General features: G+C 29.6%; 30 protein-coding genes, 1 tRNA gene and 1 pseudogene. 20 read left to right on the forward strand and 12 right to left on the reverse strand.

What is annotated here, in order from left to right; translation table 11 throughout:
- Positions 1–132: 132 nt before the first annotated feature.
- Positions 133–633: a hypothetical protein gene (locus ACSHW5_RS13725; RefSeq protein ID WP_435676715.1), complete on the reverse strand. Its 501-nt coding sequence runs from the start codon at positions 631–633 to the stop codon at positions 133–135.
- A gap of 54 nt (positions 634–687) precedes the next feature.
- Here ACSHW5_RS13725 and ACSHW5_RS13730 point away from each other — a divergent pair, with 54 nt between their 5' ends.
- The 3 genes from ACSHW5_RS13730 to ACSHW5_RS13740 are packed head-to-tail and all read left to right on the forward strand — an operon-like array spanning position 688 to position 6,592.
- On the forward strand, positions 688–1,809 hold the full coding sequence (locus ACSHW5_RS13730; RefSeq protein ID WP_435676716.1) for a CHASE2 domain-containing protein: 1,122 nt from the start codon (positions 688–690) through the stop codon (positions 1,807–1,809).
- Positions 1,782–2,537: a hypothetical protein gene (locus ACSHW5_RS13735; RefSeq protein WP_435676717.1), complete on the forward strand. Its 756-nt coding sequence runs from the start codon at positions 1,782–1,784 to the stop codon at positions 2,535–2,537. Before ACSHW5_RS13730 ends, ACSHW5_RS13735 begins: the two co-directional genes overlap by 28 nt.
- Complete coding sequence (locus ACSHW5_RS13740; RefSeq protein ID WP_435676718.1) at positions 2,534–6,592, forward strand: caspase family protein; 4,059 nt, start codon at positions 2,534–2,536, stop codon at positions 6,590–6,592. The genes ACSHW5_RS13735 and ACSHW5_RS13740 overlap by 4 nt, the downstream gene beginning before the upstream one ends.
- 15 nt (positions 6,593–6,607) lie before the next feature.
- Here the strand turns inward: ACSHW5_RS13740 and ACSHW5_RS13745 are convergent, their stop codons facing one another.
- From ACSHW5_RS13745 to ACSHW5_RS13775, 7 genes are all read right to left on the reverse strand, one after another.
- Entirely contained in the window at positions 6,608–9,844 is a 3,237-nt protein-coding gene (locus ACSHW5_RS13745) for a CHAT domain-containing protein (protein ID WP_435676719.1), read from the reverse strand.
- An 11-nt stretch (positions 9,845–9,855) separates the two neighbouring features.
- Positions 9,856–11,541, reverse strand: coding sequence for a DUF6531 domain-containing protein (locus tag ACSHW5_RS13750; RefSeq protein ID WP_435676720.1), 1,686 nt, complete (start codon positions 11,539–11,541; stop codon positions 9,856–9,858).
- On the reverse strand, positions 11,538–14,564 hold the full coding sequence (locus tag ACSHW5_RS13755; RefSeq protein ID WP_435676721.1) for a tetratricopeptide repeat protein: 3,027 nt from the start codon (positions 14,562–14,564) through the stop codon (positions 11,538–11,540). Before ACSHW5_RS13755 ends, ACSHW5_RS13750 begins: the two co-directional genes overlap by 4 nt.
- A gap of 10 nt (positions 14,565–14,574) precedes the next feature.
- On the reverse strand, positions 14,575–16,452 hold the full coding sequence (locus tag ACSHW5_RS13760) for a caspase family protein (RefSeq protein WP_435676722.1): 1,878 nt from the start codon (positions 16,450–16,452) through the stop codon (positions 14,575–14,577).
- 145 nt (positions 16,453–16,597) lie between these two features.
- A complete protein-coding gene (locus tag ACSHW5_RS13765) occupies positions 16,598–17,008 on the reverse strand; it encodes a heavy-metal-associated domain-containing protein (RefSeq protein ID WP_435676723.1) in 411 nt (136 codons plus the stop codon).
- Between the two features lie 159 nt (positions 17,009–17,167).
- On the reverse strand, positions 17,168–19,411 hold the full coding sequence (locus ACSHW5_RS13770; RefSeq protein WP_435676724.1) for a TonB-dependent receptor: 2,244 nt from the start codon (positions 19,409–19,411) through the stop codon (positions 17,168–17,170).
- 75 nt (positions 19,412–19,486) lie between these two features.
- Positions 19,487–19,885: an HYC_CC_PP family protein gene (locus tag ACSHW5_RS13775; protein ID WP_435676725.1), complete on the reverse strand. Its 399-nt coding sequence runs from the start codon at positions 19,883–19,885 to the stop codon at positions 19,487–19,489.
- A 203-nt stretch (positions 19,886–20,088) separates the two neighbouring features.
- Here ACSHW5_RS13775 and ACSHW5_RS13780 point away from each other — a divergent pair, with 203 nt between their 5' ends.
- The 7 genes from ACSHW5_RS13780 to rodA all read left to right on the forward strand — a co-directional run bounded on the left by ACSHW5_RS13780 (position 20,089) and on the right by rodA (position 27,869).
- Positions 20,089–20,541 (forward strand): GAF domain-containing protein, encoded by a 453-nt coding sequence (locus tag ACSHW5_RS13780; RefSeq protein WP_435676726.1) that lies wholly within the window; start codon positions 20,089–20,091, stop codon positions 20,539–20,541.
- 191 nt (positions 20,542–20,732) lie between these two features.
- Positions 20,733–22,259: a bifunctional phosphoribosylaminoimidazolecarboxamide formyltransferase/IMP cyclohydrolase gene (purH, locus tag ACSHW5_RS13785; RefSeq protein WP_435676727.1), complete on the forward strand. Its 1,527-nt coding sequence runs from the start codon at positions 20,733–20,735 to the stop codon at positions 22,257–22,259.
- Between the two features lie 78 nt (positions 22,260–22,337).
- A complete protein-coding gene (locus ACSHW5_RS13790; RefSeq protein WP_435676728.1) occupies positions 22,338–23,366 on the forward strand; it encodes a rod shape-determining protein in 1,029 nt (342 codons plus the stop codon).
- 29 nt (positions 23,367–23,395) lie between these two features.
- Positions 23,396–24,226 carry a rod shape-determining protein MreC gene (mreC, locus tag ACSHW5_RS13795; protein WP_435676729.1) on the forward strand — a complete coding sequence of 277 codons (831 nt, stop codon included), beginning with the start codon at positions 23,396–23,398 and terminating at the stop codon, positions 24,224–24,226.
- A complete protein-coding gene (gene mreD / locus ACSHW5_RS13800; protein ID WP_435676730.1) occupies positions 24,219–24,722 on the forward strand; it encodes a rod shape-determining protein MreD in 504 nt (167 codons plus the stop codon). The genes mreC and mreD overlap by 8 nt, the downstream gene beginning before the upstream one ends.
- On the forward strand, positions 24,722–26,608 hold the full coding sequence (gene mrdA / locus ACSHW5_RS13805; protein WP_435676731.1) for a penicillin-binding protein 2: 1,887 nt from the start codon (positions 24,722–24,724) through the stop codon (positions 26,606–26,608). The genes mreD and mrdA overlap by 1 nt, the downstream gene beginning before the upstream one ends.
- Positions 26,589–27,869 (forward strand): rod shape-determining protein RodA, encoded by a 1,281-nt coding sequence (gene rodA, locus ACSHW5_RS13810; RefSeq protein WP_435676732.1) that lies wholly within the window; start codon positions 26,589–26,591, stop codon positions 27,867–27,869. Before mrdA ends, rodA begins: the two co-directional genes overlap by 20 nt.
- Positions 27,870–27,988: 119 nt before the next feature.
- Here rodA and rpsT read toward each other — a convergent pair whose 3' ends face one another.
- The 3 genes from rpsT to proS all read right to left on the reverse strand — a co-directional run bounded on the left by rpsT (position 27,989) and on the right by proS (position 29,932).
- Complete coding sequence (rpsT, locus tag ACSHW5_RS13815; RefSeq protein WP_435676733.1) at positions 27,989–28,240, reverse strand: 30S ribosomal protein S20; 252 nt, start codon at positions 28,238–28,240, stop codon at positions 27,989–27,991.
- A gap of 35 nt (positions 28,241–28,275) precedes the next feature.
- Positions 28,276–28,347 (reverse strand) — tRNA-Glu (locus tag ACSHW5_RS13820).
- A gap of 106 nt (positions 28,348–28,453) precedes the next feature.
- Positions 28,454–29,932: a proline--tRNA ligase gene (proS, locus tag ACSHW5_RS13825; RefSeq protein ID WP_435676734.1), complete on the reverse strand. Its 1,479-nt coding sequence runs from the start codon at positions 29,930–29,932 to the stop codon at positions 28,454–28,456.
- Positions 29,933–30,089: 157 nt separating this feature from the next.
- On the opposite strand from proS, the gene ACSHW5_RS13830 reads away from it, so the two are divergent.
- From ACSHW5_RS13830 to ACSHW5_RS13850, 5 genes are all read left to right on the forward strand, one after another.
- On the forward strand, positions 30,090–31,232 hold the full coding sequence (locus tag ACSHW5_RS13830; protein WP_435676735.1) for a hypothetical protein: 1,143 nt from the start codon (positions 30,090–30,092) through the stop codon (positions 31,230–31,232).
- 23 nt (positions 31,233–31,255) lie between these two features.
- Complete coding sequence (locus ACSHW5_RS13835; RefSeq protein ID WP_435676736.1) at positions 31,256–32,644, forward strand: OmpP1/FadL family transporter; 1,389 nt, start codon at positions 31,256–31,258, stop codon at positions 32,642–32,644.
- A gap of 137 nt (positions 32,645–32,781) precedes the next feature.
- Positions 32,782–33,687 carry a NifU family protein gene (locus ACSHW5_RS13840; protein ID WP_435676737.1) on the forward strand — a complete coding sequence of 302 codons (906 nt, stop codon included), beginning with the start codon at positions 32,782–32,784 and terminating at the stop codon, positions 33,685–33,687.
- Between the two features lie 71 nt (positions 33,688–33,758).
- Positions 33,759–34,478 (forward strand): bifunctional demethylmenaquinone methyltransferase/2-methoxy-6-polyprenyl-1,4-benzoquinol methylase UbiE, encoded by a 720-nt coding sequence (gene ubiE / locus ACSHW5_RS13845; protein WP_435676738.1) that lies wholly within the window; start codon positions 33,759–33,761, stop codon positions 34,476–34,478.
- Positions 34,478–35,188 carry a porin family protein gene (locus ACSHW5_RS13850; protein ID WP_435676739.1) on the forward strand — a complete coding sequence of 237 codons (711 nt, stop codon included), beginning with the start codon at positions 34,478–34,480 and terminating at the stop codon, positions 35,186–35,188. Before ubiE ends, ACSHW5_RS13850 begins: the two co-directional genes overlap by 1 nt.
- 112 nt (positions 35,189–35,300) lie before the next feature.
- Here the strand turns inward: ACSHW5_RS13850 and ACSHW5_RS13855 are convergent, their stop codons facing one another.
- Positions 35,301–36,035 carry a TrmH family RNA methyltransferase gene (locus ACSHW5_RS13855; RefSeq protein ID WP_435676740.1) on the reverse strand — a complete coding sequence of 245 codons (735 nt, stop codon included), beginning with the start codon at positions 36,033–36,035 and terminating at the stop codon, positions 35,301–35,303.
- Between the two features lie 68 nt (positions 36,036–36,103).
- Here ACSHW5_RS13855 and ACSHW5_RS13860 point away from each other — a divergent pair, with 68 nt between their 5' ends.
- The 5 genes and pseudogenes from ACSHW5_RS13860 to ACSHW5_RS13880 all read left to right on the forward strand — a co-directional run.
- Positions 36,104–38,614, forward strand: coding sequence for a BamA/TamA family outer membrane protein (locus tag ACSHW5_RS13860; protein WP_435676741.1), 2,511 nt, complete (start codon positions 36,104–36,106; stop codon positions 38,612–38,614).
- Positions 38,615–38,715: 101 nt separating this feature from the next.
- Positions 38,716–39,783, forward strand: a complete 1,068-nt coding sequence (fbaA, locus tag ACSHW5_RS13865) for a class II fructose-bisphosphate aldolase (RefSeq protein ID WP_435676742.1) — start codon at positions 38,716–38,718, stop codon at positions 39,781–39,783.
- Between the two features lie 206 nt (positions 39,784–39,989).
- Positions 39,990–40,847 carry an acetyl-CoA carboxylase, carboxyltransferase subunit beta gene (gene accD / locus ACSHW5_RS13870; RefSeq protein WP_435676743.1) on the forward strand — a complete coding sequence of 286 codons (858 nt, stop codon included), beginning with the start codon at positions 39,990–39,992 and terminating at the stop codon, positions 40,845–40,847.
- A gap of 206 nt (positions 40,848–41,053) precedes the next feature.
- The gene (rpsO, locus tag ACSHW5_RS13875; RefSeq protein ID WP_435676744.1) at positions 41,054–41,323 is read left to right on the forward strand and encodes a 30S ribosomal protein S15; all 270 of its coding nucleotides are present in this window, start codon (positions 41,054–41,056) and stop codon (positions 41,321–41,323) included.
- A gap of 312 nt (positions 41,324–41,635) precedes the next feature.
- Positions 41,636–41,937 (forward strand): annotated as a pseudogene (locus ACSHW5_RS13880) (polyribonucleotide nucleotidyltransferase); the annotation flags it as partial.

The following is a 41,937-nucleotide window of genomic DNA, read 5'->3' on the forward strand; positions in this document are numbered from 1 at the left end:
TTTTCGGGGTTTGATTTTATCTAAAATACAACTTATTTAATTGATATGCAAGTACTTATTTATTTCTGAAAGTGCCTTTATAAACTTGTAATTCTACAAAATATAAATTACAAATAGTTATGCAACTACATGTTACTTCTTTAAAAAACTTAAAATTTTATAAATATCTCCTGAAGAAATTGCACTAGCTATTGATTCTGAAGAGAACTTTCCTTTTAAAGCTACAGCATCAATATTATCGCCATTTTGTTTGGTTATTAAAACAACTTTATCCTTAAAAGAATATACACACTCTGTGCTGTTGCAAACATTCTGAGTAAGTTTATCTGAACTCACTTTACTTTTAAGCTCTCCTACAACTTCATCTCTAAACTTAGCATCAACTCCCGGAAAAGTAATGTACTTCATATCATCTACATTCTTTAATAATGAAGAGATAGAACTTCTTGTACTTGCAAAACTAACATCCTTTAACTCTGTAACCCTTAATGCAGGCCCTCTAGAACTTAAATTCTGATACCTCTCATAAACATCTAGTGCATTATTCATGGTATTAAAAGCCATGTCTACATCGCAACTAACAAATGTTAAAGAAGTTAAAATTGTAATTAATAAAAGTTTAATTTTTTTCATAACTTTACGTGAATTATTAATGATTTAGCCGTAAATATATAAAAAAAAATATATATGAAATATGCCTTTTTGCATTCAATCTATACTTTTATAGTGATTGGATTATTGTCTTTTGTCTTCTTTAATTTATCTGCTTTAGATATGGTAGACAAAGCTTTTAAAGATTTTAGTTATTTAGACCTGTTTCAATCAAAAAAAATATTTAAAAACGAACAAGTAAGTACAGATATCATCTTAGTAAATATTGAAAGAAAAAATAGATCAGAAATTGCTTTTTTATTAAATCATATTGCCAATCAACAACCGAAAACAATAGGATTAGATGCAATTTTTAACACTCCTAAAGATATTTTTGGCGACTCTTTATTAGCAGATGCAATTGATAAAAACAGGGCAAAAATAGTAAGCTCACATATTTATCCAGCAGTAAAAAACTTAGCACAATTTAATTCGGATCAAACGGGTTTTATCAACTTAAATTTAGCGGGCCAAGAAGATAAAGTTATCAGAAATTTTGTGGGTGAATATGAAAATAACCATTCCTTTGCGTATGAAATTGCAAAAAAATATGATAGTAATCTAAAAATAGACTACAACCTAAAACAGGTATTACCCATTAAATATTTTGGAAATCTTAATCAGTTTTTACATTTTAGCTATGCAGATGTAATGCAACAAGCCCAACTACCTTTTTTTAAAGACAAAATTATTTTGCTAGGTTATTTAGGAACGCCACTTGGCAGTAAATTTGATATTGAAGACAAACATTTTACACCCATTAATGAAAATTTTGCAGGTAAATCTATACCAGATATGTATGGTATTACCATTCATGCAAATATTATTAACATGTTACTAACCAATAATTTTATTACTCCTACGCCCTCTTTTTTAGTGTATCTATTAAGTTTTATAGCTGCTTTTTTATCGGCTTTATTATTTATGAAAATATTTAAAAAAGAGTATCCGTGGTACGGAGTAATTGTAAAAATTTATCAATTTGGAAGTACATTTCTTGTTTTATGGCTTTCCTTATTACTTTTTAAAGGAGGTATTAAATTTCCTGTTTTATTGTTAATTTCATCCATTGTACTTTCGGTAGAATTGGTTGTATATTTTGATTATTTATATAAATATTTACACAAAAAATGGAATATAAAAAACATTTATGCCTAGTCTTATTTACAACGTTCTTTCTATGTAGTGCTTTTTTAAGTGCACAAGAATCCTTGGTTTGTTTTTACAAAAAAGGAGAAATTAGTAAACGTTCTAAAAACCAAGAAAACAATTTTAAAATTGGGCAACTACTGTATGTAAAAGATTCTATTCTTGTTGCAGATAAAGCAGAAGTTACCTTAATAGATAACCTTGGAAATACATATAAAATAGCTAATAAAAGAAACTATTCTTTTGCTGATGCAGTATCTCTAAAAAACAATGCCAAAACCGAGTCTACAAGTAAAAAATACTTAAAATATGTGTATGCTCAATTTATGAATATTGAAGAAAAGGAAACCGTAAGCGGTGGTGTTTATAGAGGAAAAGAATTAATGTATTTACCTGATAACTATGCTTTTATCAACCAAAATAGTTTTGTAGATTTTAAGTGGAAAAACCCAGGAATAAAAACTTTCTTTTTAATTATTCGTGATCAAAAAAATAAAAAAATTATATCGAAATACAAACTAAACAGCACTTCTTTAGGTGTACAATTAAACAATAAAATTTATAAAAAGAATTCTCTTTATGAATGGACAATTTTAACGGATGAATTTGCCGATTTAAAAAAACTTCCTTTTTATGCCTTTAAAATAGTAAGCGATAAAGAGCATAAAAAATTAGAAAACAACGCAGATTATAACGCTAAAAAAGTAGTAGATTTTATTTTAAAAACGAAAGAATGAGAGTACTAATTGTATTCGTTTGTATTCTATTGAGTATACCTGGTTTTGCTCAAGATCAGTATAAACTTCATTTAAAGGACTATCATTCTACACAAATTACCGACGTTATTGTTACTAAAAATGAGGAAAGAATTATTACAATAGATAATTCTGGTAAAATTTTAAAGTACAATTCAAATGATTATAGTTATCACAGCACCTTAAAAAATAGTGATGGTTTTTTTATTGAAACGCCTCGTTTAATTTTTGATGGTAAAGCGTTAGTATACAAAAGCAAAGATTCTCTTTGGACTGTTAATTCTAATGGTAAAGTGATCACTAAAATTCCCTTAAAAGCAAGTCTCTTAAATAACCGAAAAAATGGTCCATTAATATTTACAGAAAAAATTGACATACTTTCTTCTGCCATTTTAATTTTTGATGACAATTTTAAACAAATAAATGCTTTTAAAACTAGTGATCTAGTTACAGCTGCAACCATTAGTGCAGATACTACTAAAATAGCATTTGTTGAAGAACATTATACAGGAAAACAAAAATTAGTTTGTAAAAATTTAAAGAGCAACACACTTTTATGGGAAAGTGAACAGAAAGATTCTCTTAAAATTATACATCCATTTATACACCAAAAAACCAACATTGTTTATGCCTTAACAATTTCTGAAAAAGAAAACCTACTCTCTATTTATTCCTATAAAAAGGGAGTAAGATCTAAAACCCCAGAAATTACCACACCTTGGCATAGCTTATTGTTTACTACCAAGGTTTCAGATTCTTTTGCAGATCACAACACTTTAATTATTACCAGTACTAGCTTTTTATCAGACAAACCATTACGTATCAACTTTAAAAACAACAAGTTTACCATCCAAAAAATAGCTTCTAAAAATAACAGCTATACAGCCGCATACCTTCAAAGTAAAAATGAAATACTATTTACAAATACTTTTAATGACAACTTTAATGATATTGCTACTTTTTCGGTTATTGATGCTTTAAAACTGAATAGAGAAAATATATATCCTAACTTTTCTCAAAAGTTTTATAACGGTCTATTTTTACCAGATAATGGTTTTTTAATGTATGGATTAGAAAATCAAGAATTAAAAATTAAGCATTTTACTAAAGGTACTTTTTACAATCGTTTTCATTCGTTAGATTTTAAAAATTATTTAGAAGTACATCATAATGTATATTTTAATTCTAATTATTTCTTCGATAAAATAAATGGTTGTTTGCTATTTCAAGGAAATACTATTTCTTTAAACGAAAGGTCTATTTTTAAATATCAATTTAAAGAAGACATCATTACTAAGATTCATAATTTAAAAGATTCCTATTCTAGTATTATAGATTATGACAACCATTCTAATTATTTACTTTTAAGTCCAGAAAAATATTACAATACAGGGCATACCAAACCTCAACCTTTGGCACTGGTTAAAAATGATGAAACCATCCCTATTCCGGGACTTTATAAGTTTGCTAAATTCTCTAATAACGCCAAACATATTTTAACCATTAATGAAAAAAATTTGGTACAAATTAGAACAAAATCTAACACCATCATTTTTGAAGAACAATTAAAAAGTGGTAATTATTTGTTGCATCAAGCAGACGATGGTTTTATAATTAGCAATTCATTTTTTCAGTCTGAATTGGGAAAGTGCTCTAAAGAAAGTATCTTTTTTATCCTAAAAGAAAACAACACTTTTATTTCAGAAAATAAACCTTGTATCTATATTAATGATTTAAGTTATGTAAATAATAAACTTGCCATGATTATTGAAGATATTGGTGTTTTTATGGACAATAAAAAAGTACCCAATAGTGCTTTTAAAAAGCCAAAAGTAATTTCATTAAATAAAGATGCTTCAAAATTAATGATAAGTTATGCAAACGGAAACACTAGTATTGTAGACGTAACAACGTTTGAAAACTTAGGAGGAATGTTTCATGCTTCTGCTAAAGAACATATTTTTTACAGCAACAATAACCATTACTTTAGCAACACAAATGCAAGCGATTTTTTATACGCCACAAAAGATAATAAGGTAATATCCTTAGAAAAAGCAGATCCTGTTATTTTTAAACCACAAGAAGTTTTAGCTATTTTTGGAACACCAAATCAAGAATATCTTACGCTGCTGAACAAAGCTATTGAAATACGAAAAAACAAAAAAGAATTTAATGAAATACAACCAACTCAAAAAATAGCCGCTTCATCTGCACCCAATAAAAAAGGAGACTTATACGTGGTAAGCATAGGTGTTTCTGAATATGAACAAGCTGCTTACAATTTAACATTTGCAGACAAAGATGCTTTTGACATTGCGAATGTGTACGGAAAACTAGACTCACTTACCAAAACTAATTTTAATCGTAAATTTTTAGGTGAAAATTATACCTTACAATCTTCTAAAAATAAAAATATTGGAAATTTAAAAAAATACCAGGGTATGTACACTTCAATCGGAAAAATGTACCCATTTGGAAGCAAAACCAACCTTTGGTTAGAAATAGACGACACGAACAATACTTGTTTTCTATGGGACTACGAGGCTCATAAAATTACAGAAATTACGTTTCCTAAAGATTTTAAAAAAGAACGCATTTCATTTTACAAACAAATTTATACCTCCAATTCAAACAATGAATTTTATCTTAGAACTCTTAATAATGATTTTTATAAATTTAAAGTAGAAACCAATAATTTTATTAAAATTGACCTGCCTTTTGATATTAATTTTGAACAAGAAGCAAATAATTTACAACCGCTTTTAAACAATAATTGGTTGCATTTTTCTTACAATAGAAAAACACTAAAAAATAAAATTGATATTTCTATCGGAAATTCATCAACAAAAAAAATAGCGACCACTACTTTTTATATAGATCATTATAAAGAATTTGGCAAACCAGCCATTAAAGAAGGAAATGCTTACAATCCGTATTTTAAAGACATTAGTAAGAATGGTACATTTTTATTGTTTAACGCTGGCGATGACGAAGCCTTTGTTCTGAATTTAGAAAAAGATTCAATTCCCATAAAAATACCAATTAAATTATCACATTTAGAGAAAGCCTCAATTTCTGAAGATGGAACAAAAATAACAGTTTTAAGCAGTAATTTAAACGAGTTTAGATACAAAACTGTTACCTATAATTTAAAAGGTGAAATTTTAGACAGCAATACATTTATTGATGAAAAGTACGCAATTAAAGGTATTTCTATTAAAAATGCCTCTCCAAATTGGATATTAGCATCGAAACCACTGGTTGATAAAATAAAATACAACATCAACAATAATGAAATTTTCTCAAATGCAAATCCCTTTTCTTTTCACAAAACTTATGTAAAACAACTCACCAATGAAGCTGCCACAAAAAAAAACATAGAATTTGAAATTGCACAGTTTTTAAAAAACACAAAAAAAGAAGATCAAATAATTATTTTTTTAGCAGGACACGGCGTTTTAGACAAAGCAAACAATTATTATTACGCTCCTTATAATATGGATTTTATAAATGTTACCAAAAATGGAGTTTCCTTTAAAACTCTTATAGAGAAACTGACTGTTTCTAAAGCTGAAAATAAGTTATTATTAATGGACACTTGTCATGCAGGAAATACCTTAGATTTAGACTCAGATTCACTAGAAAGCAACACAACAAATGCACCTAAAAATGGCGAAAGAGGAAGTGTAACTCAATCTACACAAAAGAAACCTAGATTTAAAGTATCAGAAATTGTAGGTACTTTATTTGATGATTTTTTATCTAAATCTGGCGTTACCATATTATCTGCTTCATCAGGTTCTGATGTTGCTTATGAAAACAAAGAATTGGGTAATGGCGCATTTACAACAGCATATTTAAAAATTTTAAAACAGCAGTTTGGTTATTTATACAAAGAAAAAGACATGCAAAAAGAGATTATTTTATCAGATGCTTTTATAAATAAAGTTTTAAAAGAAGTAATCTTATTAACAAACGGTAAACAAACACCAGATATTAGAGAATTAAATACTAAAACCGTAATTAAGGTCTGGTAATTTACTTCTCTACTTTTACTCAAAATACACAAAAGCCGCCCATTTTTCAGGTTCACCTCTGTATTTTTTCATCATCTGGTTTTGTGCTTCTTTAAACGCTTTTTTAGGATTGTTATAGGTTTTCCATTTGCTGTAAAACAAATTCATAAATTCTGCGGTTTCCTTATCTGGCACAGGCCATAAACTCATAATTATGGTTTTTACACCTGCCATTTTAAAAGCTCTTTGCAAACCATATACTCCTTCCGATCCTTCAATATCTCCTAACCCTGTTTCGCAAGCACTTAAAATTACAATATCTGTATTTTTAAAATCTAAATTAGAAATCTCTAAAGCCGTTAAAATTCCATCATCTTTATCATACGGATTGTTACCATGTTGCCAAGCATAGTTGGCATTTGCAAATAACAAACCAGAACGAAGCAAAGGATTTTCGGCTACATTTAATTTTTTTTCACCTCCAATAATTTCATTATTATTTATTTTTTCTTCTAACTTTGGAAAGAAAAAACCATGTGTAGCAATATGTAAAATTGAAGGACTTTTACCACTCAGTTCTTTAAAAGCTGTTTCCGTGGCATTATAACCAGAAAGTTGTTTACTGTTTTCTAAAACTGCTTTTATGTTTGTAATTTCCTCTTGTGTGCCCAATAAATAATCAAATCCATTTCTAGAAACATTTCTGTTTTTTTCGTCTCCCAATAAATTTTCGCCTTGCAAAATAGCATAAGTAGTGGCTTTTTTCTTTTTCGTTTTATCAACTTTATACTCGTACTTTACTCCTCCTATTAACAATGCGTCGTTTAAATTTGGCAGTTTATTATTAATATGTACATCAGCAGTATTTCCCATTTGTTGAATGTTGTACATCTCGCTAATTAATTTATTGTCTTTATTTGGCAGCGCTGCAAAAGGTATTTTATGCAACAATCCATCCGGAGAAAAATAAACAGTTTTACTATTTTTTAAATGCTTTTCTAAAGGTTGCCAAACTAGTTTGTAAATACTATCTGCAACAGCAAATTGGGCTTTTGTAGAGCTTAATTCTGACCCTCTAGTTTTGTATAAATTGTTGGGTGTTTTTGCTGAAGCAAAGTATGTATTTAATTCATGTTCTTCGAATAAATCTATTGCTTTTGGTGTTTTCCAATCTTTTTTATAGATGTAGGCTACATAAAAAACAGTGCTTTGATTATAGTTTTTGTTATAAACTTTATAATGGCTAAACTCAATTGCAATTTCATTTTCTTGTAAATTTGTTAATTTCCAGTCTTTCTGATATTTTTCTACTTCTTTAAAATACTTACTGTGAATTTTTATTATTTCTTTCTCTAAAGTTTCTAAGGCTTCTTTTTGTTCTAAAAACGATTTTGACCTCTTTTTAACTGCCAATTGGAGTTCTGAAGTAACAAATATCTTTTTATCTCTATACATTTCTATTTTTTCATCAATTTTTATATCGTTTAAACTTTTTAAATTGGTGAAAACATTTTTTGATGAATTTAATAAAAGCCCCTTTAACATTAAAATATTGTTTAGTAATAAAGTAGTACTTTCTTCTAATTTATGGGCAGGAAATTCTTTTGCCCTAAGAATTAAACTTAAAAGGTGAATATCTGTTTGCACTACATGGTTTATAAAATTCTTTTTTTCATCGGCAGACATAAATTTGAAATTTTTTTGAATGTTTTTAACAACAATATCATTTATTTCTTTACTTATTTGTAGCGTTTTCTTAAATTTTTCCAATCCAAAATAGACATTTCTTAAACGTTGATTCACCAATAAATAATCAGGATCTATAGTGTTTTTAATTTCTTTCTTTATCTGAATTAATATTTCCTTAGCTTCTTTAAATTTATTTTGCCTTAAATAAATTGTACCTAAGTTAAACATATAGCGTTTTTGTAACGTTTTTTCATTACTTAAAACAGCCATTTTCTCATGAGCCTTATCACTAAATTCTAATGCTTTTTCATAGTCACCAGAAAAGCTATATACATTACTGAATTCTAGTAATATTGAAAAAATATTCTCTTCATTATAACCAACATTTTGTTCTGCAATACTTAAACTTTCTTTTAATGCATTTAGCGTTTTATCAAATTCATACCTAAGCATATAATGACTTGCAATACTATTTAAAATAGAAATTTCAGCTAAATTATAACCTCCATATTTCTTTTTTATATTTAATAATGAATTTTCACAAATTTTTAAGGCTTCTTTACTGTTTCCTGTTTTTTCTAAAACGCTTGCATAACAGCTTAAAATAAAATAATAATCTTCATTCTCTATTTGATTGTCTTGAAAGATTTTTATACTTTCTTTAAATAAAAAAATTGCAGTTTCATAGTCTGCCAATTTTCCTTTTAATTCACCTATAATTGCTAAAGTTGTAGCGGTTTCAATTTTATTTTCACCTATTTCTTTCTGTTGAATTAAAAGGGCTTCATTATAATACTGTAAAGCTACTTTATAGGCGCCTAATTGTTCTGAAATACTTCCTAATTGCTGTAAACTTGCAACTACATTTATATCTTTATCACCATAAAATTCTCTCCTAATTAACAGTGCTTTGTTGTTTAAGTCTTGTGCTTTTGTAAAATCTTTAATCGAGTAAAAAGAACCTGCGAGTACCTCTAAATTTTCAGCATAATTAATAGAATTAGGACCGTAAATTTCACTAGAAAGTATGAGTGATTCTTGTACATATTTTAATTGGTCATCTTCTCTGTGAATCCTACCACTTACATTAACTAACTGATTAAGGTTTGAGAGGTAAATTTTTTTCGATTCTAAATTAATAATCTTAAAATTATTGAGTGTTTCTTTTAAGACAACAAAAGACTCTTCATAACGACCGGCAGTAGAATAAAGTCCGCCTAAAATTGCCTGTGTAGTGCTCACATCTACATAATTATTCTCTTTATTCTCTTTATTCTCGCTAAAAATCTGTAAAGCTTCTTCTATTTGTGAAATAGCTGTATTCGTTTCTTTTTCATAAGCATATAAAAGACCTAACAGTAACTTTATTTCGGCCAATAATTTTGTTTTAACCTTGTAATTAGCAGCATACAATTTAACTGCTTTTTCTGTTTTTACTTTCGCTAAATCATATATTTTACTTTTATAATAAAGCTTACCCACATGAAACAAACTCTCAATTTCGTTATATTCTTCAGAAGTTTTATCTATTTCTTGAGCATAAGAAAAAGTAAAAAAAAAGAAGAAGAATATTGAATAAATCATTTTCATATTCTCTACATCTTTAAATTAACGCCTGCTGGTTTTACCAATTTTAACAAATCTTGAAAAGCCTGAGTAACTTGCAATGCCATTTTATGACCATCTTCACTTGCAACTCCCTTAATTTTGCCATTTTCTTTATACGTAACGTTTATAGATCCCACATCTTTCAATACTATTTTAACAGGTTTTCCTATTTTATTGTACGTAAAAAGCAATTCTTTATCTGCTTGTAGCATGGTTTTAACTTTATCTTTTTCATTATAAATTAATTTTACCCAAACCTCTTTTTCATTTTTTGCGTAGGTTAAATTCGCTTTGGCATCATATTCAAATTCTGTAATTCCATCATTATTTTTTACATAAGTAATTTTCTCTAATGTTGGATGGTATTTCATATTGATAGAATCTCCACGAGAAGAATATTTTTTAGTAAGTAAACACCTATTGTTATACGCAAAGGTTGTTGTATGTCTACCTCTTTTAATGCTTATGGGCTTAAATCTACATAATTCGTCATATTCTGTAATTGTTTTTATCCCTGTAATTTTTGTAATAATTTTTTTTGTGTAATGATGTCCGTTTTCCTTTTTACCCATAAAATATTCATAGGTATTGGTAACCAATTTATCACCAAAACCCTTTTTAGTAATTGATGTAGCATAATGTGTATCATCTACAGAACCATCTTCATTGTAAAATACTTGATAATTATAATGTACAGTATTCCCACTTCTTTCTGTAATACTTTTTATATACATAGTTTTAGGGTGATACGTCATTAGTTGAGCATCTTCAGCTACTCCTTTTAATCTTACTGGGTTGTATATAATTTTAGTTAAATTATAACTTTCATCATATTCATATTTATACTGATAATGATAGGTGTCTATAGCATAAATTAATTTTTTACCTTCATAAGTAAATACAGCTTCTTTATCATTAAAACTAATTCTTGTTACAAAACCATTTGTATTGATGTTAAATTTTGCGGTAAAACCATCTGCTGTAGTTATGCTAGATAGTGTATTATTAGAATAAGAAAGGGTGTTAAATTTTCCATTTCCTAGATCGTATTTAATTAATTGCCCTTCTAAATTAAACAGTTCTGTTTTTATATTCGATTTTTCTTTTCTTAAATAACCTTCTTCTGTTAAAACAATTTGTTGGGTTGATGTAAAAAATGCGTTCCACTCCATTCCTACCGGAAAATCTTTAGTATACTCCAATACACCTTGTGCTACATAGGCGTCCCATTTATTTGTTCTATATGTAAAATCTGATTTTAATTTTTCAATTTCACTAGCAATTGCTTCCGGATTATTCAAAATTCCTTCTTCTTCTAAAATGACTTCCATTAAATCATCTATCATCATTTCAATTAAATCATTGGTCATTAAAGGCGATGTAAAAAGATTTGTATTTCCTGTTCCATGTTCTTTAACTTTTAAAGAACCATCTGGATACGCTCTTAGATATGTTTCAAATTTTGTTCCCCAACCATAACCAAATAAACCAACATAAGTAGATTTTGAGTTGTACGTTCTTGTAATGGATTCAAAAGCAGATTGGTATTTTTTTAAACTTACATCTGTATAGGAAATATAAAAATTACCATTGTTAATATTTACTCCAGCAAATAAGCCAAAGTTTAAAAAAGTAAAAAAGAATGATATTGCTAAAATTAGTTTGTTTTTCATTTTTGCAGTTTTTGAATAGCTTTCATAGTAGTAGTACTGTAATTTCTTTCTAAAAACTTATCTCTAAGCAAGATAGAATTTACTTTTTGTAAACTAGCTTTTGCTTCTGTACCCTTATTTTGTAAAGAATACACTAAGGCTTGTAAAATATAATTAGGTGTTGGATTTATTTTTTGTAATGCTGATAAATATACCTGTGCCTTGTCTTTTTCTTTTAAATCGATATAAATTTTAGTCAGCAATTCATATTTTTTTATTTGCCAACTTTTGGCTGCTGAAAAAGAATTTAGTTCTTCAATTAATTCAGCTGTTTTATGAGACTCATTTGTAAAATAGTACCATTCTGTCATCGCAAAAACAGTTGCCAAACTTGAATCTAATTGATAGGCTTGCTCTAAAACAACTTTTGCTTCTTCTAGGTGATTACTTCTTTTGGCTTTTCTAGCTTGCAATAAATATAACTTCGAAAAACTAGAAACTTTATGATTATACGGATTGTATTTTGCTGCCAACTTAAAATAATTGGTTGCCTCCTCATATTCTTTAGCAAGCAATTTACAATACCCCAAATTTGAGTATCCTTTGGCAAAAGTACCATCTACTTGTATGGCTTTTTGATAATAAAGAATAGCCTTTTCATATTCTTTTTTACTGTAAAAAGTATTTCCAAGAAGGTTGTACAAAAGTGGTGCTTCCGGATTTCTTTGAATCACCTTTTGTAACATTTCTATAGATTCTTCATACTTTTTTTCTGAATTTAATAAAGTAATAAGCCCCTTATACGCAGGCATATAAAAGGAATCGGTTTGTAAAGATTGCTCAAAATATTCTCTTGCTTTTTCTTTATTACTTAAACCATTGTTATAATAATTTCCTAAATAGTAGTAGGCGCTGGCTTTTTTAGGATTCTTTTTAATACCTGCTAGAAATGAAGCCAATGCTTCGTCATTCTTTTTTTGTTTTTTAAGCAACCAGCCTTTTCCTGCATAAGCCCAAACGTAAAACGGATTGTTTTTAATTGCAATTTTATACAAGCTATCTGCTTTTACCAAATCAGTATTATTCTTAGGATATCTTCTTAAAAAATCTGCGTATTTTGCATATCCTCCAGAAAAATAGGGTTCTAATTTAATAGCCTTTTGTAATAATTGTTTTGCTTTTTGCGGATCAATATTTTCATCAATTAAAATATCTGCATAACTAAAAATAGAATACACGTCTGTGCTATCTTTATCTAAAGCTTCTAAAAAATAATCTACGGCCTTTTTTACGTTTCCTTTGTTTTCGTATAAGCTTCCTAAATTGCGTAAGGTAATAGGTAAATACGTTCCGTTTACTTCTTTTACTTTGTGATAATACATTTCTGCCTCACTATACTTGCCTTTTGCATTGCTTAAAACGCCCAAACTATTATATACATTGCCATTAGTCTGTTTTTTAGAAAGCGCAATTTTTAAATATTTAATTGCGTTCGGATAATCACTTTTATCGTAGTAGTTTAAGCCCATATTATTAAAAGGAAAAACCCAACTTGGTATTAATTTCTGTGCTTTTTCATAATGATCAAAAGAACGTTTATAATCTTCTTCATAATTTAAAACAATCCCCAAAGCATTGTGTATGTATGCTGCTTTGGTTTCCATTTGCAACGCTTTTTCTAACTTTTGTTTTGCAATTGGATATTTTGCCAGCTGTTTATTTCTGATAATAGCATACGCTTCTAAAAACAATTTACTTGTTAACATACGCTGATAACTAAAATTGTCTTTTTCTAGTAAATCCAAACAAATCTCTAAGTGTTTGGCATTTTTAACAAACGTATTTCCGTTTGGTAAAACGGCTACATTGCCAATATAATCGTTAATTAAAAGTTGTGCTCTGGTAGAAAGCGCAACAATTAATTTATTTTTCATTAATTGAACTATTTCTTCTTTGTTTCTTTGCTGTTTTTCTGCTTTCTTAATTATTTCATAAGCACTTTCAGAATTTCCATAATAATTTTCAGTTGCCAATGCTTTATTAAATTGTTGAATGATATCAGAATTTAAATTTAAGAGCATTTCATTTTTACTAGAACCACTTCTGTTTAGTAATAAGTTTTTTATTCCTGATGGATTTTGTACTTGTTCTAAGGCTTCTTTTTTATCATTAGCAGTAAGGCTTCTAAAAAAATCTGTAGAAGATTTAGATTTTACCATTGGAGTTTGCCTGTTGTTGGTAGCCAATTTTACATTGACATCTAAAAAGCTTTGCAACTCAAAATATTGCAATTTATTATCTTGTAATAAATCGGCTGCGCCCATTAAACCTAATACCAAATAATAGGTAAAATATCCGTTTCCTTTTTTTACTTCATTAATGGTTAAGTTGTCTCCTTCATAAGACAATTCATTAGGATTACAACTTAGTAATTTTGTAGAATTTTCTAGATATTTATTAAAGGTTTCTAAGTTATTTTTTGTTCCTTCGGAAGATAAATATCCAGACCTACAAGCGTCTAAAACCAAAATTATTTTAGCTTCTTTGTTGGCAATGGCATTTACAGTTACACTTATTTCATGAAAAGGCACCACACCTTGTGTACCATAAAACTCACGACTATCATTTACATTTGAGGCTAGCAAAAACCCAATCTTTTCTTCTACATTATCCTTACTTACAACATCTCCATGACCTGCAAAAAACAGGTATACAATATCATTTTTCTTGGTAGATTTAATTAATTGCTGTAACCCGTTAAGAATGTTAAATGAGGAAGCTTCTTTATTGGTGAGTAGTGTAATATTTTCTTCTTTAACCTTTTCTATTTTGGTTAAGTATGATGTAAAAAGCTCTGCATCATCATCGGCATATTTAAGCGTTAATTTAGAAGAATCATATTCAGATATTCCAATAACCAGCGCTCTTTTTGTGCCTATTACAGTATCTTTTTTAGTACTTTCTGTAGTAGAACCTCTTTCATTTTCTTGGGCATGTAAAAAAAAAGCGCCCAGAAAAAAAATAAAAAATATTCTAAACTTCATACGCTAAAAATTAATCTTTTATCTCATACACAAACTCTGTAGTATACCCTTCTACATCTGCACTTTCTGTTTCTGAACCTCTACTTCCACTTCTCTTTACAATACCTTCTAAAGGATTTTTTGGACCTCTAGAACTTAGCGTATTAAAATCAATAGGTGTACTACCTGCAAAAGCTTTTAATATAATTTTTTCATAAGGAGGCCCAAACGTTACCTTACAATCTCTTAAGACAATACTTTTTCCGGGAGCAATTTTCCGCTCGTCATTTGTATACGGACATTTTTTACTAGGTATAAAAGGAACAAATTCTCCTTGTGTGTTTAATTCTATCACAGAAAAATAAACAGGTCTAGCTCCGTTATTTGTTACTTTTAATCGTGCTTCATCTCCTTTTGTATTAAAAACGGGCATCACACCATTATTTTGTACTAATTTTTTATTTTCATCTAATTTAAGTAAATCAATATCTAATTGATACTCATTATTAGACATGTGTAAATTCTTTAAATAACTTCCTTGCGCGTAAGTAAAAATAATAGGGTCTATTTCATAAACTTCCAAATTATTTTTAATAAGCGTATGGTTGGTAGCATCTTTTATACTAAAACTACCATTTTCTTTGGTGATGTATAATTGAGGATTGGCATTTTTAGCAACCAAATCAACAAAAGTTTCATTTTTAAATTTTGTATCAATTGCTTCTTTATCTGTAGCTGTTAAAAGTGAATCTAAGTAAACATTTACTTTTATTTGATCAAAAACATATTCATCTATAAAAACAGAATACTCAGCACTATTTGTACTTTTTAAAGGATTCTCTAAAGTGATGGTTGCCGTTGTGTTCGTAGTTTCCTTTATTTTCCCTCTAGATAGAATGGTTTCTTCTGTTGGTTTTAAGGCAGTAGAAGCAGTTAAGAAAATTTTTGTACCCGGAAAAAGTCTATTGATGTTTCCTCCGTTAATTACAATTTTTCTATCGTTTTCTATTTCTTTTAGAGAAAAGTAAGATTGTTGTTCTACATAATCTCCACTAAAAATTTCATAATCTAAATCTCCTTCAATAGTTGGTGTTTGATTGCTAGAAACAACTGCCATTATCGAAGATATTTTTGCAAAAAGTTGTCTGTAACTAAAACCTTTACCTAATTCATTAAATGCTTTTGAAATGGCATAACTTAAAGATCCATTTCCTTTATATTCATAATTTAATTCGTTTGCAGAAGCTCCTGAAATAAATATAAACGGAGAAGCATTTTCTGATAAAGCTACTTTTTCCATCATATCAGAAGCATTTTCTTTACCATTCTTTTCAGGTTTCCAATCTTTCGGAGCAAAAACAGGTTTTCCTCCTCTAACTTTCCCTCTAGTTGCTGAGCCAGAATGGCAAGAATCAAAAGTAACTACTAGTTGTCCTTTTTTTCCTAACTTATTTCTAAACTCATTAAAAATTACATTTAGCTCATCATCTCTAAGGTGATTTTCGCCTTCATATTTGCCTTCTGTAAAATAAGCGTCTGCATCATACGGCACAATGGCTTCATCCATGTCATCTATTTCATCACCATTTTGATCTGCTATTTGTTGCCCATGACTAGACACATGAATCATTAAAATATCTCCTTCCTGTAAATTGCTTTTTATTTTAGATAATAATTTTAGAATGCCTTTTTTAGTAGCTTTTTTATCTTGAATTAAATAAATATTATCATTTAAAAAACCTTGATTTAATAAAGTGTTTTTTATTAATGGAACATCATTTTCTGAACTAATACTGGTCCAATCTCCCTTTTTAGGATAATCTCCAATAGCAATAATTACAGCTATTTTAGCGGCATGTGAATAGTTGATTATAAGCGAAAAAAGTAGGGTGAAAATAATATTTTTCATGTTGTTTTTTTTCAAATTTAAAGAAATAATAATTGGTAACCAATTATATAGAAAAAATACTCATTAGTAGGTAGCTAATTTCTATGTATAAAAGATTGCCAATTATATTTTACTTCTTAAAAACCAAACAACAATTCAAAATTGATTATTCTTCTTTCTGTTGTTTTTTTAAATCGCCATTATGATCTAAAATAATTTCTTCATCTCTGTACTTACAACAAGGATGTACAGAATTGTATGCTTCGTTAGTTGCCACAACTTTTTGATTATCCCCATCAAAAACATCATGACCAACGGCTAAAATATTTTGTTGCACAGTAGGTACATCCGTTTTACGCTCATCTAAAATTAAATTTAATTGATGTGTTTCTACACTCCAAATTGCAAATTTTACGCCCTTTGTTTTTAAAGCTGCTGTTTCTATTCTTTTTTTACACATACCGCAAATACCATCTACTTGCATAGTAATTTTTGCGTTTTTTTTCTTTTTTACCTCCTGTGATTGAACAGAAAACCCTATCAAAAACAAACTGAATACTAAAATTATTTTTTTCATTTTTATTGATTTTAATTTCTGTCAGTTCAAGTGTTTTCTTTGACTGATAAGGAAAAGTAAATGTAATAAAGAACATTAAAAAAAACTGCTCGATACTATTTTTCTTTATTCTTCAGAAAAATCACTCGAAGTGACAAATTGTTATTACTTCTTTATTAACTATTTAATTTTATATCTTAAACCTACATACATTGCTCTTCCAAAAATTGGTGAATACACAATGGTTGAATCAAAATAATCTCCAAAAGGATCATCACTTGCCAAAATAGGATTTTCTTGTTGAACATTGGTCAAATTTTCTACACCGGCATACATTTCAAACTTGTTAGAAAATACCTTTGTAATTTGCGCATTTAACAATTGAAAAGCATCTGAATGTGATGCTAATTGATATTGCAAAGGATTTGAGACTGTATTTGGCAAACGTTGTTTTCCTATATTGTTAAATGTAACGTCAAATTTCCATTGTGCGCCGGTTTCTTTAGCCGGAGTTTCATAAGAAAGGTTTGCAAAAAATCTATTTTTAGGCTGCATTGGTTTTTGCAAATTACCAGACGTATAATCTGTAGAAATATCGAAATATTTATATGCGGTTCTAAAATTAAAATATGGCGCAATGTTGTAATTTACTTCCACCTGAAAACTGTTGGCAATACTTTTTCCATCTAAATTATAAAATGATATTTCTTGTGGATTTTCCCAATCTACCACTACTTGGTTGGTGAAATCTGTTTGATAAAAATCAAAAGTAATATCTCCATTTTTATTGAATATATTAAACTTTTGCATGTAAGAAACACCATAATTCCAAGCAACTTCCGGATTTAATCCATAGATATTACCACCAACATTATCAATATTTATCTGTCTAGAACTTGCAAAAAATTGTTGATTTTCCGCAAATATATTTGCACTTCTTTTTCCTCTTCCGGCAGAAACTCTAAAAACACTATTTTCCCAAGGCACATATCTTGCATGAATTCTTGGCGTAACAAAAGTTCCTAATAAATTATGTGTATCTATACGCAAACCTGCGGTTAAACTAAAATCGTTTAAATTATCAAAAGCGTATTCAAAAAAGGCACCTGCAGAAGTTTCTTTTCTGCCATAATCTGTAATATTTACCAATTCTTTATAATTATCATGCGTAAAACCAATACCTGTTTTAAACTTGTTTCTAGTGTCTCCAATAATTGAGTTAAAAATAATATTAGAAAAGATACTTTCATGTGCTATTTCATAAGTTCTTTGTCCAAAATAAGAATCTTGTTGATGATTGCTATACGCAAACTGAAAACCTACACTTTGAAAAGGCAACTCTGGAAAAACATAGCCTAATTTTGCAGAAGTTTCAAAACGTTTTGTATCTATTTCACTTCCCCAAGCATTTACTGTCCCTTTATCTAATTTAGGATTAAAATTGAGCTCGCCAGTTTGTTTTTCATCATTTAAAAAACGAACATTTATAAAACTTACCCAGCCTTTTTCTGCATCAATAAACTGCCATCTATTCATAACATTTATTTGATTAGCCAAAGGACTGTCTAGAAAATTATCGTTGTTTTTATCAAACTTTTCTCCTCTATAATTTCCATGAATATAAACACCTGTAGCCCATTTATCAGATACTTTTTGATTAAAATGTGTATTCAATTCTAGTCTGCCATTTAAAGAAGAATACGCATTTAAAAAGAATTTATTATCAGAAAACGGTTTTACCAATTCTGCATTTATTTGTCCAGAAATACTCTCATAACCATTTACTACAGAACCTGCTCCTTTTGTAATTTGAATACTTTCTACCCAAGTACCAGGCGTAAATGTCATTCCAAAAACCTGACTAGCACCTCTTACCGAAGGAATATTTTCTTGTGTAATTAACAAATACGGACTAGTTAAACCTAACATTTGTATTTGTTTTGTACCTGTTAAAGCATCAGAAAAACTAACATCAATAGAAGGGTTTGTTTCAAAACTTTCTGCCAAATTACAGCAAGCTGCTTTTAATAATTCTTCAGAATTAACCGTAAACATATTGGTAGTAGCTAAGAAAGACTTGTATGTAGTTTTCTTTTGAGTTTTAACAACTACTTCATCTAAACTGCCTTCTGGTGTTATAAAATGATGTATAGGTTTAAGGCTTGTGATGGTTAAAGTATCTGTTTTATACCCTAAATAATGAATCACTAATTTTTTATACGCTGGTTTATAATCTATGGTAAACCAACCTTTTTTATTTGTAATTGCACTTACATTTGTGTTTAACCAATGTACGGTTACATCGGCAACACCTAAATTATCTTTTGGATTATTTTTATCCATAATCATCCCTTTAAAGGTAGTTTGAGAAAAGAGTATGATAGGAATAAATAGTAGAAAACTACTTATTATATATTTTTTCATTGTATGTTTTAATTTGAATTATTAACGCTACTTTTTATCGCATTTTGAGCGATATCTAGAGATTAAAAATCAAAATCAAATTAAAAATGTTTGGTATAAAACCCGATAATCTGAAGAAACTTCAGGTGGAGAAAAATCTGGATAAAAATAAATATCAGATTCTTTAATGATACATAAATCTGTGTAAGCAATTACAAAAGCAGTTAAAAATTGCTTTTTAGCAAAAGTAATTTTTTCGATTTTATTTGTTTGTAATTTATCTTGACCTTCTACTTTATGTATTTCATCTTTACAGCAATTTTTCTTGGTAGCAATTTTTTGCATTTCCATTCCACAATCATCTGCATCACCAACAAAAGAAACATCCATTAAAAAATCTCCGCAATAGTGCTTTTCTACCGTAAAAGAAAAGGTAGAGAATAACACCAAAAGTGCTAATAAAATAGATGCTATTTTAGAAAAAACTTGTTTCATTGCTTTTGCAAATTTACAATAAGTAAATTTAATTTTTTGTTAAAGTTCCTTACAAGTAATTATGAATAATAATATTATTAAAATAAAACGATAAAAAGAAGCGTATTTTAAACTACATCACACAAAAATCTATAGTATTTTTATGCATTTCGAAAAGATTTTTAATTTATTTTAGCCAATGATATAATGCCAAACCAGATACAATGAATTTAGAAAATTTACAAGAAAAAATTGATACCATAATCATCAGTAATGCCTCAACCGAAAACAAACTACAAACCATTTGTGATTTTTTAGAAAGTGAAATTAGTTATTATGACTGGGTAGGTTTCTATTTTAAAAATGGAGATAAAAACGAATTAAAATTAGCCCAATATACAGGTGAAGAAACAGAACATACCATTATACCTTTTGGCAAAGGTATTTGCGGACAAGTTGCTGTAAGTAATGAAAACTTTATTGTGCAAGATGTTTCGGAACAAGACAATTATATTTCTTGTGGATGGAAAGTAAAATCAGAAATTGTAATTCCAATTTTTGTAAACGGAGAAAACATTGGTCAAATAGATATTGACTCTCATACCGCGAATACATTTTCCGAAAAAGACACCGCCCTTTTAGAATATGTTTGCAGAAAACTATCAAGAATATTGTAAGTTTACTGATTTATATTTAACGTTTTTATACTTTTTATAAAAATAACATAATTACTACTAGAAAAACTCCTGAATTTTGCAAAAATTTCATTAAAAATTTGTTGTTAATTACTTGTGCGTTTTGTTACTATCTTTTATTGTCTTAGAAGATTGCTTTTCCTAAATTTGCACGCTTAACAAGACAACACTAAATGAGCACTTCAAAAAAAATTAAATCCGCATTAATTTCGGTATTCCACAAAGATGGTCTAGAACCAGTTGTAAAAAAATTAAATGAACTTAATGTAACAATCTACTCTACAGGTGGTACAGAAAAGTTTATAAAAGATTTAGGAATCAATGTTATTCCGGTAGACGAAGTTACTTCTTACCCTTCTATTCTTGGTGGTAGAGTTAAAACATTGCATCCAAAAGTTTTTGGAGGAATTCTTAACAGACAAGATAACGAAAGTGATGTTGCAGAATTGGCAGAATATAATATTCCACAAATAGATTTAGTAATTGTAGATTTATATCCGTTTGAAAAAACAGTGGCTTCTGGTGCTGCAGAACAAGATATTGTAGAAAAAATTGATATTGGAGGAATCTCTTTAATTAGAGCTGCTGCAAAGAATTTTAAAGACACAGTTATTCTTTCTTCTATGGACCAGTACGAAGGTTTCTTAAACACTCTTTCTGAAGGAAATGGAGAAACTACAATTTCTGAAAGAAAAAAATTAGCTGCAAAAGCATTTAATATTTCTTCTCATTATGATACTGCTATTTTTAACTACTTTAATGAAGATGAAATAGTTTACAAAGCTAGCGAACAAAATGCAAACGTTTTACGTTATGGAGAAAATCCTCATCAAAAAGGATATTTCTTTGGAGACTTAGAAGCTATGTTTGATAAACTTCATGGTAAAGAATTAAGCTACAACAATTTATTAGACGTAGATGCTGCTGTTAATTTAATTCAAGAATTTAAAGGAGAAGCACCTACTTTTGCTATTTTAAAACACAACAATGCTTGTGGTTTTGCACAAAGAGAAACCATTAAACAAGCCTATGTAGATGCGTTAGCCGGAGACCCTGTTTCTGCTTTTGGTGGTGTTTTAATTGCAAACACAGAAATAGACAAAGAAACTGCTGAAAAAATTCACACCTTATTTTGCGAGGTTGTTATTGCTCCTTCTTTTTCTGATGAAGCTTTAACCATTTTAAAAGGAAAGAAAAACAGAATTATTTTAATTCAAAAAGACGTTGCTTTACCTACTACAACTGTAAGAACTTGTTTAAATGGTTCTTTAGTACAAGATAAAGATAGTATTACAGATCAATTATCAGATTTAAAATACGTTACCAACAATAAACCAACTCAAAATGAGTTAGATGATTTGTTATTTGCGTCTAAATTGTGTAAAAACACAAAATCTAACACTATTATACTTGTAAAAAACAAGCAATTATTAGCAGGAGGAACAGGACAAACAAGTAGAGTTGATGCGTTAAACCAAGCAATAGAAAAAGCAAATTCTTTTAAATTTGATTTAAACGGAAGTGTAATGGCTAGTGATGCATTTTTTCCTTTTCCAGATTGTGTAGAAATTGCAGACAATGCAGGCATAAAAAGTGTAATTCAACCTGGAGGTTCTATCAAAGATCAGTTAAGTATAGACTATTGTAACAACAACAATATATCTATGGTAATGACAGGAACAAGACATTTTAAACATTAATAAGTAATATGTAATTTACACTCAGAAATTTAGTAAGTTTGTAAGAATACACAGAAACAAAAACAACAAAGATATTTTATGGGTTTTTTCGATTTTATGACGGAAGATATTGCTATCGATTTAGGGACGGCAAATACTTTAATAATTCACAATGGTAAAGTGGTTATTGATAGCCCATCTATTGTTGCAAGAAATAGGATTACCGGAAAAATCATTGCAATTGGTCAAGAAGCCAATTTAATGCAAGGAAAAACCCATGAAAACATCAAAACAATTCGTCCTCTTAAAGATGGTGTAATTGCAGATTTTCAAGCTTCCGAAGAAATGATTAAGGAGTTTGTAAAGCAAATTCCATCTATTAAAAAGAGACTTTTTCCGCCAGCTTTAAGAATGGTAATCTGTATTCCATCCGGAATTACAGAAGTAGAAAAACGTGCTGTACGAGATTCTGCAAAACACATGAACGCTAAAGAAATATATCTTATATATGAGCCAATGGCAGCAGCAATAGGTGTTGGTATAGATATTATGGCGCCAAAAGGAAATATGATTATTGATATTGGTGGTGGTACAACAGAAATAGCAGTAATTGCTTTGGGAGGTATTGTCTGTGATCAATCTGTAAAAGTTGCAGGAGATTTATTTACCAATGATATTATGTATTACATGCGTACACAACATAATTTACATGTTGGAGAAACTACCGCAGAAAAAATTAAAATCCAAATAGGAGCCGCAACAGAAGATTTAGAAACTCCACCAGAAGAATTATTGGTTCAAGGAAGAGATTTATTAAGCGGCAAACCAAAACAAGTAAAAGTTTCTTATAGAGAAATAGCCAAAGCTTTAGACAAATCTATTTTAAGAATTGAAGATGCTGTCATGGAAACCTTATCTAAAACACCTCCAGAATTAGCTGCAGACATTTACAATACTGGTATTTATTTAGCCGGTGGTGGATCTATGTTAAGAGGCTTAGATAAACGTTTGTCTAGAAAAACAGACTTGCCAGTTTATGTAGCTGAAGATCCGTTACGCGCAGTTGTAAGAGGAACAGGTGTTGCTTTAAAAGAACTAAAAAAATATAAAAACGTATTAATGAAATAACAATCATTAACGTTTCTTAAGTTCTAACAATGCAACAACTTATTTACTTTTTTCAGAAATTTAAGTTTTTTCTGTTTTTTTTAATGTTGCAATTTATTGCAATGGCAATTACATTTAACAATCTTAATTTTCAAAAAAGCAAGTATGTAAATTCTGCTAATTTTATTAGTGGTGGCTTTTATGCCAAAGTTTCTTCTATTACTGAATATGTAAATTTAAAATCTGAAAATAAAATTTTAGCAGAAGAGAATATACGTCTTAAAAATTTATTTGAAAATAATAAGATTGCTACCTCACAACCAGATGATACCATTGTAGATATTGTAAAACATAAACAGGTATATAGGTTTACAAATGCAAAAATTATAAAAAACGACTATACAAAAGCTTTTAATTTTTTGTTGATTAACAAAGGAAGTACTGAAGGAATAGATAAAGAAATGGCGGTAATTAATAGCAAAGGAATTATTGGAATTACCGACAACACCTCTAAAAATTACACCAGAATACAATCAATCTTAAATAGAAATAGCAAAATTAATGCTCGCATAAAAAATAAAAACTTTTATTTTGGAACCTTATCTTGGAATGAAAAAGACTATAATATTGTTCAGCTAAAAGACATACCAAGACAAGCTCCTTTAAAAATTGGCGACACCATAGAAACTGGTGGTAAGTCTACTATTTTTCCTGAAGGAATCCCCATAGGAACTATCATAAAAATAGACAACGTAAATACTGCAGACAATAAAATTGAAGTAAAATTATTTAATGACATGAGCAACCTTGGCTACGTACAAGTTATTAAAAATTTACACAAGCAAGAAATTCAATCTTTAGATATTATAGAAGATGAATAAAACAATAAAACTTGCACTTTTATTTCTATTCTTGTTATTCTTACAAGTTCTTGTCTTAAATAATATTAATTTTTTAGGGTATGTAAATCCTTATTTATACATCTCTTTTGTGTTTTTTTATCCCTTAAAGGAAAATAGATTTACATTCTTATTTTTGTGTTTTTTACTAGGTATTTCTGTTGATTTTTTTTCAGATTCTGGCGGAATTCACGCTTCAGCATTACTCTGTATTGGTTATCTAAGACTGTTTTTTATAAATGTATTTTTCAGGAAAGACACTGCAGATTTCTCCTTTTTTAAACTAGAATCAGAAGCCTTTGGTAAAGTTTTTAATTATGTGGTAACTTTAACAGTTATTCATCATTTCGTCTTATTTTCTTTTGCTAACTTTAGCCTTCAGAATGGTACGCACGTAATTTTAAATACCTTATTTTCTAGTATTTTTACGCTCCTACTCTTCTTTCTAGGAACCTATATTTTTATCAAAGAATCATAATGCAAAGAAGTTTTTTACTTTACTTTCTTATCACACTTGTTGGCCTTCTCTTTATTGGAAGACTTTTTCAACTACAAATAATAAAAGGTGGTACGTATAACCCTATAAGAAACGCTGCTGTAAAAACAGTATTCGATTACCCAGAACGCGGCTATGTTTACGATAGAAACGGTGTGCTTTTGGTAGCAAATCAATTGTCTTATGATGTAATGATTCAGCCAAACCAAGTTAAAGAATTAGACACTTTAGAATTTTGTAATTTATTAAAAATTGATAAAGAAGAGTTTTTAAAAAGATATAATAAGGCAGAACATTATGCTTCTTATTTACCTTCCGTTTTTTTAAAACAATTGGCAAAAGAAGATTTTGCGTTTTTACAAGAGAAACTACACAAGTACAAAGGTTTTGATATTCAAAAAAGAATAATAAGAAAATATCCTATAAAATCTGCCGCAAATGTGTTGGGTTATATTAGTGAAGTTGATGAACGAAAAGCAAAAAATAGCGATGAATATGAGCAAGGAGAACTTATTGGTAAAGCTGGTGTAGAAAAAGAATATGAAGAAGTTCTAAGAGGAAAAAAAGGGAAAAAATATCTTCAGAGAAATCGTTTTAACAAAGTTACTGGCTCCTACAAAAACAAAGAGTTTGATACCTTGCCAGAAAACGGAAAAGACATTACCTTAACTTTAGATATTGTTTTACAAGAATATGCAGAAAAATTAATGACAGGAAAACGAGGCGGTATTGTTGCCATAGAACCAGCAACAGGAGAAATTTTAGCCTTAGTAACTGCTCCTTCTTATGACCCTAATTTATTGGTAGGCAGACAACGTTCTAAAAACTCTATACTACTATTTAATGATACTATAGAAAAACCCGCATATGATAGAGCTTTATTAGCTGCATATGCACCCGGATCTCCTTTTAAAATGATGAATGCATTAATTGGCTTACAAGAAAAAGTAATAGACGAAGAAACTTCTTTTCTCTGCTATCACGGATATAGATACGGCCGAAGTGCAAACGAGTTTATGGGATGCCATTGTGGTATTGTAGGAAGACCTATTCATTTAAAAACGGCCATTTCAAAGTCTTGTAATAGTTATTTTTCTAATACCTATAAGAGAATTGTTGAAATGAATAATAATCCAAAAGAAGGCGTAGATAATTGGAACAAACACGTAAGTAGTTTTGGTTTGGGAAATTATTTAGGGTACGATTTACCTGCCGGTCAAAAGGGATTTATTCCTACAGGAAAATATTATGCTGATCATTATAAATATACTTGGAACGGATCTACCATTATCTCTAATGCCATTGGACAAGGAGAAGTAATTACCACACCTATTCAATTGGCCAATTTTACAGCAGCAATTGCTAATAAAGGCTCTTTTTTTACTCCACATATTGTAAAAGAAATAAATAGCCAGAAAATTACAAACCCAGCTTTTACAATCCCAAAAAAAACCACGATTGATACTAAATATTTTACACCTGTTATAGAAGCTATGCGCGAAGTTTTTATTTCAGGAACAGGTAGGTTGAGTCAAGTAAAAGGTATTGATATCTGCGGAAAAACAGGTACAGCAGAAAACTTTATACGTGTAAACGGATTTAAAGAACAATTGGCAGATCATTCCATTTTAGTTGCCTTTGCCCCTAAAGATAATCCAAAAATTGCCTTGGCTATTTTTGTAGAAAATGGTGGTTATGGATCTACAATTGCAGCACCCATAACCAGCTTATTAATAGAAAAATATCTACATAAAAGTATTTCTAAAGCAAATAAATATAGAGAAGAAAGAATGCTTACTTTAAGTTTGCAAGAAATTTATAACAAACAAATTCCAAAATCGATAGAAATTGCGTCAGGAACGAAATAATATTTTTGCAAATATAGATTGGATTTTAGTTTTCCTATTTATTATTTTGGTAAGCTTTGGTTGGGTTAATATTTATGCTGCCTCTAAAACAGCAGAAAATAATCATATTCTTGATTTTAGCACCAAATATGGCAAACAGATTATTTGGATTTGTTTAAGCGTACCTTTAATAATCATAATTCTATTTTTAAACTCTAAATTTTACGAGCGTTTTGCCAGTATTTTTTACTTAGTATCTATATTTTCTTTAATACTATTATTTCCTTTAGGAAAAGAAATTAACGGTGCAAAATCTTGGTTTGGTTTTGGCGGAATGAGCTTACAACCTTCGGAATTTGTGAAAGCTTTTACAGCCCTAGCAGTTGCCAAATTATTAAGTGACAGGCAGTACAACTTAAAGCTCGTAAAAAATCAAATAAAAGCATTTATCATTATATTTTTACCGGCAGTTTTAATTACTCTACAACCAGATGCTGGCTCCGCTTTAATTTATTTGGCTTTCTTTTTTGTGTTAAATAGAGAAGGCTTAACACTTAATTACATTTTAATAGGCTCAGCTGCTATTATATTGTTTATAGCAACTATTTTCTTTGGTTCATCTTGGGTTATTTTCTCATTAATACTTCTTATTTCTGTTTTTGTTGGCTATGCAATTTATAAAGGAGGTAAACGTTTTATTCGTTTTAATTGGCATAAAATAGTAGCAATATACCTTATTTCTAGTCTGTATATTCTAGGAACAGGGTTGGTGTATAACAACATTTTTAAACAACATCATAGAGACCGATTTGAAGTTTTACTTGGTCTTAAAATTGATAATAAAAACATAGGGTACAACTCTTATCAATCTGAATTAACAATTAGCTCTGGTGGTTTAACGGGTAAAGGTTTTTTACAAGGAGATATTACAAAAGGAAATTTTGTACCAGAACAACATACAGATTATATTTTTAGTACCGTTGGCGAAGAATGGGGATTTTTAGGAACCAGTTCAGTAATTATCCTATTTATGTTCATGCTTTACAGAATTATTTATTTGTCAGAAACACATACCAATAAATTTGGCCGAATTTATGGATATAGCCTAGCTTCTATTCTGTTTTTTCATGTTATTGTGAATATTGGTATGGTTATAGGTTTATTACCCACAGTAGGCATTCCGCTACCGTTTTTTAGTTATGGAGGCTCGTCTCTTTGGGGATTTACAATTCTACTATTTATTTTTATTAGATTAGACGCTCATAAAAACTATGATTGGTAAAACTGTGTTCAATACAAAAAGTTGAGGACTTGATCCAATACTATATTCCCAAACAGTATAGAACAAAAAAAACTCTGAATGAAAATTCAGAGTTTTAAATAAGTTAAAAAATTAAAATCTTACAATGCAGCAACGTGCTTTGTTAATTTTGATTTTAAATTTGCAGCTTTATTTTTATGTATAATATTTTTCTTAGCCAATTTATCTAACATAGAAATTACTTTACTTAAACTTCCTTCTGCTTCTGTTTTATCTTCAATTAAACGTAAATTTCTTAAAGCATTACGCGTAGTCTTATGCTGATATTTATTACGAAGCCTCTTTGCTTCGTTACTTCTGATTCTTTTTAAAGCTGACTTATGATTTGCCATAATTCTTAATTTATTAGTTTTTTTATTAAAACTTGTAGTCCGTACGGGAATCGAACCCGTGTTACATGGATGAAAACCATGCGTCCTAACCCCTAGACGAACGGACCATTACAATCAATCCTTATTTATTATTCCTGATTGCGGGTGCAAATATACAACGTTTTTTGACTTCTACAAGTAATTTTCAAAAAAAAGCACTTTTTTTTTCAAAAATTAATATGCCTTTGCAAAAAGTACTTTTTTAGTAGAAGGTTTACCTGTTAAAACACAGACTCCTACCTCTTCTTTTGCATCATTAGGTATACATCTAATAGTTGCCTTGGTTAATTCTTTTATTTTGTCTTCCGTTTCTTCTGTGCCATCCCAGTGCGCAGAAACAAAACCACCTTTGTTTTCAATTACATCTTTAAATTCATCAAAAGTTGTTACTTCTGTTGTGTGTGCTGTTCGGTAATCAATGGCTTTCTTAAATAAATTATTCTGAATTTCTTCTAAAAGATTTTCTATAAAAGAAACAGCAACATCTTGTGCTATTGTTTGTTTTTCTAAAGTATCTCTTCTTGCAACTTCTAAAGTACCGTTTGCTAAATCTCTATTTCCGATAGCAATTCTTACAGGAACACCTTTTAATTCATATTCTGCAAATTTTGCTCCTGGTCTAAAAGTATCTCTATTATCAAACTTAACAGAAATTCCTTTTTTACGCAACTCTTTTATAAATACATCTATTTTTTCTGAAATAGCTTGTAATTGTTCTTCACCCTTATAAATTGGCACAATAACTACTTGTATTGGCGCCAACTTTGGAGGTAAAACCAAACCTAAATCATCAGAATGCGTCATAATTAAACCACCTATCAAACGTGTAGAAACACCCCAAGAAGTTGCCCAAACATATTCTTGTTTTCCTTCTTTAGACGTATATTTTACGTCAAATGCTTTCGCAAAATTCTGTCCTAAAAAATGAGATGTACCAGCTTGTAAAGCTTTTCCGTCTTGCATTAAAGCTTCAATAGTATAGGTATCTTCTGCACCTGCAAATCGTTCGCTATCAGATTTTACTCCTTTTACCACTGGCATAGCCATAAAACTTTCTGCAAATTCTGCATACACATCTTGCATTTGTCTAGATTCTGCAATAGCTTCTACTTTTGTTTCATGAGCTGTATGACCTTCTTGCCATAAAAACTCTGCGGTTCTTAAAAACAATCGAGTACGCATTTCCCAACGAACAACATTTGCCCATTGATTAATTAGTAAAGGTAAATCTCTATAAGACTGAATCCAACCTTTATAGGTGTTCCAAATAATAGCTTCAGAAGTAGGTCTTACCACCAATTCTTCTTCTAACTTAGCTTCTGGATCTACTCTTAATTTTCCTGGATTATCCGGGTCATTTTGCAATCTGTAATGGGTTACTACAGCACACTCCTTAGCAAAACCTTCTGCATTTTTTTCTTCGGCTTCAAACAAGCTTTTAGGCACAAATAATGGAAAATAAGCATTTTCATGTCCTGTTTCTTTAAACATTCTATCAAGTTCTGCTTGCATATTTTCCCAAATAGCATAACCGTAAGGCTTTATAACCATACAACCTCTTACTGCTGAATTTTCTGCTAAATCGGCTTTTACTACCAATTCATTATACCATTTAGAATAATCTTCCGTTCTTTTAGTCAACTTCTTGCTCATAAATCATAAGTTTGGCACAAATATTGTTATATTTATAGTGAAATTTTTGTTAAAATAAAGTAGCTTATTTACAAAAACGGTACAAAACTACTATATTTTAGAGTTTTTTAGCAAGAATTTATCAATAATTAAGTATTCATCAAAAATATACAACGATATGAAACCACAAAACATACAACTTAGCTTAAAACAAATTTCATTTCTATTACTATCTAGTTTGTTTTTGATTTCTTGCGGAACCTATCAAAATAGCACTTATGATGATGGAATTTATGGTGATGAAACATCAAGAAGAGAAGAAAGTAACATTATTATTGCCGATAGTGATGGGTATAATCAATATAACGAAAATTACTTTACAAACAGGTTACAGGTTTTAGAAAGCTTAGAAAATAACGAGGTTTTTACAGATGTAGATGAGTATGTAGATGATGAAATTATTGATGAATCTCTTAATTATGATGCCAATGAGCCTTGGGGCTATAACGACAATAATGATGTTGTTGTTTATGTTAATTTAAATACTTCTCCTTATTGGAATAACTTTGGTTTTGGCTATGGATATAATAATTGGGGTTACAATAATTACAGAGGTTATATGGGGTATAGCTATTGGAACATGAATCCGTATTGGCACCCTTACCACTACCCATATAACTGGAATATAGGTTTTTACAACCCATTCTATCGTCATTCATATTACAGAAATAGATATTACAATCCTTATAACAGAAATCATTACAACAGAAACAGTACTTACGGAAGAAGAACAGCTTATAATAGTACATACAGAAGAGGAAACTCTTCAAGTGTTGGAAATAGAACCTCTACAAGCAGAAGAAGCGGCACTACAACGTCTCCTAGAAGAAGCTCTACTACAACAAGACGTAGTTCTACAACAAGAAGCACAAGAACTACCACACCAACAAGACGTAGTTCTACAACAAGAAGTACAAGAACCACTACACCAACAAGACGTAGTTCTGGAGTAACAAGAAGTAATAGTAGTAGCACACAAAGAAGTTCTAATTCTTCAACAAGAAGATCTTCATCAAACTCTACCAGAAGAAGTACACCAAGTTCTAGCTCAAGAACTCGAACCTATACACCTTCTACAAGAAGCAGTAGCACTAGTAAAACGTATACTCCCTCTACAAGAAGCAGCAGCACTAGTAGAACATACACACCTTCTACAAGAAGTAGCAGCACTAGCAGAACGTATACACCTTCTTCTAGTAGTAGCTCTAGCAGAAGTAGTAGTTCTTCATCTAGAAGTTCATCTTCCTCTAGTAGACGTTAATTAAAACTAAAAATAGCATTAAAATGAAAAAATATTTTATACTTGCGACTTTCTTCGCAGTTACTTTTACATCCTTTTCTCAATCCTTAGGCTATCAAGACTTAGCACTTGTATTTTCTCAAAACGATGAAAACGGCTCTGCAAGATTCACCGCAATGAGTGGCGCTTTTGGCGCATTAGGAGGCGATATTTCATCCATAAATATAAATCCTGCAGGTCTTGCTGTTTTTACCAATAGTAGTTTTTCTGGTACTTTTAACTCAAGAAACTCAAATATAGTTTCTAATTATTACGGAAATTCTTTGTCTACAAAAGAAAATTATTTCAACATATCTCACGCAGGTGCTGTTTTAGTTTTTGACAGTGCATATAATACAGATTGGGACAAATTTGCTGTGGGTTTTAATTATAGAATAACAAAAGACTTTACAGACAGTTTTATTGCGCAAGGAAATAGCGGGGTTGCCACATTTACAGAATTTCCGCTAGACAATAACTCCCCAGCTATTAACTATAATTTTGCTGATGAACAACAATTTTCAAATACGTATGACGGAGAACTCAGCGAATTTAATATCGCTTTTTCTTCTGTTTACCAAAATAGACTTTATGCAGGTTTAGCTTTAAATTTTTACGACCTAAATTTTAGTCAGCAATCTTTACTTACCGAATTTAATAATGACGGTAATGGCAATGACTTAGATGCTAATTTCTATCAAGAAAACATTACAACGGGTACTGGTTTTTCTGCCAATGCTGGTTTTATTTACAAGGTAAATCAAGGTTTTAGATTTGGTATAGCATATCAAACACCAACCTGGTTTTCAGAAATTATAGAAACTACAAATATTGTAAATAATGATGGTTATTTGGGTGATACAGAAATTGTAGTAAGTAATGATAACCGTACGTACAACAATACTTCAGGTGGTTATTTCCCTATTCAAGATTTTTTATACAAATTAAAAACACCAAGTAAATTAACAGCAAGTGCTGCATTTATTTTTGGCAAACAAGGTTTATTAAGTCTAGATTACGCTAACAAAAACTACAAAAGTATTAAATTATCTAACGCTAACTTTTCTACGGAAAACCAATATTTTCAAGATCAATTAAGAAACACACATTCTTTTAATATAGGTACAGAATGGCGTGTAGATAGATTTAGCATTAGAGGAGGCTATAAATTTGAACAAAGTCCAGATAAATTAGCAATTGCCTCAGATAACTTAAAAGGTTATTCTTTAGGTGGTGGTTATAATTTTGGTAGTTTTAAACTAGACTTAGCTTACAGCGATAATAACAGAACCAGCTTGTATAATTTTTATCCACAACCAGAATTTAATGTAAACCCTACAGATTTAACCTTAGACAATAGAACTATTACAGCTACTATTTCTTTGAATTTGTAAAATTTACAACCCACAATATCTTATAGAATACCTACTAGGTTTTAAAAGACTAGTAGGTATTATTTATTTAAAAGAAACATTGCAGTATATTCGCTATTTGTCTTTTTTGCCGTAATTTTGCAATTCATTTTTAGAATATGAAAAACACACAGATTACCATACAAGAAACTACCAATAAAACCATTATAAAATTTAATAGCAACAACATTTTAATTAATGGTGGCAGCTATGAATACAATAATATAGATGACGCTAAAAACTCACCTTTAGCGCAGCAATTATTTTATTTACCATTTGTAAAGAAGGTTTTTATTGCTTCAAATTTTATTGCCATTCAGCGTTTTGATATTTTAGAATGGATCGATGTACAAGATGAGGTTAAAGAACAACTTGAAACTTATTTAAATGATGATGGCGTTGTTGTAAACGAAAAACCAACCTCTAAAAAAGAAGCTATTGAGGTCTATGCAGAAGTTACACCAAATCCATCAGTAATGAAATTTGGAAGTAATAAATCTTTAACTCAAGTAGATGTAGAATATAAAAATATTGATGAAGCTAGTAAATCGTCTCCTTTAGCATTGGCCCTTTTTAATTTTCCTTTTGTAAAAGAAGTTTTTATTTCTGACAATTATATCTCTGTTACAAAATATGATATGGTTGAGTGGAATGAAGTTTTTACTGAAGTTAGAAGTTTTATTCGTGAATATTTAGTTTCCGGAAAAACAATTATTAAAGAGTTACCGAATCAAGAAAAAACAGTAAAATCTGATAAAACGGCAGAACCTGCAGTTAAATTAGAAGGTATTGCTGCACAAATTGTAGATATTTTAGATGAATATATTAAACCAGCCGTTGCAAGTGATGGAGGAAATATTGCCTTTAAATCTTACGATGAAGAACATAAAATAGTAAGTGTAGTATTACAAGGTGCTTGTAGTGGATGCCCATCTTCTACCGCTACTTTAAAAAACGGAATTGAAAACTTATTAAAAGAAATGTTACCAAATCAAATTAATGAAGTGGTGGCAATTAACGGTTAATTTAGCAATAAGCAATACGCTTTTGGTAACATGCTAAAAGGGTATTGTTTAAAGCTTAGAGCATAAAGCAGATGATAAAACCTTACAAAGATTCAGAACTTGGTAAAAAAGAGCAAGTTGCCAAAATGTTTGATAACATTTCTGAAAATTACGATGGCTTAAACAGAGTTATTTCTTTAGGAATTGATGTTAAATGGCGTAAAAAAGTCATAAAAATTGTGGGTAAAAACAACCCAAAACAACTTTTAGACATTGCCACTGGTACAGGAGATTTGGCATTAATGATGGCTGCTTTAAACCCAGACAGAATTGTAGGTTTAGATATTTCTGAAGGAATGTTAGCAATTGGTAAACAAAAAATTGCCAAAGCAAATTTATCAGACAAAATAGAAATGATTGTTGGCGATTCTGAAGAAATGCCTTTTAAAGACCATACTTTTGATGCCATTACCGTCTCTTTTGGTGTGCGTAATTTTGCCAATTTAGACAAAGGAATTTCAGAAATTGCACGCGTTTTAAAACCTACAGGCGTTTTGGTTATTTTAGAAACATCTAACCCAACCAAATTCCCTTTTAAGCAAGGTTATAAATTATACACCAATATATTTTTACCGCTTATAGGAAAATTGTTTTCTAAAGACAAGGTTGCGTATTCCTATTTATCAGAATCTGCAAATTCTTTTCCTTTTGGAGAAGCTTTCAACAATATTTTGAAAAAAAATGGGTTTAGACATACAGAACATCAACCTGTAACTTTTGGAGTTGCAACAATATACACAGCACGTAAATAATGATTTGTAAAAGATTCTTAATTTTTGGATTTCTACTGCTTAGTTCTGTTGCCTTTTTTGCGCAGTCAGAAAGAATAGAATACTTACCTACTTTTGATAAAAATAGAATTCATTATGGTTTTTATTTAGGGGTAAATGAACTAGATTTTAAGCTAAACTTAAGAGAAAGTAACATTCCTAATGCAGATATTATTGTAGAATCTGCAACTGGTTTTAATGTAGGTTTAATAGCAGATCTTAGGCTGCATAAAAACTTAAACTTACGTTTTGAACCCGGTTTAATGAGTAATTCTAAAAAAATTATTTTTAATCATTTAAAGCAATCTTCCGTTCCGCAAGATAGTATTAGAGAAATAGGATCTACCTACTTACGTGTTCCGTTAGTTCTTAAATTTAGTACAGATAGATACAAAAACATGCGTCCTTATGTGTTAGGAGGCCTTTCTTATAACTACAATTTCTCTAGTAATGAGAAAAATCAAGACGATAATTCTTCTGGAGAGTTTAGAATGAAAACAAGTAATTTTATGTATGAAGTTGGAGTTGGTGTAGATTTTTATTTATATTTCTTTAAATTCTCACCTTCTATTCGTGGTGTTTTTGCCCTAAACAATGAAATTAAATATGATGATGATCCAAATAGTAAATGGACTGCTCCTGTAAATTATATGGGTACTAGAGGCGTTTTTTTAAATCTATCTTTTGAGTAAGATTGTTATATTATCTTCTCAGAATTTTTAAAAACCATTACTAATAAAATTATTTCATCGGCATCTGCATAGTTTATGAATTCTTAAATAAAACTTTACACTTTAAAAAAAGTTAATAAACATTCCTCTTAAACTCACTCAATAAAATTGCTGTAGCCGTTGCTACATTTAAACTTTCCGTTTCTTGAGTTTCTCCAAAACGAGGAATCGAAATTTTATGAGTCACTATCTTTTTTATCTCATCAGAAACACCATTTGCTTCATTTCCCATAATTAGAATTCCGTTTTTTGGCAACTTGGTTTTGTACACATTTTCACCGTCCATGTCTGCTATAAAAGTTGGCAACTTAGTACTTGATAAATATTCTGCTACATCTAAATAATGAATAGATATTCTAGTTAAAGACCCCATACTTGCTTGTACCACTTTAGCATTGTAACAATCTACTGTGTTTTTAGAACATATAAGTTGTGTAACACCAAACCAATCACATAAACGAATTATTGTACCCAAATTTCCTGGATCATTAATAGCATCTAATGCTACAATTAAACCTGAATCTTGAAAATGTTTTGCATCAGGTATTTGAAACAAACCTAAAACTTGATTTGGAGTTTTAAGATTGCTTATTTTTTGTAATTCTGTTTCTGAAACCCGTATAATATTAGCTTCATCAACATCTACATCATACTCATCAGTACAAAATAGCGTTTCTAAAGTAAAAGAAGAATCTAGTAATTCTCCAATTACTTTTACGCCTTCACCAATAAATAGTTTATGCTTTTGTCTATACTTTTTTTGTGATAAACTTGTTATTAATTTAAGTTGATTTTTAGAAATACTCATTAATTAATTTTATTAAAAATAAACCGTTTAAAAATACTATTTTTGAACTTGATAGCACCGCTAAAGTAATGAAAAAACTTTCTTTTTATTTTTTAATCGTACTTGTTTTAGTTGCATGTAATTCTACAAAGCATGTTGCCGAAGATGAATTGATGCTCACAAATAATTATATATACATAGATAGCGTAAAATACAAAAAGAACAACTTACAAAAATATGTAATTCAGAAACCTAATGTTAAATTATTAGGCTTGCCTTTGGGCTTGTATGTACATAATTTGGCAAACCAAAACATGCCCAAAACAGCTACAGAATGGGGATTAAAAAATAAACGCTCTTATAATTTTATAAAAAATATTTTTTCGGAAAAACAAAGTATTGCCTATGCAAATTCTTTTATCAAACTAAATAATTGGTATTTGAGTTATGATAAACCTGTTGTAATTAATACTGCCAAGATAAAAAAAACAGCAAACAATTTAACCGATTTTTATAAAACTCAAGGGTTTTTTAAAGCAAAAGTAACCACAAACATTAAGCAAACAGCTCTAAAAAAAGGAACTGTAGATTATCTTGTTACAAAAGGCAACCCCACGCTTTTAGATACTATTAATTTAAAAATAGAATCGAAAGTACTAGATTCTATTTATAAGGATTCTGGATTAATATCACTACTAAAAACAGGCGATCAATACAATGATAAAACATTTAGAGACGAGGCTAGCAATGTTCTAAAACTTTTTAGAAATAGTGGTATTTATCATTTTTCAGAAACCGCTTTAGGGTTTTATGTAGACTCTACAAGAACAGATTATAAGACAAATGTAGATTTTATTATGACTGGCTCTAGATTAATAGAAGAAAACGGAAACTACATTTCTAAACCATTTAAGGTACACAAAATAAAAAAAATAAATGTAATAACAGATTACTCATTTAACAGAAAAGGAGCAATTTATTCAGATTCTACATCTTATAAAGGAATTAATTTTTTGGCGTTTAAAAAACTAAAATACAATCCAAAATACTTATCGCAATCTATTTTCTTTAAACCCGGAGAAGTTTATAAAGATACTTTAAGAAACTTAACAAGAAATCACCTAAATACACTTAATAATTTTAAATCAACCAACATAAAATTTACACCCATTCCCGGCACAGACAATGCATTAAAAATGGATATATTCTTAGCACCTATAGAAAAATATTCCTTAGGTTTTGAAACCGAACTAACCCATTCTAATATTAGAAACATAGGTGTTTCTGGCAAGTTTTCTATTACAGATAGAAATATTTTTAGAGGTGCAGAAATATTAAAAATTTCTCTCTTAGGTTCTTGGTTTAATTCTAATAATGGTCCTGGTTGGGAAATTGGCGCAGATACTTCTTTAGAAATACCAAGGTTTTTAGCGCCCTTTGGCTTAAGTAATTTAGTTCCTAAAGAAATGTCTCCAAGAACGTTGTTTTCAATAGGTTCTAGTTTTCAAAAAAACATAGGTTTAGACAGGCAAACATTTACTTTTTTAACAGATTACAAATGGCAGTACAACGCTAAAAAAACAATTCAATTAGAGGTATTAAATACACAATATATTCAAAACTTAAATATTAATCGTTTTTTTGATATTTACAGTTCAGAGTTTTCAAGTTTAGATGAGGTAGCTGAAGTTTACGATGCAGTCAATAACATTACCATAAACCCAAACTACCCACTTTCAGATGATATAGAAGACCAAGTATCTGTAGCTTTACGTTTTATGAATACCGTTGCTAAAAACACTACTTTTAAAACATCCAATCCAGATGAATATAACACAGCACTAAATATCTTAAATAGATATAATATTCTTACATCAGATTTTTTAATTCCTGTTTTAGGATATTCTTTTACTTATAATAATCAATCTAGTTTTAAAGACAATAATTTCTCATTTTTTAAAGTAAGAGTTGCTAATTCTGGGAATATTATGGGCATATTATCAAAAAACACCAACATTAATAATAAGAAAACTTTTTTAAAAATTCCTTTAGCACAATATTTTAAAACAGACTTAGAATATAAACATTTTTGGGAAGTTGGTCTCAATTCTGTTATTGGTTTTAGAACTTTTTTAGGAACTATTATTCCGTATGATAATTCAGACATTCCGTTTACAAAAAGTTATTTTGCAGGTGGTTCTAATGATATTAGAGCTTGGCAAACTTATGAGTTGGGTCCGGGAAGTAGAAATACAGGTTTAGAATACAATGTTGGTAGTTTAAAATTCTTAACCAGCGCAGAATACAGATTTGATGTAATTAGCAAACTAAAAGGAGCTTTATTTATAGATGCCGGAAATATTTGGGATATTACCAATTCGAGTTTTGTAGACGAAGATGCCAAATTTAAAGGAATCTCTTCACTAAAAGACATTGCAATTGGTTCTGGTTTTGGAGCAAGAATCGACTTCAGTTTTTTAATTCTAAGGCTAGATATTGGTTTTAAAACGTACGAACCTTATTTAGACGGAAATAAATGGTTTAAAAATTACAATTTTTCTAATTCCGTTTTTAACATCGGAATTAATTATCCTTTCTAAGAAATTTATAACGTTTTCGTTATTTTAGAGAACGTAAAAGGCACAGAAATAGGTATTTTTTATTACTTTTGAAATTTTGTAATCAATTTAAATAAATAATTATGAGCCACAATATAAAACCTGGTGTTGCAACCGGAAAAGAAGTACAAGCAATTTTTAACCTAGCCAAAGAAAAAGGATTTGCATTACCTGCTGTTAATGTAATTGGATCTAATACTATAAATGGTGTTTTAGAAACTGCAAGAGATTTAAATGCACCTGTTATTATTCAGTTTTCTAATGGTGGTGCACAATTTAATGCAGGAAAAGGCTTATCTAATGAAAATGAAAAAGCAGCTATTGCTGGTGGAATTGCAGGAGCAAAACACATTCATGAATTATCAGTAGCTTACGGAGTACCTGTAATTTTACATACAGACCACTGTGCAAAAAAATTATTACCTTGGATTGACGGACTTTTAGATGCTTCTGAAAAACACTTCGCAGAAACAGGGAAACCTTTATATAGTTCTCACATGATAGATTTATCTGAAGAGCCAATTGAAGAAAACATAGAAATTTGTAAAACCTATTTAGCGCGTATGGCTAAAATGGGAATGACTTTAGAAATTGAATTAGGAATTACTGGTGGTGAAGAAGATGGTGTAGACAATTCTGATGTTGATGTTTCTAAATTATACACACAACCAGAAGAAGTTGCTTATGCTTATGAAGAATTATTAAAAGTATCTCCACAATTTACAATTGCTGCTGCTTTTGGTAACGTACATGGTGTTTATAAACCAGGAAACGTAAAATTAACTCCAAAAATCTTAAAGAATTCTCAAGAATATATTTCTAAAAAGTACAATGTACCTCATAATACAATTGATTTTGTATTTCATGGTGGTTCTGGTTCTACAAAAGAAGAAATTAAAGAATCTATTGGTTATGGTGTTATAAAAATGAACATTGATACTGATATGCAATTTGCCTTTACAGAAGGAATTAGAGATTACATGCAAGGAAAAGCAGCTTATGTAGCTACTCAAATTGGAAATCCTGATGGAGCAGACCAACCAAATAAAAAATATTACGACCCAAGAAAATGGTTACGTGAAGGTGAAGAAACTTTTAAAACTCGTTTAAAACAAGCTTTTGCAGATTTAAACAACGTAGATACTTTATAAAAAATACTATTTTAAGTATCACCTTGTATTTACCAAAGTAATAATAAAAGGCATTTTGATTTATTTCAAGATGCTTTTTTTAGTTTATACGTTAAAAAGTAAACTTTACAGAAAAATCTTTTACATTTGTAATTCATAATTTGTATACTATACTTTTAGAAAATAAAATTTAGATACCAAATTCTAACATAAAACAAACTAATAACATGGCTTGGTTTAAAAGAACAGACAAAGGAATACAAACCCTTACAGAAAACAAAAAAGACACTCCAAAAGGTTTATGGTACAAAACACCTAGTGGAAAAATAATAGATACTGAAGAATTAAAAAGAAACTTATATGTAAGTCCAGAAGATGGTTACCATGTAAGAATAGGAAGTAAAGAATATTTTGAGTTATTTTTTGATGAAAATAAATTTAAAGAGCTTGATGAAAAACTAACTTCAAAAGATCCTTTAAAATTTGTAGACACCAAAAAATATCCAGAGAGATTAAAAGAAGCACAAGCAAAAACAAATTTAAAAGATGCAGTAAGAACCGCTGTTGGTAAATCTTTAGGAAAAGATATTGTTATTGCTGCTATGGATTTTGCTTTTATTGGTGGCTCTATGGGTTCTGTTGTAGGTGAAAAAATTGCACGTGCAATTAATTACTCTATCATACATAAGATTCCGTTTTTAATGGTTTCAAAATCTGGAGGAGCCCGTATGATGGAAGCTTCTTTGTCATTAATGCAGTTGGTAAAAACATCAGCAAAATTGGCACAATTAGCAGAAGCTAAAATACCATATATTTCTTTATGTACAGATCCAACAACGGGTGGTACAACTGCTTCTTACGCCATGTTAGGCGATATTAATATTGCAGAACCAAACGCATTAATTGCATTTGCCGGGCCAAGAGTTGTAAAAGATACTACTGGAAAAGATTTGCCAGAAGGATTTCAAAAATCTGAATTTGTTTTAGAACATGGCTTTTTAGATGCTATTTACGAACGTAAAAAATTAAAAAAGCAAGTCAATTTATATATAGATTTAATTCAAAACTTGCCCATAAGAGCATAAATTCCAAAATATTACTAGAAAATTAATAAAAAGCAATAGTTTCATCTAGTGATTTTTTTCGTCTATTTTGTTAGATTAGCACTTACCTTGTTAAGGTGACAATAATCTGTTTATTTAGCCATAAAAATTCAAAAAAATAATACTATATTTGCAGCTTCAATAGAAACCCTATTGATATACATAAAAATCATTTAAATAATATTGGCATGTACTTAACTAAAGAAGTAAAAGAAAGCATCTTCGAAAAACACGGTAAAGGAAAAAACGACACCGGTACTTCAGAAGGGCAAATTGCGTTATTTACGCACAGAATTAACCATTTAACAGAGCATTTAAAAAATAATCGTAAAGATTATAATACAGAGCGTTCTTTAGTAATGATGGTAGGTAAACGTAGAAGTTTACTAGATTATTTAAAGAAATCAGATATTACAAGATATCGTGCAATCATTGCAGAATTAGGAATTAGAAAATAATTCTAACAAAAAAAGAGGTGCTTAAACGTGCCTCTTTTTTTATGAAAAAGCTTGTAGCTAGCTACAAAACTTTAAAATTTATTTCCTGCAGATAGCATCTAAAAAACCTTTTGGTTGCACCAAAAGCTATTGAAAATTAATAATCTCTGACTAACAAACAGAAAATTATATAGAATTATTCTTGTAACAAGAACCAAACTTGGTACTTTAGACAAGAAAAAAAAATCAAAAATAGTAACAGCATTTTTGAATTTCCATTGAAACAAACAACAACGCAACAACAAACAAATTAAAAATTAGAATTAAAATTTTATGATTCCAAAAGTATTTAGAGAGGTAATAGACCTTGGAGATGGAAGAACCATTTCATTAGAAACCGGTAAACTAGCAAAACAAGCTCACGGTTCAGTTGTTGTTCAAATGGGAAAAGCAATGTTATTATGTACAGTAGTATCTAATTACAAACAATCCGACGTTGATTTTTTACCATTAACAGTAGATTATAGAGAAAAATTTGCAGCCGCAGGACGTTATCCTGGTGGTTTCTTTAAAAGAGAAGCAAGACCAAGTGATGGAGAAGTATTAACAATGCGTCTTGTAGACCGTGTTTTACG

The organism is Polaribacter sp. (genome assembly GCF_051251875.1).
Classification (GTDB): Bacteria; Bacteroidota; Bacteroidia; order Flavobacteriales; family Flavobacteriaceae; genus Polaribacter.

What these genes read in the sequence shown, in the direction of transcription:
- ACSHW5_RS13725 (WP_435676715.1), bottom strand. Translation starts at nt 633, where the DNA reads ATGAAAAAAATTAAACTTTTATTAATTACAATTTTAACTTCTTTAACA.
- ACSHW5_RS13730 (WP_435676716.1), top strand. Translation starts at nt 688, where the DNA reads ATGAAATATGCCTTTTTGCATTCAATCTATACTTTTATAGTGATTGGA.
- ACSHW5_RS13735 (WP_435676717.1), top strand. Translation starts at nt 1,782, where the DNA reads ATGGAATATAAAAAACATTTATGCCTAGTCTTATTTACAACGTTCTTT.
- ACSHW5_RS13740 (WP_435676718.1), top strand. Translation starts at nt 2,534, where the DNA reads ATGAGAGTACTAATTGTATTCGTTTGTATTCTATTGAGTATACCTGGT.
- ACSHW5_RS13745 (WP_435676719.1), bottom strand. Translation starts at nt 9,844, where the DNA reads ATGATTTATTCAATATTCTTCTTCTTTTTTTTTACTTTTTCTTATGCT.
- ACSHW5_RS13750 (WP_435676720.1), bottom strand. Translation starts at nt 11,541, where the DNA reads ATGAAAAACAAACTAATTTTAGCAATATCATTCTTTTTTACTTTTTTA.
- ACSHW5_RS13755 (WP_435676721.1), bottom strand. Translation starts at nt 14,564, where the DNA reads ATGAAGTTTAGAATATTTTTTATTTTTTTTCTGGGCGCTTTTTTTTTA.
- ACSHW5_RS13760 (WP_435676722.1), bottom strand. Translation starts at nt 16,452, where the DNA reads ATGAAAAATATTATTTTCACCCTACTTTTTTCGCTTATAATCAACTAT.
- ACSHW5_RS13765 (WP_435676723.1), bottom strand. Translation starts at nt 17,008, where the DNA reads ATGAAAAAAATAATTTTAGTATTCAGTTTGTTTTTGATAGGGTTTTCT.
- ACSHW5_RS13770 (WP_435676724.1), bottom strand. Translation starts at nt 19,411, where the DNA reads ATGAAAAAATATATAATAAGTAGTTTTCTACTATTTATTCCTATCATA.
- ACSHW5_RS13775 (WP_435676725.1), bottom strand. Translation starts at nt 19,885, where the DNA reads ATGAAACAAGTTTTTTCTAAAATAGCATCTATTTTATTAGCACTTTTG.
- ACSHW5_RS13780 (WP_435676726.1), top strand. Translation starts at nt 20,089, where the DNA reads ATGAATTTAGAAAATTTACAAGAAAAAATTGATACCATAATCATCAGT.
- purH (WP_435676727.1), top strand. Translation starts at nt 20,733, where the DNA reads ATGAGCACTTCAAAAAAAATTAAATCCGCATTAATTTCGGTATTCCAC.
- ACSHW5_RS13790 (WP_435676728.1), top strand. Translation starts at nt 22,338, where the DNA reads ATGGGTTTTTTCGATTTTATGACGGAAGATATTGCTATCGATTTAGGG.
- mreC (WP_435676729.1), top strand. Translation starts at nt 23,396, where the DNA reads ATGCAACAACTTATTTACTTTTTTCAGAAATTTAAGTTTTTTCTGTTT.
- mreD (WP_435676730.1), top strand. Translation starts at nt 24,219, where the DNA reads ATGAATAAAACAATAAAACTTGCACTTTTATTTCTATTCTTGTTATTC.
- mrdA (WP_435676731.1), top strand. Translation starts at nt 24,722, where the DNA reads ATGCAAAGAAGTTTTTTACTTTACTTTCTTATCACACTTGTTGGCCTT.
- rpsT (WP_435676733.1), bottom strand. Translation starts at nt 28,240, where the DNA reads ATGGCAAATCATAAGTCAGCTTTAAAAAGAATCAGAAGTAACGAAGCA.
- proS (WP_435676734.1), bottom strand. Translation starts at nt 29,932, where the DNA reads ATGAGCAAGAAGTTGACTAAAAGAACGGAAGATTATTCTAAATGGTAT.
- ACSHW5_RS13830 (WP_435676735.1), top strand. Translation starts at nt 30,090, where the DNA reads ATGAAACCACAAAACATACAACTTAGCTTAAAACAAATTTCATTTCTA.
- ACSHW5_RS13835 (WP_435676736.1), top strand. Translation starts at nt 31,256, where the DNA reads ATGAAAAAATATTTTATACTTGCGACTTTCTTCGCAGTTACTTTTACA.
- ACSHW5_RS13840 (WP_435676737.1), top strand. Translation starts at nt 32,782, where the DNA reads ATGAAAAACACACAGATTACCATACAAGAAACTACCAATAAAACCATT.
- ubiE (WP_435676738.1), top strand. Translation starts at nt 33,759, where the DNA reads ATGATAAAACCTTACAAAGATTCAGAACTTGGTAAAAAAGAGCAAGTT.
- ACSHW5_RS13850 (WP_435676739.1), top strand. Translation starts at nt 34,478, where the DNA reads ATGATTTGTAAAAGATTCTTAATTTTTGGATTTCTACTGCTTAGTTCT.
- ACSHW5_RS13855 (WP_435676740.1), bottom strand. Translation starts at nt 36,035, where the DNA reads ATGAGTATTTCTAAAAATCAACTTAAATTAATAACAAGTTTATCACAA.
- ACSHW5_RS13860 (WP_435676741.1), top strand. Translation starts at nt 36,104, where the DNA reads ATGAAAAAACTTTCTTTTTATTTTTTAATCGTACTTGTTTTAGTTGCA.
- fbaA (WP_435676742.1), top strand. Translation starts at nt 38,716, where the DNA reads ATGAGCCACAATATAAAACCTGGTGTTGCAACCGGAAAAGAAGTACAA.
- accD (WP_435676743.1), top strand. Translation starts at nt 39,990, where the DNA reads ATGGCTTGGTTTAAAAGAACAGACAAAGGAATACAAACCCTTACAGAA.
- rpsO (WP_435676744.1), top strand. Translation starts at nt 41,054, where the DNA reads ATGTACTTAACTAAAGAAGTAAAAGAAAGCATCTTCGAAAAACACGGT.